Genomic DNA, 57,157 nt, shown 5'->3' with positions numbered 1-57,157 from the left:
CGGGATTGAGACGGGCGCTGGGGCCGACCGGAACACTGGCGATGCCGACGCTGAGCTATAAAACCGTGACGGCCGAGCATCCGCTGTTCGATACCGAAACCACGCCCTCCTGTGTGGGCAGCCTCAGTGAAGTGTTCCGTCGTCAGCAGGGCGTTGTACGCAGCTTGCACCCGACACATTCGGCGGCCGCCATTGGCCTCAATACCTCGGATTTGTTGGTGGGGCACGAGGAAGATCACACGCCTTGCGGTGAACATTCACCCTTTGCCCGGCTGCCAAAACTGGAGGGGCGGATACTGTTTCTGGGCTGCGACTTCACGGTCAACACCTCCATGCACGCCGCTGAAGAGGTGGTCATGCCGCCCTACCTTCTGGAAGAGGAGCCGGTGGATTTTATCCTCAACGATGCGCGTGGTCGGCAGGTAACCAGCGCGGTGCGCTGCCACAATTTCCGCGGTTACAAACAACGCTATGACCGCCTTGAAGCGTTGCTGCCTGCCAGTGCCATCAAGCGGGGAAGACTGCTGGCGGCGGACTGCATGCTGGTGGAAGCGGAAGCTGTGCGCGAGGCCGCCGTGGCTGCCTTGCAGAAGAACCCACTGCACTTTGTGGATGCTGAAAACGAATGACACCGGCTCGCAAACACGTAATGGACCTGACACTGAATGGCCTGTTGATACTGTGCCTGCTGGGAGCGGGGGTGCTGTTTATCGGGCGCTCAAGCGGTTACGGAATCCTGCTGGCACCGCTGGGCTGGATGCTGGCGGTGCTGGTTTTCCGGCAGTGGCGCTGGGCCTACTTCGGCAGCGCCGTCTGGGCGCTGGCCTGTTATCAATTGGCCAAGGAAGGTCTGGAGTTCGAATGGGTCAAGCGCACGGTAATGTCCCTGAGTTTTCCTCTGGTTGTGCTGGCGATCTATTTACACGAGACATTGGGGCGGCGACAGGGGCGACAAAAGCCCACTGGCAAACCGCCCCAATGATTGCCGGACCCGACACAGTAGAATCAATACGTTACCGTTGATGTTGTGCAAATTTTCATCAAATTGTGCTTGAACTGCCCGAATCGAAGTGCTTTAATTTTTCTCGCTAGAGATTGAGACCGGTCAAAGACTAGGCTTCCGCGAGGCACCCTCCAGTGACTTTGTTCGACCCTTCCCTTAGCACAGCCCGTCGGCTGCTTCACCCTGATACTCCGACCAGGAGGTCAGTTAATGTTCAACGGTTTCGGAAATCCCGAGCCGATAATGAGTAACGTAAGACGAGGAAAGTATGTCAGACCAATTGGTATCTGGTGTTGTTAAGTGGTTCAACGATGACAAAGGCTATGGCTTTATTGAGCGTGAAGGTGGGGCCGATGTATTTGTCCACTTCCGCGCCATTAATGGCTCGGGGCGTCGCACTCTGAAAGAAGGTCAGAGCGTCACTTTCGAAGTGACTCAGGGCCAGAAAGGTCCCCAGGCGGAAAACGTTACGCCTCTCTAAGCGCTCGTTTCCACTCTGGCGGCTCGCCCGGTTGGTGACCGTCCACGCCGGGGTCACCCCCGGCGGTTTTGTCCGCTCTGCTTGCCGTGTTCGGCAAGCCCGTTTCCTTTTTTCTGCGTTTTCATTCTCCGATGTCACTGGAGCCCGTGCCATGCACGAGGTATGCTCCGTATTTCATTTTTTGGCGAACAATAATGTCCGGTAAGCGATAGCCACTATGATTCTCGATTTGAAAACGCTGGCCTGGGGCGTTTTACTGGGCCTGTTGTTCTATTACACTTGGCGAGCCTTCCAGGCCAAGGATGTGGCTTATGCGGCGGCGCGATCACACTGCGCACAAATGCAGGTACAACTGCTGGATCAGAGTGTGTACCTGCGCAAACTATGGATTCGATGGCACCGTGGCAGGCCGGGCCTGTGGCGGTTGTTTCACTTTGAATTCACGGTAACCGGTGGTGACCGATACGTCGGGCAGGTATGGATGCTGGGCCGACAGATAACGCGTGTAGAACTGGAGCCGCACCGCGTTCACTAGCGGAGCAGTGTCTTTGGCATTAGTGGGGATTCGTTGACATTGGAGGAAAATATGACCGAGCGCGTGGGTGGCTGGCATCGTAAATCCCGGCGACGTGTGTATGAAAATCCCTGGATCAATATTTCTCACGACGAGGTTATTACGCCGGCGGGCACCGATGGCATTTATGGCGTGGTGCACTTTAAGAATACCGCCGTGGGGGTGTTGCCGATTGATGAAAGCGGGAACACCTGGCTGGTGCGACAAACCCGTTACACGATGAATAATTACACCTGGGAAATTCCCGAGGGGGGTTGCCCCCAGGGCGAGGATACACTGAGTGCGGCGCAGCGTGAATTGCGCGAAGAGGCGGGTTTACAGGCGCAACACTGGGAAAGGTTGCAGGAACTGCAACTGTCAAACTCGGTGACCGACGAAGTGGCGGTTATTTACGTGGCCCGACAGCTTGAGGAAGTGGGGCAGGCGCTGGAAGACAGTGAAGATATTGAGTTAAAAAAATTACCGTTAACTGAGGCCATCGCCATGGTCGAGCGCGGTGAGATCACCGATGCAATTTCGGTGGCGGCGCTGTTGCGGGTGGCGTATCAGCGGGCGGCCAACCTGGATTGAAGCGAGGCGGGTGCGCTGGCACACCCGCCCTGCGGTTTAACCCACCATTTCTTCCAGTTCTTTCCCTTTCGTTTCCTGAACCATCAATATCACAAAGGCGACTGACACCGCCGCGAAGAAGGTGTAGATACCATACGCTGCTGCAAGCCCAATGCCGGCCAGCAATACCGGGAAGGTGGCTGTCACGATAAAGTTGGCCAGCCACTGAGCCAGCCCCGCAATGGCCAGTCCCGAGCCGCGAATCTGGTTGGGAAACATCTCGCCCAGCATGACCCACATCACCGGCCCCCACGACATGTTAAAGAGGAACACATAAGCATTGGCCGCGATTAACGCCAACAGGCCGGCTCCATCAGACAATTGCAGGTTGCCGGTTTCCAGGTTGACAGGCGCACCGGCGAACGCAAAGGCCACCAGCCCCAGCGTGACGGCCATACCGGCAGAACCAAACCACAGCAGCGGTTTGCGCCCGATCTTATCGACAAAGAAAAAGGTGATCAGGCAGGCGGCAATGCTGATACTGCCGGAAATGACATTGATGGCCAACGCATCGCTTTCGGAAAAACCCGCTGCTTGCCACAACACGGCACCGTAGTAGAACACCACATTGATACCCACCAGTTGCTGCAGCACGGCAAGGCCGATACCCACCCAGACGATAGGACGAACCTTGCGAGTGCTGGGCACCAGAAGATCGCGAAAGCGCGGTTGGTGATCCTCGGCCAGTGAGTCACCAATCTCGCGTTGTTTAATGTCGGCTGTGGCATGTCCATACAGCCGCGCGAGAACGCCACTGGCTTTTTCGGTTTTACCGGAGGCGACCAAAAAGCGTGGGCTTTCGGGAATTGCCAGCAGCGCCACCAGAAAAACAGTGGCGGGGAGCAGTTCCATCCAGAACATCCAGCGCCAGGTTTCATAGCCCCACCAGAGTTCGCGCGTGGAGCCCCCCGCCACATCGGCCAACAGATAGTTGCTTAAAAACGCCGCCGTGAGACCGGAGATAATCGCAATCTGTTGGATAGAGGTAAGCATGCCACGATAGCGCGCCGGAGCCACCTCACTGATGTAGGCCGGTGCCATGACGCTGGCGGCGCCAACGGCCAGGCCGCCGAGAATGCGATAGATCACAAACTCCAGCGTGGTGCCGGCGACACCGGACCCCCAGGCGGAGATAATAAAAAGCACGGCCGCGACAATCAGCAAAGAGCGACGGCCGTATTTGTCGGCGAGTCGGCCAGCAAAAAGGGCGCCAACGGCGCAACCGAGCAACATGGAGGACACACTGAAACCGGTGCCGGCGCTGTCGGAGTTGAACGCCAGTTGCAAGCCCTCCACGGTGCCGTTAATGACGCCACTGTCGAAGCCGAACAGGAAACCGCCAATGGTTGCCACGCAACTGATCAGCACGATAAACACTGTGCTGCCGTTCTCCGGATAAGAAGAACTCGCCATGAAATATACCCTTCTGCCGTTTGTTATGTTGTTAACGCGCTTGCCGTCAGATGAATAGTAAAACGGGGACGGCTCCCAATGAAGCGTCCCCGTTTCGGTGTAATCAGGAGGCCTGGGCGTTTACGTCGCACATTCTATCAGGCCTCTTGGTCACGATCAGCGGATGTAGCGGTTGATTACGTTTTCATACAGCTCTTGCTGGCCACTGATTTGTTTCGGCTCGCCACCAGCATTGCCGATCTCGGCCAGTTGCTCCAGCGTCAGTTTGCCAGATTCGAAGTCGGCACCTTTACCGCTGTCGAAAGAAGCGTAGCGCTCGGCCCGCATTTTTTCCAACGGGGATTTCTGGATGATGTCGTCGGCGATCAACAGCGAGCGCGCAAACACATCCATACCGCCGATATGGCCGTGGAAGGTGTCGTTCAGGTCGGTAGAGTTACGACGACGCTTCGCATCGAAGTTCACACCGCCGCCCTGGAAACCGCCGTGGCGCAGCAGAACCAGCAACATTTCAACGGTTTCGTTGATGTTGTACGGGAACTGGTCGGTATCCCAGGAGTTCTGGTAATCACCGCGGTTCGCATCGATAGAGCCGAGCATACCGGCGTTGGCCGCCGCTTGCATCTCGTGATCCATGGTGTGCTGGGCCAGAGTGGCGTGGTTGGTTTCAATGTTCAGTTTGAAATCTTTATCCAGACCGTGATGACGCAGGAAGCCGATAACGGTTTCGCTGTCAAAGTCGTACTGGTGCTTGGTTGGTTCCATGGGCTTCGGTTCGATCAGGAAGTTGCCTTTGAAGCCTTGCGCACGACCATAATCGCGAGCCATGGTCAGGAAGCGGGCCAGGTGTTCTTGCTCGCGGCCCATGTCGGAGTTCAACAGGCTCATGTAACCTTCGCGGCCACCCCAGAACACATAGTTTTCACCGCCGAGTGCAATGGTGGCGTCCATGGCGTCTTTCACCTGGGCACCGGCAAAGGCCACGACGTTGAAGTCCGGGTTGGTGGAGGCGCCATTCATAAAGCGCGGGTTGCTGAACACGTTTGAGGTGCCCCACAACAGTTTTACGCCCGACTCTTTTTGTTTCTCTTTGGTCCACTCGACCCACTTTTTCAGGCGAGCCTGGGTTTCAGCGCGAGAGTCGGCTTCTTCGATAACGTCTACATCGTGGAAACAGAAGTAGGGCACACCCAGCTTGGTAATGAATTCAAAGGCGGCATCCAGCTTCATGCGGCTGCGGGTTTCGTGATCCTTGCCTTCGGACCAGGGGAAGTGGAAGGGACCAGGGCCAAACGGGTCATGGCCGGCACCGCAGAAGGTGTGCCAGTAACACACGGCAAACTTGAAGTGTTCCTTCATGGTTTTGCCGGCGACGACTTTGTTTTCGTCGTACCACTTGAATGAGAAGGGGTTGTCGGACTCCGGGCCCTCATACTGAATTTTGCCGACCCCGGGGAAATACTCTTTATCGCCTAGTGTGATGCTCATGGTAAAGACCTTTTTGCTTTGTGTTGCGTGGAAAATGAAAAAATGGGCGATGAACAGTGATCGCCCGGCTTACCTAATTGGCCTCGGCAAGTCGCTGTTCGACAGCGTCACGCCACTGGCCGTACAGTTCCTGATACTGTGTTTGCAGTGCGGTTTCGGGCTCCAGAACTGCCTTGCAGGTCAGTGTGCGGAACACATCGTCACGGCTGCGATAAAAGTCACAGCCCCATGCGGCGGCACGCGCTACACCATCGGCGCTGTCAGTCTGGTACAGCTCCAGTGGCGCGCCAGTCAGGTTGACGAAAGCACTGCTGAAAATCGGGCTTAAAAACATATTGCTGTGCCCGGCGCGTACCACACGTGTTTCCGCTCCCAGACCTTTAATGAGATCGAAACCGAGGTTCATGGCGTAGGCCACACCTTCCTGGGTGGCCCGTGCTATGTGATTGACGCTGTGACGGTTGAGGTCCAGACCGTCCACTTGGGCCGAAAGCAGTTTGTTGCGCATAATGCGCTCCGCCCCGTTTCCAAAAGGATAGACTTTCAGGCCATCGCTGCCGGGTTTCACGGACTCGCCCAGCTCATTTAAGCGCGGATAGGACACGTCGCCACCCGCGCTGAGTACGCCTCTGAGCCAGCTGTTCATTCGGCCTGCGCCGTTGATGCAGGCCAGCAGGCCGCGGTGGACATCGGCATCGCCTTTGTTAACGTGCAGGAAGGTGTTAATGCGTTGATCCGGGTCGGCAATGTTTTTGTCGGTCACGGCGTAGACCACACCGGAAGTGCCCGCCGTGGTGGCGACATCGCCCGGCTCCAATACGTTCAGGCTCATGGCATTGGCCACCTGATCACCGGCGCGAAAGCCGAGCTTGGCGCCAGCGTTGATGCCCAGCTCCTGCGCAGCGCTTTCGCTGACCTCGCCCTGAACCCCAAGATTGGGTACCTGACGGGCCAGGAGGCTGGGGTCGATGTGCCAGTGTTTGAGCAGTTTGTCCGACGCGCCGTTCTCGGAAAAATCCCAGAAAACCCCTTCTGACAGGCCCGAGGCGGTGGTAGTGCACTCGCCGGTCAATTTGTAGGCAATGTAATCGCCGGGGAGCAGGATTTTGTCAATTTGCGCGTAGAGTTCGGGTTCGTTTTCCTGTACCCAGCGCAGCTTGGCGGCGGTGAAGTTGCCGGGGGAGTTCAGCAGGTGCTCCATGCACCAGTCGGTGCCGAGTTCGTCAAACGCCTGTTCACCCGTGGACACAGCGCGGCTGTCGCACCAGATAATGGAGGGGCGCAGCACCTTGCCGTCCGCATCCAGCGCCACCAGGCCGTGCATTTGGTAGGAAATACCGATGGCACCAATCTTGTCTTTTACCTCCGGGCGCTGTTGCCACATTTGTGCACAGCCTTGCTTAACGGCGTCCCACCAGTCTTCCGGGGCCTGTTCGGCCCAGCCGGAGCGGGGGGCCTGAATAGTCATTTCCTGAGGCGGGTAAGTGGCATTGGCCACCCGTTCACCGCTCTCGCCGTCGATGACGGACAGCTTGACCGAGGAACTGCCGATGTCTAATCCGAGAAAGTACATAGTGTTGGTCTACCCAGTCTTGAGTGATTGTGGCTGTTATTCCCGGTCATATGCCGGATTCTTATGGTACATTTGACCATGTATTTTGTATACCAAACGCACTGTCATGTGTCGCTGGTGGACAGCGGCTTCGTCTGCGGTGTCAACGCGGGCGGAGCGCTGGAGCCGCGCACGATGAGCCGGTGCTCTACAACCTCTGCGCCTTCCCCAATATCCTTGCCATCAATGGCGTTAAGTAACCGCCGCATGGTGCGTTCGCCGATTTCGTCGGTTGGCTGTGCCACTGTCGTCAGAGGCGGGTCCATGATGGCCGCGTAGCGGGTATCGTCGAAGCCGACAACGGAAACATCGTCGGGAACGCGCAACCCGAGGCGCTTGATTTCGTGAATCGCCGCCATGGCCATTTCGTCGTTGGCACAAAAAATGGCCGTGGGGCGAGCCTTTAAACTCAGCAGTTTTCGGGTGGCCCGACGGGCGCCCTCAATACTCTGGTCACCGTTGACCACCCAGTCGCTGGCGGGGGGGTGCCCCTGAGCCGTCAGCGTGTCCCGGTAGCCGCGCTCCCGGTCTCGGGTCAATAGAGAGCCGCGGGCGCCAGTGATAAACGCAATGCGCCGATGCCCCAATTGCCACAGGTATTGAGTGGCTTCGGCGGCAGCCCGCCGGTTGTCGACCCGCACGCTGGGGATATGGGCCAGCTCGTCAGTAACGTGTTCACAGCCCAGCACAATCGGGGTGCGACGTTCACCCGTAGAGTAGGCACTGGTATCGGAGAAGGGCGACGGGCTGGCGAGAATGATGATTCCGTCGGCCTCTTTCGACATCACCATACGGCAATAGTCATCCAGCTCCGGTGGGCTGTGGGTGGTTTCGCGAATAAGAATGGCGTAGCCCTCTTCCTGCGCTACCCGGTTGATCCCATTCATGACGCCGCCCCAGAAAGGCAACCCCACGGATTGCAGCACGACCATCACCAGTCCGGTTCGGCCGCGACGGAAGTTGCGTGCCAGGGCATTGGGCGCGTAGCCGGTTTGCTCCACGGCAGCCTGTACCGCAGCCAGGGTTTTCGGTTTGACCCGCTCCGGCTCGTTCAGGCACCGGGAGACGGTGGAAATCGACACCCCGGCCAGTTTGGCGACGTCTTTGATGGACACTGTCTGGTTGGAGCGTGAGGCCATAATTCGGGTCTTTATGAAAACGTTTCTATTTCAAGATGTTAGAGGTCACTTTGCATTTTTGCCGTTTTTTTTGCACATCGTTTCAAGGATTATGACCTTAAAGTGCAAATGACTCAATAGCTTTTTATTAAAAATAGAAACGTTTTCATTATGTGTCAACCGTCTTCTCATACGTAGCCCATGGTTCAGGCGCGACGCATAGCAGGAGCGAATGGGCGGCAGGAGGTGATTCGCGCTATTTTGAGGGACAGCAATCGGCCAGAGGAAAAAGCCCTTGCACTCGGCGCTCTAACCCTGAACAATTCCGGTTTTGATGAGACGGCCCTTGGCTGAGAGGGCGATGTTTCATCGACTGAGGTTCGAAACAGCAAGGTGGGCAATGACTGAGCTTTTCATTCTACGCAACCAGCACGGTTATTTTCTGGGCAAGCAAAAGGATTGGCTGGATGGGCGAGACCGCAACGCCCTTTACAAAACGCTCCACAAGGATGAAGCGGTGAACCAGATGGTAGAGTTGAGCGCAAAGGACTTTGAGCAGCGTATACGTGTGGTGCCTTGCGAGGCGGATGAGCGTGGCCTGCCGGTGGTGTCGGAAGACGATATGCCGCCCCGTGCCCCCAAAGCCAGGCCGTCGCCGAAGCATGAGGGTCGTGAGGAAAGCCCGGAGGGCTTGGACGAGGCCGCTGCGCAGGCAGAGTCCGCACCATCGTCTGAGACTGACCCCGCGCCTGAGGAGAATCCCGCTCCTGAGAACAGCCTCCAGGGCGCTGCTGTCTCCGCCTATCCTTCCCAGTAACCATATACCGGGTTAACCCAGTCTTCTGCGCCGCCAAAGGAGCTCACGTTGTCACAGACCAGCCGCCTGCACCAACATTTGCGTCATTTCTCCCAACAGGGCGGCGATACGCTAAAGGGTATTTTGCGAGGAGTGGAGAAGGAGAGCCTGCGAGTGACGCCCGGCGGCGATCTGGCTCAGGGCGAGCACCCCAGAGATCTGGGGTCTGCCCTGACGCACCCACATATTACGACAGATTATAGTGAAGCACTGCTCGAGTTTATTACCGAGCCGTTCACGAGTGTCGAGGCGTTGCTTGGGCAACTGGACGATATCCATCGCTACACCTACAGCGTTCTGGATGGTGAATGGCTCTGGCCAGCCAGCATGCCCTGTGCGCTGAAAGGCGATGAGGGCATACCGGTCGCCCAGTATGGCCGCTCTAATAGCGGCACCATGAAAACGGTGTACCGCCTTGGGCTGGCGCACCGTTATGGTCGCACCATGCAGACGATCGCCGGTGTTCACTACAATTTTTCCCTGCCGGATCAGTTCTGGCGCGAGCTGCAGGCACTTGAAGGCGACGCCCAAAGCCTGCAGGACTTCAAAACCGAGCGCTATTTTGACCTGATTCGCAACTTTCGACGTTACTCCTGGTTGCTGATCTATCTGTTCGGTGCCGCCCCGGCGGTGTGCCGCTCTTTTGTACGCAACCGTCAGCATCGGCTGGAGCCATTCAACGGCGATGAGCATACGCTGCATGCGCCCTATGCGACGTCGCTGCGCATGGGCGATCTCGGATACCAGAGCGATGCCCAGCAAAGCATGATTGTCTGCTACAACGATATCGCCTCTTATCTACAAACATTGTGCGGTGCCATCACCCAGCCTCATGCCGCCTACGAGGCCATTGGGCTTAAGGATGAAAGCGGGGGCTACCAACAACTGAACACCAGTTTGTTGCAGATTGAAAACGAGTTCTACAGCAGCGTGCGGCCCAAGCGCACCACCCAGCGTGGAGAAACCGCGCTGCAGGCGTTGCGACTGCGGGGCGTCGAGTATGTGGAAGTGCGCTGCGTAGACCTGAACCCGTTTGAGCCTCTGGGCATCAGTGCCGAACAGATTCATTTTCTGGATGCCTTTCTTCTGTTTTGCTTGCTGAGATCGAGCCCAAAGACGCACAATCAGGAGTATCGCAATATTCAGGAAAACCAGGAACGCATCGTGTACCGGGGCAGGGAGCCTGGCCTCAAGCTGTGTAGGGAAGATGGGGAAGTGCTCATGAACGAGTGGGCGCACGAACTGCTGGCGGCGATTCGCGACTGCGCCGTGTCGCTGGACGCCTCTCGGGGACAAACCGACACCGGTCAGGCGTCGGTCGCGGCGCAGCAGAGAAAACTGGATGATCCCGAATTGACGCCCTCGGCCCGGGTGCTGGCAGGTATGCGGCGAGAGCAGCAAACCTTCTTTCGCTACACCATGACCCAGGCTCAGCAGCATGGTGATAGATTCCGGCGTCGGCCGTTGGCCGCCGACATGCAGGCGCACTATCGCGCTATGGCGGCGAAATCACTGCAGGATCAGCGCGCGGTGGAGGCGGCCGATACGCTCAGCTTCGAAGACTATCTGGCTAACTACTATCGGCAATATCGCCGCTGTGGTGATGATACGGACCCGTCCCTTGCACGGCCTCTGGGCAGTTGTGGCTAGCGCTGAACCACGAAATTGCGAAACAGCAGGTCGCGAATAATCTGTTCTCGGCCTTCCTCCTGAGCGATTAACTGGTTGGTCTGCTCGAGTGCGGCCTGCCGCAACTGTTCTCGCCCGGTCTGGGTATTGACACCCTCCTCATCCTGACGGCTGAACAGCATGACCAGCTTGTCGCGAATGAGCGGCATATGGTGACGGACAATGCCGACATCATTGGAATTTTCTACTCGAAGAGAGATCTCGGCGCGGAGGTATTTCAGTCTTCCGGGGCCGCCATAATTGACCGTCAATGGCTCACTCAGTGGTATGTAAATCTGGTCCTCTTTCTCCTGCTGGGCGCTTGCCCACGGCGCCACGGCGACCCCCAGGCTCAGGCTGATAAAGGCAACGGCGGCCATCAAAAGACGTCGGCACCGGGGCAGGGACGCGGTTCGCTTAATTCGTTCAAATCGTTGCATTCGATTCATTACCGTGCAAATCCAATAATGTATGCGCCAAACAGTAGCGCGTCCAGAGTGTTTTTGCGTACCATTGGTGTGCTTATTCCTATAAGCCAAACACCGTAGCCCACGTATTGTAGCCCAAAGCTCTCTGGAGATTCGAACATGCTGCCGAGCGTCCGCCTGACCAACTGCCTGATTGTCATGCTCGTGGTTTTCATGATGGGGGTGGCGCTGTACATGGAGCACGGCATGGGCCTTGAGCCCTGTCCGCTGTGCATCAGCCAGCGTATTTTTGTGATCCTGGCGGGGGTCTGGGCGCTGCTGGCTTTTCTGCACCATCCGGGGCGTATTGGCCGCCGGGTCTACGGCCTGCTCGGGTTGCTCTCTGCCGCCGCAGGCGCGGCCGTTTCCGCTCGCCAGCTCTGGTTGCAGAGTCTTCCGGAGGATCAGGTGCCCGCCTGCGGTCCGGGCCTGGATTATATGCTGGATGCCTTCCCGCTCTTGGATGTGCTGCGCGCGATGCTGGCGGGCGATGGTAACTGTGCGGAGGTGTCCTGGTCGCTGTTCGGAATCAGCATCCCGGGCTGGACCCTGATTGGATTTCTAGTGCTGGGGCTTGCTCATCTGTGGCAAGTCCTGCGCCGTCGCCAGTAACAATAATGCTGGTGACCGATAACGTTTTTTTCATTGCGTAAGGAATGTTTATGCTCGATAACTGTAAAAACGCTAAAGAACGATGGGGCGGTGTCAGCGATATCATTGATCGCTGGCTGGAAGAGCGGCGCCTGATGCTGGTTTCTTTTTGCGATTTAAGCGCCATGAAAGCGCCCGCATCCAGCGATCAGGTGCGCGGTGGCAAGTTGCGCCACTTGTGTGAAATTCTCGTGGACTACATCTCTGCCGGGCACTTTGAAGTGTATGATCAGTTGATGCGTGAGGGTCGGGAATTCGGCAGTGACGAAGCGTTGGTCGAGGCCAGCAAATTGTTTGCGTTGGTGGACCGGACCACTCAGGACATTCTGGATTTCAACGATAAATACCTGGAAACCGATGATCTCGATGCGCTGGAGCGAGACCTATCCCAGCTGGGTGAAGCGCTTGAAACACGGTTTGCCGCCGAGGACCGAATGATTGCTGTTCTGCATACTGCCCACAAAGACAGGGTGGTCTGAGAGCGCCCCATGAGGCACTCGACCGCGTCCCCTCGATCTCGATCCGGCGGTAAATTTGCACGCCGTGCCGGTCTGTTGCTACTGGGCTTGGCGCTGTGGGGGTGCGACCGACCGGCGGAGCCCGTCGACCATTTGGAGGTGGCGGCTCGCAGCATTCAAGCGGGAGCATTGTCCGCAGACGGGCGCTGGGCGCTGGTGGGGTCAGGCAATCACGGAGGGAGTTTGTGGCGAGTAGATGATGGCGAGCGCCTCTTCAACTGGAATCATAAAGCGGATACCAGCACCTTGATTCTCAGTGCCAGTTTTTCCACCGATGCGCGTTACGCGCTGACGACCGATGAACGGACGCTGGTGCTTTGGAACCGGGAGACCGGCGCCGCTGAGCAGTACTGGAGCAGCCCCGCCGGCATTGTGATGGCCCAGTTGGGAGCCGATGGCGAACACGCCCTTCTGGCATTGGAGGATTACCGTGCGGCGTTGTACAACGTGCGGCGCGGCGGGATTATTCGCAATTTTCATCACAGCGACCACGTCTCTGCTATTGCGATGAGTGAACACCGCGCGGTGACCGGGTCCGATGCGGGAACCGCGACGCTGTGGAATCTCGACACGGGGGAGGTGATCGTCTCCCGTCAGCACGACGCCCCGGTGCAAGCGGTGGCGATTGCCCCTCAGGGGGATCGGATTCTTTCGGCAGCGCGCTATGAACCGCCGCAGGTATGGAGCGCTGAAGGAGAATTATTGTGGGAATTGCCGCTGCCGGAAGAGCGAGTGCGGCGAGGTGCGAGGGTAAGCCTGGCACGGTTCAGCGACGACGGCGGCTGGCTGTTGACCGGCCAGCCCACAGGGCGGGTGGATTTGTGGGACGTCGATAACCGGACGCTGGCATACAGTTGGCAACTCCCAAAGCGCAAGGCGTTTCATCCGAAAGCGGTTGCCGTGCTGGCTCTGGCGTTTACGGAGGATCCCAATCGTTATCGTGCCATCAGCTCCGATGGTTTTGTATACGAGCTCGGTTATTAGGGCCAACAAGACCCTAGGCCAAGATACAAAAAAACCGTTCAGTTGAACGGTTTTTTTGTACTTCTTTTGGCACAGGCTTTTGTGCTGGGCCGAAGCCCTCGCTGGCCAGCGGGAGATTACTCGTCGCCGCCAGCCTCAGCCTCGTCAGCGGCTTCCACTTCCAGCAATTCCACTTCGAAAATCAGTGCGGAACTGGGCGGAATCGGGCCATTGCCGCCCGGGCCGTAAGCGAGGTCTGATGGAATATACAATTCGTACTTGGCGCCTTCGGACATCAGCTGCAGACCTTCGGTCCAGCCGGAAATGACGCCGTTGACGGCAAACGACACCGGCTCACCACGCTCGTAGGAGCTGTCGAACTCAGTACCATCAAGCAGACGACCGCGATAATGTACGGTGACGGTATCGTTCGGGCCGGGCGAGGCACCTTCCCCTTCCTCAAGCACTTTGTACTGCAGACCGCTGTCGGTCTCCTGCACACCATCGGCGTTGGCGTTTTCGGCAAAGAACGCTTCCGCTTCTTGCTGGTTGGTTTCGGAGGCGGCTTTTTGCTCGGCTTCACGCTTGGCCATTTGCTCTTCCTGAAAGGTCTGCATGACTTCACGCATCTCTTCTTCGCTCAGGCGCGGGTCTGTGCCGTCGCGCTTGTCGCGCAGCGCCTGGGCAAACGCCTCGGGCTCAATCGTCACGCCGCCCTGAGCCAGGTTTTCGGCCAGATTGGTGCCAAAAATGTAGTTCACTTTCTGGTCCAGTGTTTCCAGCTCAACGGTTTTCTGTTCGGGCTCTGACTGGTTGCAACCGGCCAGAAGAGCGGCTGCACCCAACAGACCCGCCATCAGTTGTACATTGCGTTTCATGCGTTGCACCTTCTTTTATAAATGTTGGTGATTCTGCCCGCTTAGCCAGCGGCTTGAGATCGAGTCGTCAATGGTAACTCAAGTCGCCTATGAATGAACCCTTTTTGCGACTCGATACGGGCTGATTGGTCCACAAAAGCCCGCTCAGGTTCCATAAAAGCGCGCAATCGAGAGAATTTTTGGGGAATCCGCCGCAAATTACTGTGCTGCCATACACATTTTTGCCGGACGATACTACAATATCACCAGGTGTTTTCGCCGGTATCCGTTCACTCTCCAACTGCACAGGAACCTCACTATGGCCGCCAAGAAGAAAGCAACCGTCAGCGTAACCGCTTTGGAAAAGCAGGTCGAGAAAATCCAGGCGCAGCTGGATCAGGCTCGCACGAAGAAGCTGACCCAGGCTGAGAAGACGGCAGCCCAGGCAAAAAAAGCTCTGGATGTCGCCAAGCGCAAACTGAAAACTCTGCGTGGTAAAAAAGCTTCTGCCAGTAAAGTGAAGCGCAAGACGGCCGCTTCCGAGCAGCGTCTGAGCAAAGCGAAAACTGACGTGGCCGCTCAGCAAAAAGTGGTGGATGCCGCGCAGCAGGCGCTGGTGAATGCCAAGTCAGCGTTGGACGCAGCGAAGGCAGAAAAGAAACGGGCGGATCAGCTGGCCCGTGAAGTGAAGAAAGCCCGCCAGGCGGTGGAAAAGAAAGCCAAAAAGAAAGCATCCAGCAAACGCAAAACGCGCGCAAAAAAGGCCGTCAGTAAGCCTGCTGTCAAGAAAGCGACCGCTAAAAAAGCGAGCACCAAAAAAACCACAACGAAAAAGGCGGCCACCAAGAAGGCACCGGCTAAAAAAGTCGCCACCAAGAAAGCGGTAACCAAGCGCGCCGCTGCCAAGAAAACCTCGACTCGTAAAACGGCTGCCAAAAAAGCCCCCGCCGCGAAAGCCACGGCCAAAAAGGCGACCACTAAAAAGACCACGGCTAAAAAAGCGTCTGCCAAGCCATCACCGGCCAAGCCCGCGCCGAGTGCCCAGCCCAAACCGGCCCAAAGCACTGCAGGCAGCCCCAAAACCCAAAGGGTTCCTAAGCCGACACCGGTGGCTCCGACATTCGGCGGAGAAACGCTCTCCGGTGTGAATCGCAATCCGGAAGCGCCACCCGCACCGGCTCCCGTGTCTCAGCCGGCCCCTGGCCACCAGCGCACTGAAATGATCGAGCCGTCTGATAAGCCTAAAGCTCAGCCCGTGCCTGATCGCCCGGCCTCTGGCAGCCTGTTTGGACACGACTTGTTCGAGAGCGAGGACAAGAGCGGCGATAAGAGCGACGACAACGCCTGATTGCGGTCGGCTCGACGAAAATCAGGAAAGGTGAGCGGGAAGCTTCGGCTTCCCGTTTTCTGTTATCAGACGTTAAGGTTTAACGGAAAACTGGCGCAGTAGCTCGTGCTCTTGCTCCTCGGGTAGGTCCAGGAGGCGAGCATAGATCGCCAGGTTGGCGCCGGGGGGAACCAGTGTGCGCTCGCTCGCGTTTAACCAGGTAACCGCCAGTGATTCCAGGCGGGTTTGAACGGCTTGCTCAGCTTTCAATTCAGCCACTTTGATGGCATCGCGACTGGCTTCGATACTGGCGTTGCGAGTGCCGTAATGCCGCTTGATATGCTGACGCATACGGCGCAAAGGTTCGACGATTTCGGTATGCCAGGGAGCGATATACGCCTGGGCCAGTCGCAATCGTGTATCAGTGAGGCGCAAACCTTCCTGTTCGAGCCAGTCCAGCCAGAGTAAGATGTTGACGTTGGCCCCGTGATTGTCCTGAAGTGCCAGGCACAGCGTTTCCACACCGGGCTGGCGATAGCGCGCCAGTGAAAAGTCCCATAGCGACGTGTGTGTGTGAAATGCGGGTTTCATGGGCTGTCTTTTACCACCAATACTCATTTGTCCAGGCGGGACAGGCGTCGTGCGTGTCGCTCGGCTCATCCAATACCAATAGGCTTTAGAATACGCGCCATGATTCAGTTACAGCAAGTCTCTTTGCAACGCGGTCCCAAGTTTCTGCTGGAGCAGGCCGACCTAACCCTCTTCCCGGGTCAAAAAGCTGGTTTGATCGGGGCCAACGGCAGCGGCAAGTCCAGTTTCTTTCAGCTTTTACTCGGCCGCCTGACGTCCGATAGCGGGCAGTGGGACATGCCGACGCAGTGGCGTGTAGCGCATATGGCCCAGGAGGTGGAAACGCTGGAGCGCCGGGCGCTGGACTATGTTCTTGACGGCGATACCGAATTGCGCCGGCTGGAAGCGGCCATTGATGGTGCCCAAAATGAAGGCGAGCGGCTTGCCCGTCTCTACGCCGAGATGGAAAACATTCAGGCGTACTCTGCGCCGTCGCGGGCGGAGCAGTTGCTGGATGGCCTCGGTTTTGCCCCGGGAGACGCCGAGCGACCAGTATCCGACTTCTCGGGCGGGTGGCGCATTCGCCTGAACCTTGCTCAGGCCCTGATGTGTCCATCGGATTTACTGCTGCTCGATGAACCGACCAACCACTTGGATCTGGATGCCACGCTCTGGCTGGAACAGTGGCTGCAACGTTACCCGGGCACGCTGATTATTATTTCGCATGACCGGGACTTCCTCGACAACGTCGTCGACCGCATCGTATCGCTGGAAAACGCCAAGCTGAATTTATACACCGGTAACTATTCGGCGTACGAGCGCCAGCGCGCGGAGCGGTTGGCGCAACAAGACGCCGCCTTTCAGAAACAGCAGGCGCAGATTGCGCACATGGAAGCGTATGTGCGCCGCTTTCGGGCCCAGGCCAATAAGGCCCGGCAGGCCCAGAGTCGCCTGAAAGCGATCGAACGGATGGAAAAAATCGCGCCGGCGCACGTGGACTCGCCGTTTAATTTTCGGTTTTTGCCCGCGGGGAAAATGTCCCGGCCCCTGATTAATCTGACGCATGCCGATATTGGTTACGGCGACAAACCCGTACTGAATCAGGTCAATCTCGGCGTGCTGCCCGAAACCCGTATTGGTCTGCTCGGCCCCAATGGAGCGGGTAAATCCAGCCTGATCAAAACACTCGCGGGTGAACTCGCGCTACGGGCGGGGGATTGCCACACGGGAGATAACTTCAAGCTCGGCTATTTTGCCCAACATCAATTGGACGCGCTGGATATCAATGCCTCCGCAGCTCAGCACATCCTGCGGCTGTCGCCGGAAACCCGGGAGCAGGAGGTTCGGGATTTTCTGGGTGGCTTTGATTTTCACGGGGATCGCGCTTTCGAACCGATTACGCATTTCTCCGGGGGAGAAAAGGCGCGGTTGGCGCTGGCGTTGATTGTGTGGCAAAAACCCAATGTGTTACTGCTGGACGAACCGACCAACCACCTGGATCTGGAAATGCGCCAGGCCTTGACCATGGCACTGCAGGATTTCGAAGGCGCTGTGCTGGTGGTGTCTCACGACCGACATTTATTGCGCAGTACCGTGGACGAGTTCTTGTTGATCGCCGATGGCCGTGTGCAGGCGTTCGACGGCGATCTGGAGGAGTATCACCGTTGGTTATTGCAACGCCGGCAACGTGAAGGCGCTGCCCAGCGGGCCGAGGCCGCACCGCCGGTGCAGGACAAAAAGGCGCAGCGCCAGGAAGCGGCCGCCCGGCGAGCGCAGCTTAAACCCCTGACAGATAAACTCAAAAAGCTGGAGAAGGAAATGGAACGCCTGAACGTGACGCTGGCCTCAGTAGAAAACGAACTGGCCGATCCGACGATATACGAAGAGGCCCACAAAGCACGGCTGCAAGCGCTGTTAAAATCTCAGGGAGATGCCCGAGCCAGCTTGGATGACCTTGAAGAGGCCTGGCTGACGCTTAGCGAAGAGCTGGAAACTTATGTTTAATCTCACCCGTTTGTTTGCCGACCGCGCCAGCCATATTGCGGCTATCGATCTTGGCTCGAACAGCTTTCATATGATCATTGCACGCTGGGACGATGATCACCTCACGTTACTGGACCGGCTGCGGGAACCGGTGCGGCTGGGCTGGGGTTTGACGGAAGATGGGCGGCTGGACGACGACGCACGCGATCGTGCCATGGCCTGTCTGGACCGCTTCGGCGAGCGCCTGCGCGACTACCCGTCCCGCAGTGTGCGCATCGTAGGTACGAAAACGCTGCGCAGCATCCACGACTCTTCCGGTTTTTTACGCGATGCGCAGGCCCGGCTTGGTCACCCGGTGGAAATTATTTCCGGTGAAGAGGAAGCGCGTCTGGTCTACCTGGGCGTCGCCCACTGCATTGCCCCGGGAGAAGGGCGCAGAATGGTGGTGGACATCGGTGGCGGCAGTACAGAAATTATTCTCGGTCAGGGCATGGCACCCGAGCTGAAAGAAAGCTTGAGCATGGGGTGCGTAGCGCTGACCAAACGGTTTTTTCTGGATGGCAAAGTCACGGACAAGTTGGTGAAAAAAGCGCGGCTGGCCTGCCAGCAGGAAGTGGCGCCGGTCCTGGAAGCATTCATTGAGCGAGAGCGCCAGGAAGTACTAGGCGCTTCCGGTACGATTAAAGCGGCCGCCAAGGTGTGCGAGCAAAACGGTTGGAGCGATGGGCCGGTGACCGCCGCCGGACTAGAAAAAATCATTAAAGCCTATCGCGATCACGGCAAACTGGATCTGAATCTGAAAGGCCTTTCCAGTGATCGGGAGCCGGTCTTTCTCGGCGGCGTCATCATATTGGCCACGCTGTTTGAAGCGTTTGATATCGAGCAAATGCCGGCGGCGGACTGGGCACTGCGAGAGGGGTTGTTGTACGACCTGAAAGGGCGATTGGAAAACCGGGATATCCGGCAGGCCAGTGTTGAAGCGTTGGCGAAGCGTTTTCACGTCAACCTTGTTAAGGCCGAAGCGGTGGCGCACAGCGCGCAACAGTTGCTGGAGCAGGCCGCTGAGCCCTGGAATCTGGATGCGCGGGAGTCCGGCAAGTTATTGGGTTGGGCCGCGTATCTCTACACGGTAGGGCTGGATATCTCCCACACCGATTATCACAAGCACAGCGCCTACATCATCGATAATGTTGACCTCGCCGGGTGTTCAAAAGCGGAGCAGGCGCAGCTGGCGGTGTTGGCGCTGGCGCATCGCAAGCGTTTTCCGGCGAAGAAGTTTCCGATGGACAATACCGATCTGGTGCGATTGGCGGTGCTGTTGCGTTTGGCGGTCATTTTCAACCGAGCCCAGAACAAGGGCGCCTTGCCCGCGTTGGCACTGACTTGTGAGGCCCAACGCTTGTCAGTGACCCTGCCCGAGGAGTGGCTGGCCAACAACCCGCTGACCCAGGCCGATCTGGAAAACGAAGCGGATTATCTACGCGATATTGGTTACGAGTTGGCGCTGACCACCCATTAAGGGTGAGCGAGCGTCACAATGTCATCAATTGCCGGGCAGCCCAGCGCTCCAGCAAAATGGCCTGAGCATCAATGGGTGTCTCTCCCTCGGCTGGCTGAACCTTTTGGTAACTGCCATCGGACTGCAGCAACCAAGCATGGGTGTTGTCTTCCAGGTACAGCTGTAAATCCTCCATGATCCGGTCGCGAATTTTTTTGTGTTTAATGGGGAAGCAGGTCTCCACCCGGTGAAACATGTTTCGGATCATCCAGTCTGCACTCGAGCAAAACAGTTCCGGTGTGCCGCTGTTCTCGAAATAAAATACCCGGCTGTGTTCGAGCAGGCGTCCAATGATGGAACGCACCCGGATATTCTCGGACAGGCCTTCGACGCCGGGGCGAATTTGGCAGATACCGCGAACCATTAAATCAATTTTTACCCCCGCCTGAGCGGCGGCATACAGTTCCTCGGTGAGCTCTTCTTCGTATAGCGAGTTCATCTTGGCAATAATGCGCGCCGGTTTTCCCTGTTCGGCATTTTCCCGTTCGGTGCGGATACGGCGCACCAGTCCTTTGTGCAGTGTAAAGGGTGCGTACAGCAGGCAGTCCATTTTCGACGCTTTGCCCAGGCTGCTCAGCTGGAGAAAGATGCGGTACACATCTTCCCCGATCTCCCGGTCTGCGGTCATGAGGCCGTAATCGGTGTACAGCATGGTGGTTTTCGGGTGGTAATTGCCGGTGCCGAGATGCACGTAATAGCGCAATTTGCTGTCCTCGCGACGGGCCACCAACAGCATCTTGGCGTGTGTCTTGAATCCGACCACACCGTAGATAACGTGAATGCCATAGCGTTGCAAGCGTTCGGCCAAAACCACATTCTGCTCTTCGTCGAATCGGGCTCGAAGCTCAACAATGGCCGTGACCTCTTTGCCAGCTTTTGCGGCGGCCACCAGTGCGTCCACCACGGGTGAGTTGGAGCCAGTGCGATATAACGTTTGTTTAATGGCGAGCACGTTGGGGTCTGCCGCCGCCTCTCGCAAAAAATCCACGACCGCGTGAAAAGAGTCGAACGGGTGGTGCAGCAGCAGGTCTTGCTTTCTGAGCGCGGAAAAATAACTGTTGGTGCGCTTGGGTAGCTTGGGCATGGACTGCACGAAGGGGGTGAAATAGAACTGGCTGTCTTTCACCAGATCAAACAGGTCCGAGAGCCGGTTCAGGTTGACTGGGCCGTGAATACGGTACACATCGCGCCGGGTAATCTCGCAGCGCTCCACCAGAAAATCTTCCAGCTCCTGGGGGCAGGTATCAGCCACCTCCAGGCGGACTTCGTCGCCGTATTGGCGGTACACCAACTCGCCCTGCACCGCGCGCAGCAGATCCTCGGTTTCTTCCTCGTCCAGAAAAATGTCCGAGTTGCGGGTCAGCCGAAACTGGTAGCTGTCGATGACGTTCATGCCGATAAAAATTTCCGCCATGAAGTAATGGATGATGGAAGAAATGAACACAAACGTGCGTCCTTCTCCCCCAATGGCGGGCGGTAGCTCCACCAAGTGGTTGAGCGAGCGGGGCACCTGCACAATGGCTCGCCCTGAATTGCGGCCAAAGGCATCTTTGCCATCGAGCTTGACGATAAAATTCAGGCTTTTGTTGAGAATGCGGGGAAACGGGTGCGCGGGGTCGAGCCCAATGGGGCTGAGCAGCGGCAGAATATCCGTCTCAAAGTAATCGTGCAGATGGTCGATTTGGGCGGAGCTCCATTCATCACGGCGCAGCACCCGAATACCGTGCTCGCGCATCAGGGGGAGGATTTGGCCATTCAACAGCTGATATTGCTCGAGCACCAGCTCGTGAGCGCGTTCTATCGCCTCGGAGAGCGTTTGTTGCTGGGTCAGTCCGTCTGGCCCCGCTGGCGTCGAGGCATTCATCTCCAGCATTTCTACCAGGCCGCCGACCCGAACCTCGAAAAATTCATCGAGATTGGTGGAAAAGATACACAGGAATCGCAGCCGCTCCAGCAGCGGCAAGGACGCGTCGTACGCCTGGTAGAGGACCCGCTTATTAAATTCCAGCAGACTGAGTTCGCGATTGAAAAAAGCGTTGGACACCGTATAACCCTGTTGCGCCATGACACAAAGCCCTTAACCTTATTGCAGAAATGTGACAATCATGAGTCAGGTGCCACGGACGGATTTCCCTGGGGCAGCCGTGATGGGCGAGTATACCACTGGTTGCGCTTCCGCCCGGGCTTGCTACAATCGATTGCTGCTTCGATAAGCCTGTCGTTTCAGAGCGTCCAGAAAACCGCGCGCAAAAACCGCGAGAGAGGTGGCGGAAACGTGGAGTTGAGTCGTCCTATGCGGTAGGCCGCCCCTTTAGTAAGGGCGCGGCGTCTATGAACCTTAGGCCATAATAACGATGACGAATAAAGAATATTCAAGGCATCATAAAAGCCGGGAGAGTGGCAGCCCTGCGGTGGGCAGAGACAGCATGGAAGCAACCTATCTGTCGGTCAGGGAGGGGCTTCTGCGCCTGGTGTCTCGTCTTGTGCCGCCCAAAGAGATTGAGGACATTGTGCAGGAGACCTATGTCCGGATCTGCCGGGTCAAGCAGAGCGGACCCATTCGTCACCCTCGATCTTTTCTGTATCGGACGGCACGCAATTTGGCGCTGGATTACCTCAAGCGAGCGGAAACCCGGTCGAATGTCAGCATGGATGACACCAATATTGAATTGAGCGCCCTCGAGGAGGACACGGATGATGTCTACGAGCAGGTCAGGGCCCGGCAGGAATTCGAGCAATTCTGCGAAGCGGTCAGGCGCTTGCCTTTGCAATGTCGCCGCGCCTTTGTCCTGAAAAAAGTCTACGGCTATTCCCAGAAGGAGATAGCCAACAATTTGAACATTAGCGAGAACACCGTGGAAAAGCACATTGCCCTGGGTATCCAGCGGTGCCGACAGTATATGAAGGCCAAGGGGGAGGCGGGTATTAAGCCGGTGGCATCCCATTCTGCCAGAGGTCGCCATGGGTAACGTCTACGCCCTGCATACCGAAGCTCAGATCGAGGAGGAAGCCAGCCTGTGGGTGGCCCGCCTGGATCGGGGGCTGTCTGAGGAAGAAACCGCGCAATTACGGGATTGGCTGGCACTGAGCCCGGCCCACCGGGCGATGTTTCTGGAAATGGCACACTTGTGTGACCGTATGGACAGCTTGACGGTGTTATCGGAGCTGTTTGACGCCCCTTCTTCGGCACCTCGGGTCCGCTTTGCGCGAGTGGCTGGCTGGGCCGTCGCGGCCTGCTTCGTCCTGGCCATGGTGGCCGGGCCGCTGCTCAACTCCTTTGCGCCCCAGCGCTGGATGGAGTCCGGCAGCGGAACGGTGTCCCAGGCCGGTCCGGATGATGTGGTGTACGAAACCGGAGTGGGTGCTCACTCTACCGTAAGCCTCCCGGATGGCACGCGCTTGCGTTTGAATACCAATACCCGGGTAGAGGTCACCTATACGGTGGAGGAACGGCTGTTGGACCTCCGTCAGGGGGAAATACACGTAGAGGTGGCCCATAACCCGGATCGGCCCCTGAGAGTGCGGGCGGCCGGTCAAGTCGTGGAAGCGGTAGGAACGGCTTTCAATGTCTATTTGAAGGATGACGATAACTTTGATGTAATTGTGACTGAAGGCCGTGTACGAGTGAAACCCCTTGATGTGCCCGGGGCCAGTTCTGGCCTTGCCAGTCCCATGCCCAGGGAGCTGATTCAGGGGCAAAAACTCGCTATACGGGCTCGCCAGGCTACCGTCGTGGAACAAATGGACAGTGCAAAGATCAATGATGAGCTGTCCTGGCGCGACGGCACTCTGGTATTTCGTGGTGAAACCCTGCGCGAAGCGCTGGATGAGGTAAGCCGATACACCTCGGCCCGGTTCGAAATCACCGATCCGGCCATCGCTGATGTGCGCATTGCCGGTCTCTACAAGGCGGGTGATGTGGACGGGCTGCTATTGGCTTTGAAAGAGAATTTCAATATTGAACATCAGCGGGACCACCACAACACCATCCGGCTCTCCCGACAAGAGAACCTCCAAACCGATAAGCCAGACCAGGGGTAGCCAACCTCCGATACTGGCACATCTGATTTATAGACGAGCAATGGAGAAATTCATGTCTTTACGACACAAGGTCAACCACTATGTTATCGCCCTTTTGACATCCCTTTCCCTCGCAGGATGTGCGTCCAACTCATCGGCACCAACCGAGAGCGAAACCCCCAGGTACGCGGGCATTTCTGTCCAGCTATGGTCCGTGAAGGACTCTGTGAGCGAGGACATCAAGGCCACGCTGAAGCAATTGTCCGACATGGGCTTCGACGGCGTTGAGCTGGCGGGCCAGTTCGGCGAGTTCGCCGATGATCCCGAAGGGTTCAAGGCGTACCTGGACTCCGTGGGGCTTGAAATCAGTGCCGCCCATGTGGGTTTTGACCAGTTCACCGACGAGCGCTTCGATGACACGGTCGCGTTCTACGATACCCTGGGTGTGGACAAGCTCATTATTCCCGCCGACGGACGGGCCTGGAGCGATGACGGCATTCAGGAAATTTCACAGGACCTGACCGAGTTGTCCAAACGCCTCGCGCCTTATGGCATGCAGGTCGGTTATCACAACCACCACTCCGAGTTCGACTCTTATCAAGGGACTACTTACTGGGAGTATATGGCCGAGCACACCCCCGATACCGTACTGCTGCAGCCGGACCTCGCGTGGATCTATTTTGCCGGTAAAGAGCCGTTGACCTACATCAAACGCTATCAGGATCGCATTAAAACCGCTCACTTCAAAGGCCAGGTTACCCGCTACTCCGAGGTGAAAGACCAAGTGAATGCGGCCAATGTCCAGTCCTGGGGCGAGGAAATGGGCATCGTGTTCCAGTACAACCAGGCGCAGGCCAACAGTGGTGCCAAGCAGGTACCGATCATTGGTCGTGATGCGGTTGACTGGGAGGCCATCATTGAACAGTTCAATCAGTCCGAAGAGCCGGTCTGGTTTGTGGTTGAGCAGGAAATCTACCCGAACGACATACCGCCTATGGAAGCGGTAGAGCAGTCCCTGCGGGGTTTGCAGTCTCTCCTGCAACAATAAACTGATCGAGATGTAGATGTTATGGCTAATAATCATTATGACGCAATCGTGGTGGGGTCCGGCATTAGTGGTGGCTGGGCAGCAAAAGAGCTGACGGAAAAAGGCCTCAAGGTGCTGATGCTTGAGCGGGGCCGAAACATTGAGCATGTAAAGGACTACAAAAATGCCACTAAGGAAGTGTGGGACTATCCTCATCGGGATAAGCCCACCCAGGAAATGATCGCCCAGTACCCGGTGTTAAGCCGGGACTACCCGCTCAATGAGTCCACGTATGGCATGTGGGCTGATGAGCAGAAAAACCCCTATGTGGAAAAAAAGCGTTTTGACTGGTACCGAGGCTACCACGTGGGGGGCCGTTCCCTGCTGTGGGGCCGTCAAAGCTATCGTTTGAGCGATATCGACTTCTCGGCCAACGCCCGCGAAGGGGTGGCGGTCGACTGGCCCATCCGCTATGACGAGATCTCTCCCTGGTATGATTACGTGGAGCGTTACGCTGGCATCGCGGGTACGCGCGAGGGGCTGGATGTGCTGCCTGACGGGCAGTTCCTGCCACCGGTGCCGCTCAACTGTGTTGAAAAAGATGTGGCTAAACGTATTGAACAGGCGTTTGGTGGCAGTCGTCATTTGATTCACAGCCGCACCGCCAATATTACCGAACCCAAGCCTGAGCAAGGTCGTGTGAACTGTCAGTACCGCAACAAGTGCTGGCTGGGCTGTCCGTTCGGTGCCTACTTCAGTACCCAGTCGTCGACACTGCCGGCGGCCATGAAAACCGGTAACCTCACGCTGCGGCCCTTCTCCTTGGTGAAAGAAATCATCTACGACAAGGATAAGAAGCGGGCCAAAGGAGTCGAGGTCATTGATACTGAAAACAATCAGACCTATGAATACACCGCCGATGTGGTGTTCCTGAATGCGTCGGCCTTCAACTCGACCTGGATTCTGATGAACTCCGCCACCGATGTGTGGGACGGCGGTTTGGGCAGCAGCTCCGGCGAGCTGGGTCACAATGTGATGGACCACCATTTCCGTTGTGGTGCCGGTGGGCAAGTGGAAGGGTATCTGGACAAATACTATTACGGTCGTCGTCCGGCGGGCTTCTACATTCCGCGCTTCCGAAATATTCACGGCGAGCAGCGGGACTATTTGCGGGGCTTTGGTTATCAGGGTTCAGCGAGCCGTCAGCGCTGGGATCGTGATGTGGCGGAGCTGGAAATTGGTGGCGATTTCAAAGACGCATTGAGCGAGCCGGGTGCCTGGAACATCGGCATGACCGCGTTTGGTGAAATTCTGCCGTATCATGACAATCGCATTTATCTCGACGATAACACCACCGACGCCTGGGGTTTACCTGCGCTGGCCATGGATGTGGAAATCAAGGACAACGAGAAGAAAATGCGTAAGGACATGATTCAGGATGCGGTGGATATGTTGGAAGCGGCCGGTGTGAAGAACGTTCAGGGTGGCGACTGGGGTTACGCCCCGGGCATGGGGATTCACGAAATGGGAACTGCGCGTATGGGTCGTGACCCAAAAACCTCCGTGCTTAATGGCCATAACCAAGTGTGGGATGCGCCCAACGTTTATGTCACCGATGGTGCCTGCATGACTTCCGCTGCGTGTGTTAACCCGTCTCTGACCTATATGGCACTGACGGCCCGGGCTGTGGACCATGCCGTGAATGAACTGAAGAAGGGGAATCTGTGATGAATCGACGTGACCTTCTCAAATTGATCTCGGCCGCCACCGGTACCGCCATGATTGGCGGCACCGGGGTGTTGGCCGGGTGCGCTATTGATGGCGACTCCAACGCTTCTCCAGCCTACCGCTTCAATGACGATGATGTGTTGTGGCTGGACGAAGTGGCGGAAACCATTTTGCCACGCACCGACACTCCGGGCGCGAAAGATGCCCAGGTGGGTCAGTTCATGACGGTGTTCGTTAACGATTGCTATACGCCGGAACAGCAGGGCATTTTCCATAATGGTATGGACCAGTTGGATGCCCGTGCGCAGCAGGAGTATGGCAGTGGCTTTATGAGTCTCAGCCCCGAGCAGCGCACGGAACTGGTGCGCACGCTGGATCGTGAAGCCAAAACCGTGGCAGCGGCCGGTGGAAAGCCACACTACTTTACGATGCTGAAGCAATTGACCCTGTTTGGTTTCTTCACATCGAAAGTGGGTGGCACACAGGCACTGCGGTTTATCGCTATTCCCGGTCGCTACGATGGCGAAATGCCCTATGAGGAAGGGGATCGGGCCTGGGCCACCACCTGATCCTGAGGTAGGATATAGCGGCCAGGAATGGCGATCGGAAGGGCACCCCAGGGTGCCCTTTTCTTCGAATAACAAGAGATAACACGTCATGATAAGCTCCAAGGCCAGCACAGGAGGCCGTGATCGCATCGATCACATTGTGGTTGTCGGCGGTGGCACCGCCGGGTGGTTGATGGCCAGTCGCCTGGCGGCTGAATTTCACACGGGTGAACCATTGAAGCGGCGCATTACTCTATTGGAGTCCCCGGATATTGCCACTGTCGGGGTCGGAGAAGGCACCTGGCCCTCCATGCTGGAAACCCTTCGGCAGATTGGATTGTCGGAAAATGAGTTCATCCGCGAATGTGACGTGAGTTTTAAACAAGGTTCACGCTTCTACAACTGGGTGGACGGCAAAGGCGAACACTACGACCACCCCTTCACACAACCTGCCGAGTACGGTCCAGTCAATCTGGCGGAGCACTGGCTTTCCGCTGGCACAGAGGTGCCGTTTGCCTACGCGGTGTCTCCTCAATCCGCTGTGTGTGATGAACACCGGGCGCCGAAACAACCCCAGACACCGGAGTATGCCTTCAACCTCAATTACGGTTATCACTTGAACGCGGGAAAGTTTGCCGGACTGCTGAGTCGCCACAGTGTCGAGCGCCTCGGCGTTCATCACATCCTGGACGAAGTGGTCGGAGTCACCTCTCGGGAAAACGGCGATATTGAAACGCTACAACTGAAGAGCGGTAATACCCTGGGGGGTGACCTCTTCATAGACTGCACCGGCATGGCATCGAGATTGTTGGGCGAGCACTATCAGGTTCCCTGGGTGAGTTGTCGCGACCAGTTGTTCAACGACGCCGCCCTCGCTGTGCAGGTTCCCACTGCGGACGATGCGCCGCTGGCCTCGCAAACGCTGAGCACTGCACACAGCAATGGCTGGATTTGGGACATCGGTTTGCCGCGCCGGCGCGGGGTGGGCGCGGTCTTCTCCCGTTCGCATGCGGATGAGGCGGCCGTACACGAAGTGCTGGCCGACTACATAAAACGTTCGACCCCATCCGTAACACTGGACGAGCTGAGCCCGCGACTGATCACCTTTGATCCCGGGCATCGGGAACAATTCTGGAGACACAATTGTGTGGCGGTGGGGTTGTCCGCTGGCTTTATCGAGCCGCTGGAAGCGACCGCATTGGTGCTGGTCGAGCAGTCCGCCTCGATATTGATTGAAGAGCTGCCGGACACGCGTGCCCAAATGACGGTGGTTGCCGAGCGCTTCAATAGAAAGTTCGCACGGTACTGGGAAAGCATCATCGATTTTCTCAAGCTGCATTACGCTTTAAGCAATCGTCGAGAATCAGCGTATTGGCGGGATCAGGTTGACCCGGCATCAATGCCGGATTCATTGCGCGACCTCTTGTTATTATGGAAAACGCGCACCCCATGGGTGTGCGATAGTCTTTATCGTTACGAACTATTTCCCTCCGCGAGCTATCAATACATTCTTTATGGCATGCAGCCGCGCTGGACAGGTGGTGACTCTATCGAACGCCGCGTGCGCAGAAGCCGTATGGCGGCACAAAAAACGTTTGAATCCGTTAATGTGAACGTAAAGCGCTTTCGGCAAGGTTTACCCAGGAACCGCGATTTGCTGCAACGTATCAGTCAGAAATAAATGCGGCTCGATAAGGAAAGCGTTGGACACGGACCTGATTTTTTCGTAATCGAGAACGATAGAGAACGCTCAGCGCCGCTGCAGTGACACTTTATCGATCTCGTTGGCCCCCGCTCTTTCATTATGCCTTTGGATCAGTCGGTTTAACTGGAAGAGCGACATTAACAGACTGTGAATGGCCATCAGGTAGCCCTGCTGCTGAAGCTCTGCCACAGTGTTGTGTTCGAGGCAGGACAGCGCATCCTGGTCGATTGTGTAGAGCCCGTCCAAGGTTTGGACGGGCGCTCCCGGTCGTTGAACTTGTACATACACGGGCTTGATCAGGGAGAGCGATTCCAGCGTTTGGGCAAAGGTCTGGGTGGTGATGGCACCTTGTAAGTCCTCATGCAGCCACTGCTCAACTTGCCTGAGATATACCGTGGGCTCTCCGTGGTCGTACAAAGCCTGTCCCGACTCGCTGAAACACTCTGCGGTGGTGGCCAATGCGAGAGCCCCGTCAGCCCGAGTGAGAACGATGGGGTGTGTGCGCACGGCCAGCGGCGTATAGACGCCTCGCCAACGACTTTTATCGATAAACAAATTGTCCTCTGGCGTCAGGCTGGTCAGTGCCGAGATTTCCCAGTGGCCGTGTTGCGGCTCTTTGGTGAAAAAAAGCGGAAAACAGCAAGCGGCGTTCCCTACCTCCGGTACTCGCAAGCGCACGACTTGGGCCTGCGTGAAGTCCGTTATGGCTTTCGTCAGGTTGATACAAGCGTCTTTATGGGTGTCGGGCGATAATGTTTGAAACTGAGTCATAGTAAATTCCACTGTTCAGAAGGGGAGTCAGGTGGCACTGTGCAGCCAGCGCTCAATGAGATCGCGATGAGAAGGCAAGCTTCTTAACAAGTGTTGGGTGGCTTGCTGATTCCGGTTAATGATTTGCTCGGCCAGACGCGCTTGATCGTAACGATAGCCTTGTGCGGAAAAGTCAGGACGGAAACCCATGCCGTACAGAACGTACTGATAGCTCGCCGCTGGAAACAGCTCCAGCGCGCTGTCGAAATCGGCCGTTTGCGGCCCGCGGGTTGACCAAACGGTGAGGTCGTCCTGAAGGCTGAGTGGGAAGCTTTCGGGGTCAGTGTGAGCGGTCCAGTACGGCTCGGATCGTTCACTGAGGACATAGTGCAGTTTAAGAAAGTCAATAATGCGCTGCCAGCGATAGCGCATGGCATCGTTGAAGCGTCGCTCCATAATACGCATTGTCGTCCGGTCCGTGGGCATGTTGTCTGCCAGGAATCGGGCGGAGAGCTCCACCAGCATAATCGCCGTAGCCTCGAGCGGTTCGACAAACCCGGCTGACATGCCGACGGCAACACAGTTGCGTTTCCACCACTGTTGTCGGTGCCCGGAGGCAAACGAAAGCGTACGGGCGTTGAGCGCTTCGCTCTCCGGGCCGAGATAGCGGCGAAGCGTGAACTCGGCTTCGTCTTCACTGATGTAGTCGTTGCAAAAGACGTAGCCAACACCCCGTCGCCCGGTTAGTCCGATATCCCAGATCCAGCCCGCACTTTGGGCCGTGGCGATGGTATGGCAGGGTATGGGGGTGTCGGGATCGGGGTAGGGCACCTGCATGGCAATCGCACGGTTATTGAAAAGGTATGGGTCCATAGAGACAAAAGGCACCTGCAAGGCATCGCCCAGTAAGCGCGAGGCGGAGCCCGTACAGTCGATAAACAAGTCTCCCTGCAAATGACTTTGATCATCCAGGTTCAAGGACGTAATATAGCCGTCGCTGTCCTGACAGACCTCTGTCACCGTCGCATAACGGTGCTGTACGCCCAACGTGTTGAGGGCGTGTTCTTTCAAAAGCTCGGCAAACGCTCCGGCATCCAAATGATACGCATAGTTACACGGCCCTTGATAGTCCGGGTCCGACAGAGAGCGCGGCGCCAGCCCGGCCTCGCACACATGATGCTGGAAATTGGCCTCGGCCGCGAAGTGGCTCAGGTTGTTCAAATAGGGCGCCAGGTCCAGTCGTTCATACCCCATGGGCACGGTAAAAGGATGGTAGTAGGCATCCCCGAGTCCGGTGCGCCAGTTAATGAATTTTCCGCCCTGCTTGAAGGTGCTGTGACAATGGGCAAAAAAATCGCGTTCACTAAGCCCAATGGCCTGTAACGTGTTTTTCATGGTGGGCCAGGTTCCCTCGCCAACACCGACAGTGGGTATATCCGGAGACTCCACCACAGTAACAGCTAGTCCCTCCGGTGAATGGCTTTTGTGCTGGGCGGCCAGAAAAGCGGCGGTCAGCCAGCCTGCGGTTCCTCCTCCCACCACAACGATATGGTTAACGTGATTGGTCATAGTTTTAACCCACTGACTATTATTATTGACGGTTCGTTAAAGTGCATCGCTCTCTGCTGGCATTCTACGGCAAAAAAGGCCCGGCAACGTGATGTTGGCGGGCCAAGCGGACGCTGAACGCGTATCTTTGTTGACTCTTTTCGGCCTCCCTGCCGACAAAAATTTTAGAACCTGGCTCGCAAGCCCAGGGAGTATCGAGCACCCGTGTTCACGATGGAGACAATTTGATCGTTTTCTCGTCCACGACTGGTCAACTCCTCTTCGGTGACATTGACGCCTTCCAGAAAAATACTGATGGAATCCGTAATGTCATAGCCAGCGCTGATGTCCCATTGCCCATAGGTGTCGACAAAGATCGGTTCACCGGCTGTGCTGCCGTCTATGGACTGTAGAAATTGTTCTCGATTGTTGAATGCCACACGTGCTTGAAAAGACCCGCGTTCATAAAACACGACGGCGTTTTGAGAGTCCCCGAGGCCGACCAGAGCGAAAGCCTGGTCGCGATCTTCCGAGAGGGTTGCATTGCTGTCTACTTTTGTAGCGTTCAGGGTAATCCCGAAACCGTTATCCCACACATGGGTCCAGGCCAGCTCAACGCCGTTGACCTCTGCTACTTCGGCATTGCGAGGGCGAGTAATTCGGAATGTCTCGGAGATTCCCATGAGCTCATCTGGCAGCCCCTGATCTGCGTCAATTTCGGAACATAGGCTGGTTGCACAGATGTTGTCCGGTGTGTTTTCGCGGTCAGACAAGGTGAACTCTTCATCGCCAGCCAATGTAACAATGAAGTCACTGACTTCTTTATTGAAGTAAGCTACGGACAAGTAGCTGGCACTGTCGTAGTACCACTCGTAAGACAGATCCCAGTTTTCGGCGGTAAAGGGTTTGAGTTCAGCGTTGCCGCCGGAGCCGGTCATATTTTGCAGGCGCGGTTCATTGATTGAGGTGGCGGGTGACAGCTGTGTCAGTGTCGGACGGGTTAACGAGTCGTAGCGGGCGAAACGCAGTACCATGTCGTCCTGAAGGTCAATTTTTGCATTGATACTCGGGAGCAGGTTGCTGTATTTATTGCCATCGCTGACGGCTGTGGGCGAGCCTTCCACGGTAGAGAACATGGTAGGATCACCCGTGGCAATGACGTCACTGAGTACGGTTTGTACCGCGCTGACGGACGTGGTGGTTTCGGCGTACCGGGCACCGACATTGACCGTCCACGGCAGGTCGGTTAAGTACCCCTCAAAGGTAAAGTCCAGGTACAAGCTGTTGATGTCTTCATTGACCGTATAGCGGTCATCATTGACTGTCAACGCGTACATGCCACCGTCCTGTAAAGCCTGCCATGTTGTTCCCACGGGCTGGCCGCGATTGATGTCGTTCTCGTTGGCGGTTTCTTCCTGGAGCATATGGTCGTACAGGGCCCAGGTATCAAACGTATACCAGGTGTCTTGTGCGCCTGAAAAAAAACTGGGCGCGGTAAAACGGCTCAACAGGTCGTCCGGCGGCGTGGCCCAGTAACCACCGTACAGGTTGCCGTTCTCAACGCCCACTGAGTAATAGGATTTTTCCCGTTCCTGACGGTAGGCCCCAAAACGCATCGACTTAAAGGCCGTTGCCTCTGGCGCGTACTCGAAGTCGGCGCGGTACTCGTTGATTTCATCCTGGCTGTTGTTGCCGCCAGGACTGCCGATGTGCATACGCATCACGGAGGTGTCGGGGATGTCGTTGCCATTGTAGCCATCGTGAATCGCAAGAGGGCGTCCAGAGGAACTATCAAAAGTGTAACTGTTGATATGGCCAATAACGGCGCTGGACGACTTTCCGATCATGTCGTTTTCAGCGTCTGAGTACGAGATATCGAAATTGGCGGTGAGACTTTCATTGACATTCCACTCGACGTTTAAGCCAAACGCATTCAGCTCGACATCTTTGCTGCCGCCCTGGTTAACCACGAAGTCGGTGGCGGCACGCGTGTCAGGCGTGCCGATATTGTTCATGCGGGTAACGGTTCGGGTTTCCTGGTTGAACTCTACATCGGTCACCCGGTTAGGCTCGAACCAGGCTGCGAAAGAATTCAGCTTGGCGTCCACTTCATAGTTGGAGTGAAAGCCGTCAAAGGTAACCGTAACGTCCTCACTGGGCGCGTATTGCAAAGCGATGTTGGCATTGGTGCGAGTGCGCTTTTGCTGCTCGGTGGACATATCCAGGTTACGCGGGACGGTAACGTTACCAGCCTGCAGGTCGTCCTCTTCATTGTAGAGGTTGAGCCCGGGCCGATAGCCGGCGCTGTTAATGGAGTTAATGTAGTTTTCGCGCTCGGAATGTGACAGCGCCAATAAAACGCCAAACGTTTCGTCAGCAAAGGTATTGCTGATCAGACCGGAGACGGTGGGGTAGGTTTCCTCATTCAGACTTTCATACGTTCCTTTGATCGAGCCAAATATTTCCAGCCCGCGAAAATCAAAGGGGCGGGCCGTGGACACATCGATGGCCGAACCGATGCCGCCGGAACGCATGGTTGGGGTGGAACTTTTATAAACGTTGACCCCGCGTACCAGTTCGGCGGAGAGTGTATCGAAGCTGAACTCCCGACCTTGATTCTCGGTGGCCATTTGACGACCATTGACCATCACTGTATTGAAAGCCGGACCAAAGCCGCGCACGGTAACGGACTGGCCTTCACCCCCGCTGCGGTCAATGGACACGCCGGTAATGCGTTGGAGGGATTCCGCGACATTGGTGTCGGGGAACTTACCCATATCCTCGGCGGAGATGGCGTCCACGACACCGGAGGCGTCACGCTTGATGTCCATGGAACGCTCAAGCGAACCGCGAATACCGGTTACCACAACTTCTTCGAACTCCCCGCTAGTGGCTTGCTGTGCCAGTGCCTGTGCACCAGCGAGTGAAGACATGGCGAGGACCACCGCTTTGGATACTTTATTTTTTTCGAACATGGAGGTTGTCTCCTTGATATCGTCGTCTGTTCTTATAAAAAGCTGGGCATTGCGATTGACTGAAAGCCTTAGTCCCGTTCCCTCGAGCAATCTCACAGCGGCATCGAGAGTGGAATACTCCCCGTGAAGCGCACGGGTTCGTATGCCTGAGACTTGGTCGAACGGGACGATGACCGTCATATTCGACTGTCGGGCAAATTCGGTCAGTGCAATGTCAGCCCGGTTACCGGGTAGGTTGAATGGTTGTAAGGCACCAAGAGAAGCCGTCTGCCCAATAGCCGGAAGCGCCAGGGTCAGCAATGGGGACAGCCAGATCTTGGATGTTATTTTCAAATCAACCTTCTCCCTTAACGGAATCTATTCCGCTACCTTCTACGACGAACTAAGGAAACGTTTCCCCCAGAACAGTTTAACCCATGCTGTGAGTTGCGTGCTGTGCCAAAAGAGGGTAAAACTCTGCGCTGAGATCGGGACCGCTTGTTTTTAGCGAGAAAAGGACGGGACGTCTGGGCGTCTCTCAATCATTGTGCCTGCCATAAAGCGATAACATAATATGAACGGCAAATTTCGCACGCCCCGCCATCTACGGGGAATACCTCATTTCGTCGGCTTTGGCGCTCTTCGGAAAGGTTTCGGCCTGTGGTTACTGCTGGTGAGTTTCCGGGTTTTTTCAGGGGAAACGTTTACCTTGGCGCCGGGCCTGACCGTTAATTTGCCGGATGCCCTGCCGGTTCAGGTGGCTGAGTTACAGTCGTCAAATGAATCGCCAGTGTTAATGGGTTATGTCGAAGGAGCACCCGCCTACTTTCTATCGGCGACGCGCATTCCTCAATGGCAGCGGACCAATCTCGCCTGGACCAAACTGGACCTGGCGCTCTCTGATAGCAGTGACGATGGTCATATACAGATTAAAACCAATGGTCGTTTCAAAACGCGGTTGGATGTGGAGGTGTGGTATCGCGCCTATGAGTTTTCCAATGGGGGGGATATTCAACGACCGGTTTACTTTTTATTGAAAGGACATTACCAACTTTACTGGCTGACTCTCACGGTCGCCGAAGGCGTGAATACAGAGGTCGTACTGCCGATGGCTGAAGTGTTGGTCAGAAGAATGGAGATTGAGGCAGTGCGTCATCCCTGACGCGCAAGTCCCGCATGGCACTTTATTTCTGGCAGCGATAAATGGAAAACGTCTGCCGACCATCGTCCGGTTTGGTTTTGGGCACGATGGTATCGCCGCCGAGGCGGGTCGCTTCGTTCTTGCCCATATTCAACAGCTCAGTGGCCACTTTCTCGCTGTTGCGGTGGACCGGTCCGATGCTGTTGGCGACGCTGACGTTGGTGTCGCTGAGCTTCTCGCAGCCGCGCACATTACCTTCTTTGCCGACGACGACCTCTTCCGCCTCATCCGAGACTTTTACCCAGGTACAGGCACTGGCGAGGCTGGCAACAAGAATCAGCAAGGACAGTTTTTTCATGGAGTTTTCCTCTGACAATGGTATGGGTCCATTAAAACGATTGGGTCGATACCGGTAGGACTGCGATGCTCTCATCGCAGTTCCCGATGGGGTCCATGTTATACCAAAGTTGGATAAGGCGTCACAATCGACCGGTTACCACTTTTACGCAGCCGACGGTCGCCTGGCCCACAGTAGCACAGCCACGGCGGTGGCGATCAGTCCCGCATTGATCCACGGTGCGGCACCAGTGAAGGCGTCGTCGCCAAACCGCAGGGCGTGTCCGGCGACCAACACGAGGAGCGTGCCCACAGTGAGGTACTGCAAAACGCGCCGCGTTGGTGCGTCCTGATCCCGCCACTGAGCGTAAATGGTCGAGGCGATGATCACGCCCCAGAAAATCAGTACTGACGGGATGCCTGCCACCACCTGAGTGATGGCGCTGATGACAAACGCCAACGGCGTGCCCCAGACGATGCCTGTCCAGAGATTATTGAGGTAATCGCGGTGGCGGCGCTTGGCCAGCCAGATGTTGATGCCCGTGACGGAGACAACGGTGAGCGCCAGGCCGAGTGCGATGTACAGCAGTTTGACCCCCACGCCGCCGAAGGCGCCAAAGTGAATCCGGTAGACCGAGAAAATGGCCTGTCGGCCGGGCTCGCCATCACTGAAGCCCACGGTATGCAAGTATTCACCATCGCCCTTGAAGACAAATTGCTCGGCGTAGATCAGGCGGTCCGGGTACTGGGTGCCCACAATCAGGTGTTCTTCCTCGCTCTCGGGGTGTTCCACGGTGAGGTAAATCGGTACGGCACCGTCTGGTGATCGATCAATGGCCTGACGTAGAACGCTGGCAATGGCCAGTGGCTCGCCGGTGGGCTCCAAGTCCGGGTGACCGCCATAGATTTCTTCGATCACGGCGTCCCGATCTCCGTCGTAGAACGCCTGTCCGGCCACCCAGCTCATGATGCTGGCCAGCCCGAAAAAAGCCCCCGTCACAGCAATCATCAGATGGAACGGTGACCCCCAGACGCTCAGGCGATTGTGCAGGTCAGTTTGTTCCAGCCGCCCGTTGCCTTTGCGGCGGAAATGAAAGGCGTCCCTGAACAGGTTGGGGTGCGCGAGAAAACCGGACAGGATCAGGGCGCAGAGCATGACTCCAAGTGTGCTGACGACGATCATGCCCCAACTGCTCGGTAAATGCAGGTACAGGTGCAGGTCGGTCAGCAGGTGGGTCCAGGGGTGCGCGGCGGTATCACCCAATGTGCCATCGGCGTTCAGAACACGGGCGTCGTGGTCTGACATTAAAACCGTGCGGGGCATGCCGGGGCGGGGCATCAGAATATAGGCGTGCTCAGTGGCTTCCTGTCCCTCCATAAACGTCTGGTAGGCGGTTTCCAGGTCTTCCGGGCTGACCTCGGTGAATTCTGGCACCTGAGGTGTTTCCCAGCGCTCGAAGTCCTGATAAAGCACGGCCAGCGTGCCTGACAGGCAGACCCAGTACATTAAAGCACCGGTTAATAAGCCAAGCCAGCTGTGGCTCGCCAGTGAATTTTTAACCAGTGCGGGGGACAGTTTGAACGCCATAGGGAGGTTTATGCCTTAAAGGAACAGGTAGAGCGCGGCCAGAAGGCCCGAGAGGGTCAGTGCGGCAAGCGGACGCCACAGACGAGTGTCGGCGGTCAGCCAGTAGCTAGCCGCGCCCCAGATAACCGGGGTCAGAAAAACACCCATCACCAGTCGGTTGACGGCCTCCCAGGGCAGCCAGTCGGTGAAGGTAAAACTCAATAAGATACCCACCAGGCCGGCAAACGGCACGGTGAGTATGAACAGCGCGATGTGCTTGCCCAGGGCAGCGGGAGCAGGCCAGCGAAAACCGAGTCGCTCGGGAGAGGAGGGTCGCGCTTCGCGGCGTGGGGGCGCCTTGACCATAATGACCAGCCAGGCCAGAAGGGCGGGAACGACCAGAGCAAAGGTCACCCCGAACTCCACAGGTTGGGCCCATATCCATAACCCTGCAGAGATGATGAGCAGAGCCCACCCCAGACGACGCAGGCCTCGCTGTTTGGGGGAGGACATTTGCCAGCGGTAAAACAAGCCCGCGATGCCCGCGAAGCTGGTCAGTGTTGCAGCGGTTCCGATAAACCAACTCATGTGTCAAAACTCAGTGGGAGTGCAGATAAGTGCAGATATCAGCGCGGCGTGGCTGCGCATTAAGCCACAATGATAAAGATATGGTTTCTCATTATCAATGGACTTTGAGAGTTGGTCGTCAGAGAAGGTCGGGCGTCGAACGGGTTCAGCTCAGGGTTTTGATGCGTGTCAGTTGCTCTCCGAGGGCACTGGTGTCTCGATGCAGTTGTTCGGTGGCACGGCGGAGGTCGGCGCTGGTTTTCGAACGCCGGTTGGCGAGGTCGGCGATGTTGCCAAGGTTGCGGTCAGTTTCCTGGGAGACCTCGGCCTGTTGCCGCGCAGCGGTGGCGATCAGCGTATTCATGGCCTGGATATCATCCATGGCCGCGACGATGGTTTCCAGCGCCTGATTGGCTTCTGCTACACGGCTGGCACTTTCCTGAGCCGTGCGAGTGCTCTCGTTCATGGCGCCAAGTGCACGGGCGGACTGATTCTGCAGCCGCTCGATAATGCTGTGCACGTCGCCGGTGGCGGCCTGGGTGCGCTGGGCCAGGGTGCGCACTTCGTCCGCGACCACGGCGAAACCGCGTCCCTGTTCACCCGCGCGTGCCGCCTCAATGGCCGCGTTGAGCGCCAGCAAGTTGGTTTGCTCGGCAATTTCATTGATAACGGTAACCACTTTGCCGACTTCCCGGGTGTCTTTGTCCAGGCCCGTCATGACATCGGCGGCACCCTGAAGGATGTTATTGAATTCGGTGAAGCGGTGGTGGGAGTCGCGCACGATGGAATGGGTTTCGGCCAATTCGCTGTGGGAGGTCTCGACTCGGCTGACGGCGTCGTGCGCGTGGTCGGCAACTTCGTTGACGCTGGCCGACATCTCGGTCATTGCGGCGGCCGCCTGTTCCAGCTCGTGGCTTTGCTGGCGATTGCTGGTATCGACTTCCACGGCAGCGGATTCCAGGGTCTCCATTTGGGTATGGATAGTGGCCGAGAGCCGCTGGATACCGCCCGTTAACGAGCCCACCTGATCAATCACACTGTTGTAGGCGTTGAACATTTGTCCCACTTCGTTATCGCTGGCGTCCTCGCGAATGGGGTTGGAGAAGTCCCCATCGCTGAGCTTGTTGAGGTGGTGGCGCAAGAGGGTGACCTGTCGCAGCAACCAGGTAAGGCCCAGCTGGTGACTGATCAGAGCGATGAGGACAATGCCGACATTCATAGCGGTTACCGCAGCAGGGGATTGTCCATGGAAACTCAGCACAGCGGAAGCAGACGCCAGTCCGATGATCAACAAAAAAGACACGGCGAACTGGGCATTGATGGATTTAAAGCCCAGGGTTCGCATCAGGGCGTTCAAGTGGTAGGCCAGGGTATTGCGCATAACGGCTGTCGGTTTCGTAGGTTGGAACGTGCGCCAGATGATAATGAACATTGGTGCCTTGCTCTACCGTTATCGGCTCCACAATGGCTTTCCATAGGAAAAAGAATATTTTTTTAAGGTCTGTTTGATACAGGTCAAACGTCTCCCTACGAAGAGGCCTCGGGGGAGGTTTCGTGCTGGCAGGGTGATAGTGCTACGGGTATCGATTTGAACGCAGGCGTGTGGCTGCGCGGGTCCTGCTCGGTGCCGATCAGGCAGTTGGCTTCTGGATAGTAGGCCAACAGGGAGCCAGCGGGCAGATTAAACGGGTAGACGGTAACCGCCACCATTTCCCCATGCGACGAGCGCAGCGTCACCTTGTCGCCGGGTGTCAACCCGAGCGTCTTGCGGTCGACGTCGCCAATCAGCACGCACCAACGCTCCTTGGTGCCCCGGTAACTGTCGTTTTCCTCATAGATAATGGAGTTGAACTGCCCTTCACTGCGAATGCTGGCGAGTGTGTAGGGATACCGGGACGTGGCGCGGGGTGTGGGCAGTGTGTGTATCTGGAAATGTGCGCGGCCACTGGGTGTGGGAAACAAAGGCTGGTTCAGCAGGCGCCCGGCAATGGTGAATTCCCCGCCCTCAGCGTCGATATCCGCCAGGGCTGCCATGCTCGGTACGGTGGCGGCGATGGCCTGGCGTAAGGATTTATGCTGGCGCAGTTGCTTGAAGTCCAGCGGCGGGTCGGGCAAAAGGCGCTCGCCCAGGTCGGCGAGAATGGCGACCTCGGAGCGCACGTTGGCAAGCCGACGGATGCCCCCGTCACTCAGGCGCACGTAATTGAACATGGATTCCTGCGTAGTGCTTTGTGGCTCCTCATCCCGCGCGGCGACCGGCAGTATCAGTGCCTCGCTGTTCTCCATGCCGTGCACATGCCCCTGATTCAGTGTGGTGGTCAGGTAAAGCTTAAAGCCGATGCGATCCAGGGCGCGCCGGGCAAATGCGGAATCGGGTGTGGCGGCATACAGGTTGCCCCCCATGAGTAAAGCCGCATCCATGTTGCCCGAGTCGGCAGCACGCAGGCAGGCCAGGGTGTCCAGTCCGGGGGTGCGCGGCAAGGTGGCATCGAAATGGTGCTCCATCGCGTGCAGCACGTCGTCGGCGAGTACCGGTTTTACGCCAATGGTGCCGATTCCCTGGACGTTGCTGTGTCCACGCAAGGGCAGCAGGCCGGCGGATGTTTTGCCGATCATGCCACGCAGCAGCGCAAGGTTGGCAATGGCCTCGACGTTATCCACTCCATGTTGGTGATGGGTAATCCCCATGCCCCAGGCAAATACCGCTTTGTCGGCCTTGGCGTAGTCGGAGGCCAGCGCCTCTATGTCCTTCTGCGCAACACCGCAAGCGCTCGTTAATGTGCTCCAGTCAGTGTGCTCCAGGTCGGTCCGGTAGGCATCGAAGCCCTCGGTGTGATGCTCGATAAAGTCGGTGTCCAGCGCGTGCTTTTCCAGTAATGCCTTGGCTACGCCTTTTAGCAGTGCCAGATCTGAACCGATGCGTGGCTGTACATAGCGCGACGCGATCCAGGTGCCGCCGCTCAGCATGGATTTGGCGCTCTTGGGAACCGCAAAGCGCACCAGCCCGGGTTCCCGGGCCGGGTTGATCACAATCACCTGCCCGCCGCGCTCCCGGCAGTGTTGCAGTTGGTGCACAAAGCGCGGGTGGTTGGAGGCGGGGTTGGCACCGATGACAAATACCAGGTCCGTACCGCCCAGGTCGTCAAGGCTGACGGTGGCCGTGCCGGTTCCCAGGACGCTGCCCAGGCCGACGCCCGTGGCCTGATGGCAGTAGTAGGAACAATTGTTTACGTTGTTGGTGCCATACAGTCGGGCCAATAGCTGTAGCAGGAAGCCGGCTTCATTGGATGATCGCCCCGAAGAGTAGAAGAAGCTGCGCTCTGGTGTAGTGGATGCGAAACGCTCGGCGGCGACGGCCAGTGCTTGCTCCCAGTCAATGGGTTCGTAGCGGTGGCTGCCGGCGCGTTTAAGTAAGGGGGTGTTGAGCCGGCCCAGATGTTCGAGTTCGTGAGCGGAGAGTGCCTTGAAATCATCCAGTGTGTGTTCGAACAATGCCTCGGGAATCGGGGGTTGGATATCTGTGGACTGCGCCTGAATGCTCTTATTGCAGACCGAGGGGAACTCGTCCAGTTCATTGGTCATGCCGCCGCGTTGACCGCCCATGCCCAACCCGCACGCCTTACAGGTATTGCGGGCTTTAAGCGCTTTGGCAGAGTTCAGCAGTCCTATGCGGCTCAGTGTGCGCAGGGTATACAGCACTTTTTTGGGGCCTCCGCCGACAATGGCAATCGGCTCGGCGGCATCGTTATCCGTGGGCATGGTAATTTCCCGCAAGTGAAGGGCACATTGCACCGGTGGCACACTGCACAGATTATGCTTGGGAGGAGGAGCTGGCAATACGTTAATTATTCCAGCCGTGGCCTCAGCGCTGGGCGGTGAGTGGATGTCTTGGGTCGTGCTATAGTGCGTGGCCGATTGACCCCCTATATTGATCTATGCCTGAATTGCCCGAAGTTGAAACCACCCGACGGGGCATCGCGCCTCATATTCTGCATCGCAAGGTGACGGCCGTGCACGTCCGCCAGCCCAGCCTTCGGTGGCCTGTGCCAGACGCGTTGGCGTCGGCCATTCGTGGTCGCCAGCTGCGCAGCGTAGAGCGCCGTGGCAAATATCTGCTGCTGGGCTTTACCAACGGGACAGCGCTGATCCATCTGGGAATGTCCGGCAGCCTTCGCATCGTGAAGCCTGAAGAACCGCCCCGGTTTCACGATCATTTCGATATCGTATTCGGTACCACGGTGTTGCGTTATTGCGATCCGCGTCGTTTCGGGTGTCTGCTTTGGGTGGAAGGCGATCCGCTTGCGCACAAACTCTTGTCCAGCCTTGGGCCAGAGCCACTGGACGAGAGCGCTTTCACGGCAGAGTATCTGTTTGCTCGCAGCCGAAAACGCTTGGTGCCGGTGAAGCAGTTTTTAATGGATAGCAAAGTGGTCGTGGGCGTGGGAAATATTTACGCGAATGAAGCCTTGTTTATGGCCGGTATCAAGCCCATCCGCAAAACCGGCACTTTGACACGAGGCCAGAGTGAACGGCTGGTGGAGCAGGTGAGGTTCGTGCTACAACGCTCGATTGAGCAGGGGGGCACCACCTTGAGGGACTTTGTGGGCGGTGATGGGCAACCGGGTTATTTCAAGCAACAGTTACTGGCTTATGGCCGGGGCGCGCAACCCTGTAGGCAGTGCGGAAAGCACCTTAAGGAAATCCGCATGAGCGGTCGCAGTACCGTGTACTGTGTGGACTGCCAGCGTTAGCGCACCGGCAGGTCTCCACCGTACACCACCCAGTCCAGCGATACGTTGAGGACCCGCACCAACGCCACTAATTGGTGAACGTACAAATTGCGCTCCCCGCGCTCAAGTTTTCCAATGGCACTCTGGCTCAAAGAGATCCCTTGCTCCTCCAGCGCCACCACCAGATCCATTTGGCTCATTCCCTGGCGAATTCGGGCAATCTTCAGGCGTTCGCCCAATAAGGTTCGATTCATGGCGGTTACGGTGTCGGGGTAAATGGTGGCAGAGGCGTATGTGTAGCATGTGCGCTTGACGACTGGTGTCCTTCAGCGCTATAAATAGTCCTTAAAAGACTTTTTGAGTATATTTGCATTGCTGGAAGTCTTTTCCGGGAGTTAAGCCTCAGGGAGGCGAGCGTAAATAGGTTGGAAAATGATCGTTTAGACGCTGAAGCTTAAAGCCCATTGGAGGTGCTGCGGTACGGGTGCCTCCCTTCATCGGGGGTGGTAAGACCGTCGGCGAAGGGGCTTCTTTTTTGGAAAACACGGACAGCAGGGTTTGCGCTCACTCATCGAGTGATATGGTCAGACCCTTAGGAGGGAAAGGGTATGCCCCTGTTGCAGGAACTCAAGCAACGCATTTGCCGCTTTAATATGTCTCCCGGCTGGTTACCGCCAAATTATCCTCTCGGAGGCCTGGTCGAATGGGCGGAAGCGTCCGGGCTCTCACCCGACCGGTTGTTATCCTTGCTGGGCACGGTACAAACCGAGCTGGAAGCGGAGCTTGACGCGTTGGACCGGGACCCACAGGCCTCGCCTCACACCCGGCTGCGTCACGAGTATTGGTGCTTTTACTGCGAACAGATCCGCAGCTATTACCTCGCGCTATTGAACCACCCAGAGTATAAAGATCGGTTGGCGTTGATTCGGCGGGTGTCAGCCGCCATTGATGAAAACGCCTAGCGCCGCTGACTGGGTGAGGGCCGAGTCACCAGCCAGATGCCGCTGCATACCAGTACCAGAGCCGCCAGGTTTTTCCATTCCATAATGGATTCCTGGAGAAGCAGGGCAGAAAGCCCGGCGCCAAAAATGGGAATCAGAAACTGAAAGGGGATGACTTGCCCGACTGGATTGTATTTAAGAAGGAAACTCCACAGGGCGAACGCCGCAGCGGACAGCGCCATTAAATACAGCAACAGAGCGCCGCTGGCCACGGTCGTTATGGCCACCGAGCCCCCCAGTCCTTCCCCCAGGAGCAGCAGGACCACTCCGCCGAGCGTCAGCTGATGGGCCGTCATAACGGTGGGATCAATGGTGCGTGACAGGTGCTTGCCATAGATCAGGGACAGGGAGAGAACCAGGGCGGCAATGGCGATAAACCCCTCCCCGAGCATCGACACTTGCGCATCCACGCCGCTCCCGGGCTTTCCAATATTGACCAGAACGACCCCCACAAAACCGATCACGCAACCGAGCACACGGGTTTGGCTGAGTCTGTCATCGCGGTAGATAAAGTGCGCGAGCAGCACACTGAAAAATGTGCCTGTGGCGTTCATAATGGCCGCTTTTACACCACTGGCGTGGGCCAGACCGATGTAGAAAAACACATACTGCAGGGTGGTTTGCAGCAGGCCCAGCATCGCCAGTGAAGCCCACTCCCGCCCGCTGAAGCGCCACAGGGACTTACCCATCAAGCCGGCAAATATCAGCAACAGAGCGCCTGAGCCCAGGAACCGATAACCCGCGAACAGAATCTGTGAGGCGGTATCGTCGGCGGCGAGATTTAGCCACTCATAGCCGATTTTGATGATCGGATAGGCGCTTCCCCACAGAAAACAACAGAAGGTTGCCACCGCCAATACGAGATAGCGGTGGTTGAAGCGCGAGGCGGGCGTCATGAGGGCTTCAGTGGTGCGGTTTGTGCCCGAACTTATGGGCCAGCGCCTGCGCCACGGGGGGCGCGACAAACTTGCTGACATCACCGTTCAGGCTGGCGATTTCACGCACAATGGAGGAAGAAATAAATGAGAAGTGCTCAGCAGGGGTGAGGAACAGGCTTTCCATGTTCGGTTCCAGTGCCCGGTTCATATTGGCCAGCTGGAACTCGAACTCGAAGTCAGATACTGCACGCAAACCGCGAAGGACCGCACAGGCCTGTTTTTCACGCACAAAGTCCACCAGGAGAGTATCGAAGCCGCACACCTCAACGTTTTCCAGATGACGCAACGTCATTCGGGCAAGCGACACCCGTTCTTCCAGCGTGAACAGCGGCTTTTTGCGCGGGCTGTCCGCCACGCCGATAATCACATGGTCGAACAGGCGGCACGCGCGCTCAACCAGATCGATATGGCCATTGGTAATCGGATCAAACGTGCCCGGATAAACCACTGTACGCATGGTGTCTCTTCCTGAATGGTGGCGTTGAGATGGAAAACTGGCGGGATGGTAAAGAATTTACCGCGCTCGCGCCAGCGTCTGTCAGCCTTCGGTCAGTGATTCACGAAATATAGACGATAGCGCACCTGCCCGCTGGTTTTGTTGCGGTGCAACTGCCAGTGGGGAGGAAGGGTCAGGGCCGTCTCCGGTTCGGACTCAATATAGATAGCGGCGTCCGGTGCCAGCCAGCCCCGTTGGTTTAACCGATCAATGCTTTCCTGCCACAGGTTCTGACGAAAGGGCGGATCGATAAACACGATATCAAACGGCGTCGGGGGGGCAGAGTCGAGCCAGTCCAGGCTGTTCGCGTGAATCACCTGTCCTTCTGGGCACGCCAGGGTGTGCAAATGTTCTCGCAATTGCTGTGCTGCCCCTGGGTGCTGCTCCAACAGTGATGCCAGGCTCGCGCCCCGAGAAAGTGCCTCCAGGCCCAGGGCGCCCGAGCCGGCGAATAAATCCAGGCAGCGGGCGTCGGGTAGCCGGGGAGCCAGCCAGTTGAACAGCGTCTCGCGAATTCGGTCACCCGTAGGGCGCAGCCCGTCCACCGCCGGGAAGTTCAACTTGCGACCGCGCCAGCGCCCGCCGATGATACGCAAAGGATGGGTATTGGAATGCCCTTTAGTCGGGGCAGGTGCGGACTTCTTCACGCTTTGTCGGCTGGCTTTCAATGGGGCCTCTCTTTCCGGGGGGCAGAAGTGGTAGGATAGCGCTTTTCCGCCCGTCGCTTAAAGGTAGAATCACTCGTCCATGGTGTTTTTCAAACGCAACAAACCCGCGCCCGAGCGCACCACTGGTGAGGATGCGCCCGCCCAGGGTGTAACCCCCAAAGAGGCAGACGTCAAAGACGAGAGCCTCGCATCCCCTGCTCAGTCGGCCTCCAAAAAACCGGGGCTGTTTGCCCGCATCAAGCAGGGGCTCAGTCGCACCAGTGGGCACTTTGCCGAGGGGCTGGGCAACCTGATTCTCGGCAGCAAAGTAATCGATGATGAATTGCTGGAAGAGATTGAGTCGCAACTGTTGGTGGCGGATGTGGGGTATGAAGCCACCACCGAGATCATCGACAACCTCACCCAGAGGGTGCAGCGGAAGCAGCTGAACGACGCCGACTCCCTGTACGCCGCGTTGCGTGAACAACTGGCGGATTTATTGCAGCCAGTAGAAGCCCCCTTGACGCTGCACGCCGACCGTCAGCCGTTTGTCATCCTCGTGGTGGGCGTTAACGGCGTGGGCAAAACCACGACCATCGGCAAGCTGGCGCGTCATTTCCAGCAGCAGGGCAAGAATGTCATGCTCGCCGCCGGTGATACGTTCCGGGCGGCGGCCGTGGAGCAATTGCAGGTCTGGGGGGAGCGGAACCATGTGCCGGTGATTGCGCAGCATACTGGCGCGGATAGTGCCTCTGTGGTGTTCGATGCGCTGCAGGCGGCCAAAGCCCGCGGTATGGATGTGCTGATTGCCGACACCGCCGGACGTCTGCATAACAAAAGTCATCTGATGGATGAACTTGCCAAGGTAAAACGGGTGATGGGCAAACTGGATGACTCTGCGCCTCACGAAGTGCTGCTTGTGCTCGATGCCGGCACTGGTCAGAACGCTGTCAGTCAGGCGAGAGAGTTCAGCCAGTCCGCGGGCGTAACAGGGCTGGCCTTGACCAAGCTTGATGGCACCGCCAAAGGTGGGGTGATCTTTGCGCTGAGCAAGGAGTTCGGTCTGCCGGTGCGTTTTATTGGTGTGGGTGAAGGTGTGGACGATCTGCAGCCCTTCGCCGCCGAGCCTTTCGTGGACGCACTGTTCGGGGAACGGCGCGGTTAAGACCTTGAAGCCAGGAGCGGTTCGGTGATCCATTTCGACAACGTCAGCAAGCGTTACGGTAGCGGTCAGGATGCCCTGTCCCGGGTCAGCTTTGAGGTGGCCAAGGGTGAAATGGTGTTCCTGACTGGCCACTCCGGGGCGGGCAAAAGTACGTTGATGAAGCTGATCATGCTCATGGAGCGTCCCTCGCAAGGTCAGGTGTTTATCGATGAGCGCAACCTCAACCGCCTTGCCCGGCGACACATTCCCTATTTTCGTCGCAAAGTGGGGGTCGTCTTTCAGAATCACCAGCTGCTGTTTGACCGCAGTGTCTTCGATAATGTCGCCCTTCCTCTGCAAATTGCGGGTCATCAGCCTGCCGAAGTGGGGCGGCGAGTGCGGGCCGCTCTCGATAAGGTGGGACTGCTGCAGAAGGAGCGGCACAACCCGATTGTCCTGTCCGGTGGGGAGCAGCAGCGCGTCGGGATCGCCCGGGCGGTCGTGAATAAGCCGCCGTTGCTGCTGGCGGATGAACCCACAGGGAATCTCGATCCGGAGCTTTCCGCCGATATTATGAATCTGTTCGAGCAGTTCAATGACGTGGGGGTGACCATCATGATTGCCAGCCACGATCTCGCCTTGCTGCAACGAATGAACAAACGGGTGCTCGGACTTTCCGGCGGTCGCGTGGTACACGATGGGGTGTTGACCTGATGGCACGCCGTCCCATTGCACCGTCGGAAAAAACGGCCAAGCCTCGGCCCAAAGGTGCCAGCCAAAGCCGCACCCGGTTGACGCACAAGCTTGACTCCTGGCAGGCGCATCACAGCACAACCGCTGTGGAAAGCCTGCATCGCCTGTTTCGAACGCCGCTGCAAAGCCTGCTGACCTGGCTGGTCGTGGCCGTCGCTGTGGCGCTGCCGGCAGCGCTGTATCTGGTACTGCATAATATCGAACACCTGGGTTACAGCTGGCAGGATTCGGGCCAGATTTCCGTGTTTCTGCAACGCGACAGTCGGCCGGAAGCCATTGACCAATTGCGCGAGACGCTGGTGCGCGATGAGCGTATTGAGCGCGTCGAACATGTGCCCCCACAGATGGCGCTGGAGGAGTTCAAGGCCTACTCCGGTCTTGGTCCGGTGCTGGATGATCTTGAGCAGAACCCGCTGCCTGATGTGTTGCTTGTGAACCCGGCCACCAATGAGCCCGGCGCGCTCGCTGATCTCAGCGACTCGTTGGCTGAGCAGGCACTGGTAGCGGAGGTGCGTCTGGATATGGCCTGGGTCGAGCGATTGCAGGAAATGATGGAGCTCGGCCAGCGCGTTGTTTTGGCGCTGGGCTTTTTGCTGGCGCTGGGAGTGCTGTTGGCCATTGGCAATACGATTCGGCTGGCCATTGAGAGCCGGCGCGATGAAATTCTGGTGGTCAAGCTGGTAGGTGGCACCGATGCGTTTGTGCGGCGTCCGTTTCTTTACACCGGGCTGTGGTACGGTGTCGGCGGCGGCCTGCTGGCACTGGTGCTGTTGGCGGCGGGCTTGTGGTGGCTCTCGGTGCCGGTATCGAAGCTGGCGGATCTCTACCAGAGTGAATTTCGGCTGCAAGGTCTGGGGTTGACCAAAAGCCTGCAATTGGTGCTGCTTTCCGGGCTTCTGGGCCTGCTGGGTGCCTGGCTGGCCGTGGCTCGACATCTGATCCGAATCGAGCCCCGGTGACGTATACTTTAATGAATGTTCGCCAAGTGCTCGCAAAGAAAGGTTAACCTGCTGATTTGAAAGGGTTTTAGGAATTTTGGGGGAACTTTTGGGGGCTTGGCAGCTCAAAGACACGGTGCTACACTCGATAGCAGACCCATACGGAGGTAAGTGGTAATGAACACTGGCCTGATTCCGGCCGGGGTACTCTCACCCGGTGCCAATTTAAATGCCTATGTCCAGGCTGTCGGCGGATTCCCGGTACTGTCCGCGGAAGAGGAAAATCGTCTGGCGGAGGATCTGTATTACAACGGCAATCTCGAAGCGGCCCGTCATCTGGTGATGTCTCACCTGCGCTTTGTGGTCCATATTGCCCGTTCCTATAACGGTTACGGATTGCCTCTGGGCGATCTTATCCAGGAAGGCAATGTCGGACTGATGAAGGCCGTCAAGCGCTTTAATCCCGAAAAAGGTGTGCGCCTGGTGTCGTTCGCGGTGCATTGGATTAAAGCCGAGATTCACGAGTTCATCCTGCGCAACTGGCGCATTGTAAAAGTCGCTACCACCAAGGCCCAGCGCAAGCTGTTCTTTAACCTGCGCGGTGCGAAAAAGCGCCTGGCGTGGTTGAACAACGACGAAGCGGAAGCCGTGGCAGAAGACCTGGGCGTTGATGTCAAACACGTTCGGGAAATGGAAGGTCGTCTCTCGTCTTATGATGCGGCTTTCGATGCGGGCGAAGACGATGACGACGATAGTCATTATGTAGCCCCGGTCCACTACCTGGAAGACCGTCGTTATGATCCGGCGGTGCAGCTGGAAGAGGCGGACTGGGAGGCCAACAGCGTTAATAGCCTTGAACTGGCCATGAACGAACTGGATGATCGCAGCCGTGCCATTCTGCAGCGTCGCTGGCTTTCTGAAGACAAAGCGACACTCCATGAGCTGGCCGATGAGTACGGTGTGTCCGCTGAGCGTATTCGCCAGCTTGAGAAAAATGCCATGAAAAAGGTGAAGGTTGCGATGACTGCCGCCGCCTGATGAGCGGTCTGGCCTTGATGGTCGTCTGTCGTCCCAAAGCCGCGCTTTTGCGCGGCTTTTTTGTGAGTGCTGTGTTTATTTGTTCATCGGATATAACGTGAGATAGCCATGTCCGCTCCTGTTCTTTTGATGTTAGCCGCTTTCTCGGGCCTTGTGTCGGTAGTGATGGGTGCCTTTGCGGCACATGGTCTGCGCGGAAAACTGACAGCGTCGGCGCTGTCCGCGTTTGAAACCGGTGTTCAGTATCAGATGTATCACGCCCTGGCGTTGCTGGGCGTGCTGGCCCTGATGCGTTCGCTGGGCACGGGGGTGTTGCTGCAAGGTGTGGCCTGGGCGTTTGTGCTGGGAACCGTGCTTTTCTCCGGCAGCCTGTATGCGCTCGCCCTGGGTGGGCCTCGCTGGCTGGGGCCGGTGACGCCGTTGGGTGGTCTGTGTTTTATCGTGGGCTGGGGCTTGCTGATGGCGGTGGGTTGGCGTACTTTGCGCGGCTGAATTTAAACCCAGAGTGAGATTGGTGTGACTGATTCCAATATCGACAGGGATGATCGCTTGCTGATCCGTCCCGAATACAAACCCAAGGCCATCCGCAGTTATGTGATTCGCGCCGGGCGCATCACGGAGGGGCAGCGGGCGGCGTTTGATCGTTGGTGGCCTGAGTACGGCCTGAGTCTTCACGATGGCGTGTTCGATCCTGAAGCGTCCTATGGTCGCCGGGCGCCGCTGGTGCTGGAAATCGGTTTTGGTATGGGTGACTCCTTGTTGGCCATGGCGCGAGCGGAGCCCGAAAAAGATTTTATCGGCATCGAGGTTCACCCCCCGGGCGTAGGTCGTCTGATCAATCGTGCCGGAGAAGAGGGCGTGACCAACCTCCGCGTTTATATGGCTGATGCCATTGATGTGCTGGATGACTGTATTGCGCCTGGCAGTGTGGATCGGTTTCAGCTGTACTTTCCGGACCCCTGGCACAAAAAGAAACACCATAAACGGCGCATTGTTCAGCCGGAGTTCGTCGGGCGGGTTCGCAAGGTGTTGAAAGCGGAAGGGCTGTTTCATCTGGCGACGGACTGGCAGGCTTACGCCGAACACATGCAGGAGGTGATGGAGTCAGCCCCGGGGTTTACCAACGCCGTTGCGCCGGGAACCTACGCCGAACGTCCCTCTTATCGGCCCATTACCAAGTTTGAGCAACGTGGTGCCCGCCTGGGGCATGGCGTATGGGATTTGCTTTATCGGGTGCAGAGGGACGGATGACGCCCTCCGGGCGCCTGTTTTCAGGCCAAACGCGGTAATAATCGCAATTCCTGAGGTCCTTTGGTTTTCATCGGCGAGCTTAGACGGTATGCTCGCCGGGCACCCGTTTGAGATGCTCAAGCGGAATTTACACTGGCATTAAACTGTCATAATCGTCGGTTACAAAGCCACTGGCGTTTGGGCCCACTTTCCCAGGCTTGCCCGAACTGGGTACAATCGGCTGGCCGGATAACAATAAAACCACGGTGGTGGCGCAAACGAGTCGCCAGTGGTAGCACGTTTTAACGTGCGTGGAGTAGTCAATTGTCGAATTCAGAAGTGCAACAAAGCCGGTCAGTGAGCGACTGGCGCAGTGAGCGAGTGGCCCTGTGGTTGCGCCAGGGTGGCGTATGGTTGGGGCGTGTGCCCGCCGGGTTCTGGCGCTTCTGTATTCAATTTCTTCTCGTGCTCTGGCTGAGTTATACCCTGGCGCAACTGATTTGGTTGCTGGCGCCCGAGCCAGAGGTGCCCGACGCGCGAGTGGCTCCCAACGCCATTGTTTCCGAGCGTGGTAGTGGTAATGCGCGCACTGTGGATATTGCAGCGCTGTCCGGTCTGACCATCTTTGGCGAAGCCTCTGAAGGCGATATCGCCGACCTGGCGGACAGCGAAGCCGAACCGGCTGGAGGCCCCAGCATCGAGGACCAGGCGGTGGATACCGAGCTCAAGCTGGTCTTGCGCGGGGTCATGGGCAGTAATGAGGACCAGGCGGCCCGGGCCATCATCGCCGATGGCAACACGCAGAACCTGTATGCCCCGGGTGATGAACTGTCGGTGCGCGGTCGTGGAAAAGTCACCCTGGAGAAAGTATTGCCGTTGCGCGTCATTCTGGACAACGGGGGGCGCTACGAGTCGCTTTGGCTGTATACCGACGATGATTGGAGCAGCAACCTGGCCTCCAGCCGCCCGGTGCCGGATACTCCCAGTCGAAGCTGGGAGGGGGATGAGACGGAGCTTTACGACTCTCCTTCCGAAGACCCGCAGGACGGGTCAGACTCCGGGCAATTGGAGGACGCGGCTGAAGAGATGGGCGAACGCCTCGGCGGCAGTTCACTGTCCGATGTGGTCTCCATGAGTATCCACCGGGAGAATGGCCAGATCGTGGGTTATCGAATTCGTCCAGGTCGGGACCGGGATTTGTTCAATTCGCTCGGTCTTCAGGAAAATGACGTTGTGAAAGCCGTAAACGGGGTGGCGTTGACCAGTCCGCAGCGAGTGATGGAAATCTATCGTGATATGGGCGATGCCCGATCCGCCAGCCTGCTCATTGACCGAGGCGGTCAGGAGTTGTCCGTTGATATCGATCTCGAATAACCAGCGAGGAAGACCAGTGAAAGTGTGTGTGCAACGTCTGGCGGGAGTCGTCGCAACGGCACTGCTGTTCGCAAGTGTCAGTGCCTGGGCGCAACAAACCTGGACGGTCAACTTTAAGGACACGGACATCCAGGAAGTGATCAAGTTCGTGGCGGATGCCACTGGCAAAACCATCGTGGTGGATCCGAAAGTGCGGGGGCAGGTCCGGGTGATCTCGCAGGAAGCCGTCAATAAAGACGAGCTTTATCAGTTGTTTCTGTCCATGATGGACGTACAGGGCTTTACAGCGGTAGAAAACGGGAATGTCGTGCGCATTGTCCCCAATAGGGATGCCCGCTCGCTGCCTGTGCCCACTGACCTGGGCGCCGACCCGGTGGGAGACGACACCTATATTACGCAAGTGCTCCGGCTGGACAATATCAGTGCCTCCAAAGTGTTGCCGACCCTGCGCCCCCTGGTGCCTCAGCACGGTCACCTTTCGGCCTACGATCCCAGTAACGCCATTATTGTGACCGACACTCGTTCCAATATTCGCCGTTTGAAAGAAATCATTGCCCAGATCGACCAGTCCTCAGTGGTGGAGACGGAACTGATCGAGCTGGAATTTGCGCTGGCCGAGGATGTGGCCCGGGCCGTTACCCAAATCGAAAAACCCGGTTCCGAAACCGGCAAGACCGATGTCACCATCGTGCCGGACAAGCGCATCAATGCCGTGCTGGTACACGGCGACGATTTACAGCGTGAACGGGTTCGCCGACTGATCGAGCGCCTGGATCGCCCTCGCACCAAAGACAGCAATGTGCGGGTGGTCTATCTCAAATACGCGAAAGCCGATAATGTTGCTGAAGTGCTCAATGGCGTTCTCCAGAACATGGCTCGTGCCGAGGAAGGTGGTGCCAACAGCGGAGGAGGGCGTCGGCAAGAGATCAATGTCCAGGCGGACGAGGACACCAACTCGCTGCTGATGACCGCCGACAGCGATACGATGGAATCACTGCTGGCCGTGATCGACAGTCTTGATATCCGTCGTGCCCAGGTACTGGTCGAGGCGATCATCGTGGAAGTGGAAGACACCGATGGCCGTGAGCTGGGTATTCAATGGATGTACCGTGACAGCGACTACGGTTTTGGCAGCTCTACACTCGGCAACGGCCAACTGGGCGCTATTGGTCAGGGTGCTCTGGATGACAGCGATGAAGGGTTGGTAGACCTGGCTGGTGCGCTTTCACAAACGTCAGGGCAGCTGTTTGGCATCGGTCGGCTTGGGGAGCGCACCGATTTTCTCGGCATTCTCAATATGCTGCAGGAGAACAGCTCGACGAACATTCTGTCCACGCCCAACCTGCTGACCACGGACAACCACACCGCGTCGATTTCCGTGGGGCAAAACGTTCCTTTCGCGACGGGCTCCTATTCCTCCACCGGGGGTAACAGTAACCCCACCAACCCGTTCCGCACCATTGAGCGTCGCGATGTGGGTATCCTGCTGGAAGTGACGCCTCATGTAAACGCGGGGGACAGCGTGGTGCTGGATATTTCCCAGGAGGTCTCAAGCCTCTCCAATTTGAACAACCAGGACGGCCCGATCACCAACCAGCGTAAGCTGGAGACGCAAGTGCTGGCCGCCAATGGCGAAACGGTGGTGCTGGGCGGCCTGATTGAAGAAGAAGTGCAGACCACGGTGCAGAAGGTGCCCTTCCTGGGAGACATCCCCATGCTGGGCCGCTTGTTCCGCAACCAGTCCGACTCGTTGAACAAAACGAACCTGCTGGTCTTTATTCGCGCAACCGTGATTGAAGACGATCAGTTGCTGCGCGGCGCTACCGCAGAGAAGTACAAAACCCTGCGCGAGCAACAGGAGCGTCGCCGTCGCAGCGGTGGCATGCTGTACAGCACCGACGATATTCCCATGCTGCCCACCTGGGAGCAGAAAGTGGAAGAAGCCGCGCGCATTCGCATGATGAGCGGGCAGTCGGACCAGAGTGAAGACGATGAGGCACAAGCCGAGGAGTAAGGTGTGACTGCCGAGCCGATGCCGGAAGAGTATCAGGAACCCCAATCTCTGGTGGCAGAAGAACTGTCGGAGGATGAGGTTCAGGCGGCCAGCGCGGGCGACGATGTAGCCCAGGCGCGGCTGCCGTTTGGCTTCGCCTCCACACACGGTGTCATGCTGGACGAAGACGAGCGCGAATTAACGTTGTTGTATCGGCCCGGCCTCAATTTGAATGTCTTATTGGAATTGCAGCGTTACCTGGGGGCGGAGTTCCGCTTGCGCGAAATTCCCACCGATGAATTCCAGCGGCTGCTCACACGCGTATACCAAAGTGGCGATGGTGCGGCGCAACAGGCGGCGGAAGATTTGGGGGCGGAGTACGACCTTTCCTCCATGGCCGATGACCTGGCGGACCGCACCGATTTGCTGGCTGGTAACGATGACGCCCCCATCATCCGCCTGATCAATGCCATTTTGTCGCAAGCGGTTCGGGAAGGCGCCTCGGATATTCACCTGGAGCCGTTCGAGGACCGCGTATCGGTACGCTTTCGAATCGACGGTGTCCTGAGCGAAATTCTCTCACCCAAGGCCGAGCTGGCCCCGGTGCTCGTCTCGCGCCTGAAAGTCATGGCGCGGCTGGACATTGCCGAGAAACGTCTTCCCCAGGATGGCCGGATTACCGTGCGCCTGGCGGGTCACGCAGTGGATATTCGCGTATCCACCATCCCCTCGGCGCACGGTGAACGCATCGTGCTGCGTCTGCTGGATCAGGCGGCGGGCCAACTCACGCTCAACCAGCTGGCGATGCCGGAACAGGTGCGTGACCGACTCGCCAAGGCGCTGCTCAAACCCCATGGCATTATTCTGGTCACCGGTCCGACCGGCTCCGGTAAAACCACCACGCTGTACGCCGGGCTCAGTCACATTAATACCCGCAGCCGCAATATTTTGACCATTGAAGACCCGGTGGAATACTTGCTGCCCGGTATCGGTCAAACCCAGGTGAATGCCAAAGTGGATATGACCTTTGCCCGCGGGCTGCGCGCTATTTTGCGGCAGGACCCCGATGTGGTGATGGTGGGGGAAATTCGGGACGGGGAAACCGCCGAAATCGCCATTCAGGCGAGTTTAACCGGTCACTTGGTGTTGTCCACGCTGCACACCAATACCGCGATCGGTGCGGTTATGCGGTTGAAAGATATGGGGGTGGAACCCTTTCTGCTGGCGTCCAGCCTGGAAGTGGTCATGGCCCAGCGTCTGGTGCGTAAATTGTGCCCGGCCTGCCGCGAACCTCACGAGGCCGACGCGGCCGAACGGGAACTGATGAACTTGCCCGAGGGCGCGACGATCTACAAACCCGTGGGCTGCAAGCAGTGCAACAACATGGGCTATCGGGGCCGGAAGGGGATTTACGAACTCATTGAAATCAACGAACGGATGCGCCACCTGATTCACGAGCAAGCCGGGGAGCAGGCGCTTCTGGCCGAAGCGCGTCGTCACAGTCGCTCCATCAGTGACGATGGGCGGCAATGCGTGCTGGATGGCGTCACCAGCCTGGAGGAAGTCCTCCGGGTCACCACCGCCAGCTAGGCGAGCTGAACCGCGAGACGAACGATCATGGGCGCCTACAGTTATCAAGCACTGAACGAAGCCGGAAAAACCGTCAAAGGCATTCTCGAGGGAGACTCCGAGCGCCAGGTGCGCAGCCAGTTGCGCGCCAAAAAGCTCAAGCCGCTGGACGTCAGCAGTGTGACGGGCGGGCGACGCATGAGTGGCGCTACTGGCGGTGTAGAGGGCATGCGCCAGCGCTGGCGAGCCAAGCTCAGCGCTCGCGATTTGAGCCTGATTACCCGCCAGCTGGCATCGCTGGTAAAGTCCGGACTGCCGTTGGACGAAGCGTTGCAGGCGACGGCCAAGCAACAACAAAAGCCCAACAGCAAGCGCATTCTGTTACAGGTGCGCACCAAAGTGCTGGAAGGCTTCAGCCTGGCCCAGGCCCTGGGAGAAATTCCCACCGCTTTCGACAACATGTACCGCGCAATGGTCCGGGCCGGCGAAAGCTCGGGTTATCTGGCGCCGGTACTGGAACGGCTGGCGGAGTACACCCAAAGCAACCAGCAAATTCAGCAGCGCCTGAAAACGGCGATGATTTACCCGCTGGTGTTGTTGTTTATCAGTATCAGCGTGATTGTGGCGCTGATGGCTTTTGTGGTGCCCAAACTGGTGAGCGTATTCCAGCAGGGCGAACGCGAATTGCCAGCGTTAACCCAGTTTTTGATTGCCAGCAGTGATTTTATTATTCACTACGGCCACTACACTGTACTGGTGATTATCGGGCTGATCTATGGTTTCCGGCGCTTACTGCGCAACGAATCCCGGATGCGGCGATGGCACCAGATAAAATTGAAAATGCCGGTAATGGGCAATCTGATTTTACAGATCAACTCGGCGCGTTTTGCGTCCACACTGGCACTGCTTACCTCCAGCGGTGTGCCGCTTCTCCAGGCGCTGCGCATCGCCGGCCAGGTGATGACCAACAAAATTATGCAGGAAGCCTGCGAACAGGTGGCGGAAGATGTACAGGAAGGTACACCGTTGCACCGGGCCATGGAAAACTCCGGGTATTTTCCGCCGCTGTTAATTCAACTGGTGGCCAGCGGCGAGACCAATGGCACTTTGTCGGAGCAGTTGGAAAACGCCGCACAGGATCAGGAACGCGAGCTGGAAATGATGCTTGGCGTGGCCATGGGGCTTCTGGAACCTTTCACCATTGTGTTTATGGGCGGCGCGGTGTGTCTGATCGTCATGGCCATTCTGCAGCCGATTTTCGAAATGAACAGCCTTGTTTGAAAAAGAGCATTGAAACAATGAGCTGCGCAACGGCGTGGCCACCCCGATTCTGGGCGTTTATAACACTGGGAGCTAAAACATTATGAACCGTAATCCGACACCTCTTCGCCTTCAGGGCGGCTTCAGTCTGATCGAAATCATGGTGGTGGTCATCATCATCGGCCTGTTGGCCAGCATCGTGGCCCCGGCGGTTCTGGATCGTGCTGATGAAGCGCGCCTGAAAAAAGTGCAGGCGGATTTCAACGCGATCCAGACGGCACTGAAGTTATACCGCATCGACAACTACGTGTATCCGAGCACCGAACAGGGTCTGGAAGCGCTGGTCAATCGCCCCACCATTCCACCCGAGCCACGCAACTGGCGCCAGGCTGGCTATCTTGAAAACCTGCCCACCGATCCGTGGGGTACGCCATACCAG

The 57,157-nt window shown here is 57.3% G+C and carries 53 protein-coding genes (2 of these 53 cut by a window edge); 33 read left to right on the top strand and 20 right to left on the bottom strand.

Annotated features, from left to right (window positions below; all coding sequences use genetic code 11):
- The 5 genes from ACQCLF_RS04440 to ACQCLF_RS04420 form a co-directional block, all read left to right on the top strand.
- Positions 1-629: the 3' portion of an AAC(3) family N-acetyltransferase gene (locus ACQCLF_RS04440; RefSeq protein WP_426985074.1), read on the top strand. Its footprint begins 130 nt before the window's first position; 629 of the gene's 759 nt are visible here — the last part of the coding sequence; its start codon lies off the left edge, out of view; it ends in the stop codon at positions 627-629.
- Positions 626-982 carry a hypothetical protein gene (locus tag ACQCLF_RS04435; protein ID WP_426985073.1) on the top strand — a complete coding sequence of 119 codons (357 nt, stop codon included), beginning with the start codon at positions 626-628 and terminating at the stop codon, positions 980-982. The genes ACQCLF_RS04440 and ACQCLF_RS04435 overlap by 4 nt, the downstream gene beginning before the upstream one ends.
- 289 nt (positions 983-1,271) lie before the next feature.
- Complete coding sequence (locus ACQCLF_RS04430; protein WP_024461971.1) at positions 1,272-1,484, top strand: cold-shock protein; 213 nt, start codon at positions 1,272-1,274, stop codon at positions 1,482-1,484.
- A gap of 217 nt (positions 1,485-1,701) precedes the next feature.
- Complete coding sequence (locus ACQCLF_RS04425; RefSeq protein WP_426985072.1) at positions 1,702-2,019, top strand: DUF3301 domain-containing protein; 318 nt, start codon at positions 1,702-1,704, stop codon at positions 2,017-2,019.
- A 51-nt stretch (positions 2,020-2,070) separates the two neighbouring features.
- Positions 2,071-2,628 carry an NUDIX domain-containing protein gene (locus tag ACQCLF_RS04420; protein ID WP_426985071.1) on the top strand — a complete coding sequence of 186 codons (558 nt, stop codon included), beginning with the start codon at positions 2,071-2,073 and terminating at the stop codon, positions 2,626-2,628.
- Between the two features lie 36 nt (positions 2,629-2,664).
- Here the strand turns inward: ACQCLF_RS04420 and ACQCLF_RS04415 are convergent, their stop codons facing one another.
- The 4 genes from ACQCLF_RS04415 to ACQCLF_RS04400 all read right to left on the bottom strand — a co-directional run bounded on the left by ACQCLF_RS04415 (position 2,665) and on the right by ACQCLF_RS04400 (position 8,319).
- Entirely contained in the window at positions 2,665-4,080 is a 1,416-nt protein-coding gene (locus ACQCLF_RS04415; protein ID WP_426985070.1) for a sugar porter family MFS transporter, read from the bottom strand.
- Between the two features lie 156 nt (positions 4,081-4,236).
- Positions 4,237-5,568, bottom strand: coding sequence for a xylose isomerase (gene xylA, locus ACQCLF_RS04410; RefSeq protein ID WP_426985069.1), 1,332 nt, complete (start codon positions 5,566-5,568; stop codon positions 4,237-4,239).
- Positions 5,569-5,641: 73 nt separating this feature from the next.
- Complete coding sequence (locus ACQCLF_RS04405; RefSeq protein ID WP_426985068.1) at positions 5,642-7,141, bottom strand: xylulokinase; 1,500 nt, start codon at positions 7,139-7,141, stop codon at positions 5,642-5,644.
- A 104-nt stretch (positions 7,142-7,245) separates the two neighbouring features.
- On the bottom strand, positions 7,246-8,319 hold the full coding sequence (locus ACQCLF_RS04400) for a LacI family DNA-binding transcriptional regulator (RefSeq protein ID WP_426985067.1): 1,074 nt from the start codon (positions 8,317-8,319) through the stop codon (positions 7,246-7,248).
- A 379-nt stretch (positions 8,320-8,698) separates the two neighbouring features.
- Here ACQCLF_RS04400 and ACQCLF_RS04395 point away from each other — a divergent pair, with 379 nt between their 5' ends.
- Both ACQCLF_RS04395 and gshA read left to right on the top strand, forming a co-directional pair.
- A complete protein-coding gene (locus ACQCLF_RS04395) occupies positions 8,699-9,115 on the top strand; it encodes a hypothetical protein (protein ID WP_426985066.1) in 417 nt (138 codons plus the stop codon).
- Positions 9,116-9,163: 48 nt separating this feature from the next.
- The gene (gene gshA, locus ACQCLF_RS04390) at positions 9,164-10,804 is read left to right on the top strand and encodes a glutamate--cysteine ligase (protein WP_426985065.1); all 1,641 of its coding nucleotides are present in this window, start codon (positions 9,164-9,166) and stop codon (positions 10,802-10,804) included.
- On the opposite strand, the gene ACQCLF_RS04385 is transcribed toward gshA, so the two are convergent.
- Positions 10,801-11,262 carry a flagellar basal body-associated FliL family protein gene (locus tag ACQCLF_RS04385; protein ID WP_426985064.1) on the bottom strand — a complete coding sequence of 154 codons (462 nt, stop codon included), beginning with the start codon at positions 11,260-11,262 and terminating at the stop codon, positions 10,801-10,803. The genes gshA and ACQCLF_RS04385 overlap by 4 nt on opposite strands.
- Positions 11,263-11,409: 147 nt before the next feature.
- Between ACQCLF_RS04385 and ACQCLF_RS04380 the strand changes: the two genes are divergently transcribed.
- Genes ACQCLF_RS04380 through ACQCLF_RS04370 form a run of 3 tightly spaced genes read left to right on the top strand, consistent with a single transcriptional unit; the run spans position 11,410 to position 13,442 of the window.
- Positions 11,410-11,901 (top strand): disulfide bond formation protein B, encoded by a 492-nt coding sequence (locus tag ACQCLF_RS04380; protein WP_426985063.1) that lies wholly within the window; start codon positions 11,410-11,412, stop codon positions 11,899-11,901.
- Between the two features lie 50 nt (positions 11,902-11,951).
- Positions 11,952-12,419, top strand: coding sequence for a sigma D regulator (gene rsd, locus ACQCLF_RS04375; RefSeq protein WP_426985062.1), 468 nt, complete (start codon positions 11,952-11,954; stop codon positions 12,417-12,419).
- 9 nt (positions 12,420-12,428) lie between these two features.
- Positions 12,429-13,442, top strand: a complete 1,014-nt coding sequence (locus ACQCLF_RS04370) for a WD40 repeat domain-containing protein (RefSeq protein WP_426985061.1) — start codon at positions 12,429-12,431, stop codon at positions 13,440-13,442.
- 116 nt (positions 13,443-13,558) lie between these two features.
- On the opposite strand, the gene ACQCLF_RS04365 is transcribed toward ACQCLF_RS04370, so the two are convergent.
- Entirely contained in the window at positions 13,559-14,299 is a 741-nt protein-coding gene (locus ACQCLF_RS04365) for an FKBP-type peptidyl-prolyl cis-trans isomerase (protein ID WP_426985060.1), read from the bottom strand.
- A 298-nt stretch (positions 14,300-14,597) separates the two neighbouring features.
- On the opposite strand from ACQCLF_RS04365, the gene ACQCLF_RS04360 reads away from it, so the two are divergent.
- The gene (locus ACQCLF_RS04360; RefSeq protein ID WP_426985059.1) at positions 14,598-15,626 is read left to right on the top strand and encodes a histidine kinase; all 1,029 of its coding nucleotides are present in this window, start codon (positions 14,598-14,600) and stop codon (positions 15,624-15,626) included.
- Positions 15,627-15,698: 72 nt separating this feature from the next.
- On the opposite strand, the gene ACQCLF_RS04355 is transcribed toward ACQCLF_RS04360, so the two are convergent.
- A complete protein-coding gene (locus ACQCLF_RS04355; protein ID WP_426985058.1) occupies positions 15,699-16,196 on the bottom strand; it encodes a TIGR02444 family protein in 498 nt (165 codons plus the stop codon).
- A 99-nt stretch (positions 16,197-16,295) separates the two neighbouring features.
- On the opposite strand from ACQCLF_RS04355, the gene ACQCLF_RS04350 reads away from it, so the two are divergent.
- Together ACQCLF_RS04350 and ACQCLF_RS04345 are read left to right on the top strand one after the other, a co-directional pair.
- Complete coding sequence (locus ACQCLF_RS04350; RefSeq protein ID WP_426985057.1) at positions 16,296-18,179, top strand: ATP-binding cassette domain-containing protein; 1,884 nt, start codon at positions 16,296-16,298, stop codon at positions 18,177-18,179.
- Positions 18,172-19,677 carry an exopolyphosphatase gene (locus tag ACQCLF_RS04345; RefSeq protein ID WP_426985056.1) on the top strand — a complete coding sequence of 502 codons (1,506 nt, stop codon included), beginning with the start codon at positions 18,172-18,174 and terminating at the stop codon, positions 19,675-19,677. The genes ACQCLF_RS04350 and ACQCLF_RS04345 overlap by 8 nt, the downstream gene beginning before the upstream one ends.
- Before the next feature lie 13 nt (positions 19,678-19,690).
- On the opposite strand, the gene ppk1 is transcribed toward ACQCLF_RS04345, so the two are convergent.
- Positions 19,691-21,781 carry a polyphosphate kinase 1 gene (gene ppk1 / locus ACQCLF_RS04340; RefSeq protein WP_426985055.1) on the bottom strand — a complete coding sequence of 697 codons (2,091 nt, stop codon included), beginning with the start codon at positions 21,779-21,781 and terminating at the stop codon, positions 19,691-19,693.
- A 361-nt stretch (positions 21,782-22,142) separates the two neighbouring features.
- Between ppk1 and ACQCLF_RS04335 the strand changes: the two genes are divergently transcribed.
- The 6 genes from ACQCLF_RS04335 (at position 22,143) to ACQCLF_RS04310 (ending at position 28,720) form a co-directional block, all read left to right on the top strand.
- On the top strand, positions 22,143-22,685 hold the full coding sequence (locus ACQCLF_RS04335) for an RNA polymerase sigma factor (RefSeq protein WP_426985054.1): 543 nt from the start codon (positions 22,143-22,145) through the stop codon (positions 22,683-22,685).
- Positions 22,678-23,757, top strand: a complete 1,080-nt coding sequence (locus tag ACQCLF_RS04330) for a FecR family protein (protein ID WP_426985053.1) — start codon at positions 22,678-22,680, stop codon at positions 23,755-23,757. Before ACQCLF_RS04335 ends, ACQCLF_RS04330 begins: the two co-directional genes overlap by 8 nt.
- Before the next feature lie 205 nt (positions 23,758-23,962).
- A complete protein-coding gene (locus ACQCLF_RS04325) occupies positions 23,963-24,784 on the top strand; it encodes a sugar phosphate isomerase/epimerase family protein (RefSeq protein WP_426985052.1) in 822 nt (273 codons plus the stop codon).
- 21 nt (positions 24,785-24,805) lie between these two features.
- Complete coding sequence (locus tag ACQCLF_RS04320; RefSeq protein ID WP_426985051.1) at positions 24,806-26,491, top strand: GMC oxidoreductase; 1,686 nt, start codon at positions 24,806-24,808, stop codon at positions 26,489-26,491.
- Entirely contained in the window at positions 26,491-27,060 is a 570-nt protein-coding gene (locus ACQCLF_RS04315) for a gluconate 2-dehydrogenase subunit 3 family protein (RefSeq protein ID WP_426985234.1), read from the top strand. The genes ACQCLF_RS04320 and ACQCLF_RS04315 overlap by 1 nt, the downstream gene beginning before the upstream one ends.
- An 88-nt stretch (positions 27,061-27,148) precedes the next feature.
- Positions 27,149-28,720 (top strand): tryptophan halogenase family protein, encoded by a 1,572-nt coding sequence (locus tag ACQCLF_RS04310; RefSeq protein ID WP_426985050.1) that lies wholly within the window; start codon positions 27,149-27,151, stop codon positions 28,718-28,720.
- A 69-nt stretch (positions 28,721-28,789) separates the two neighbouring features.
- On the opposite strand, the gene ACQCLF_RS04305 is transcribed toward ACQCLF_RS04310, so the two are convergent.
- From ACQCLF_RS04305 to ACQCLF_RS04295, 3 genes are all read right to left on the bottom strand, one after another.
- Positions 28,790-29,515, bottom strand: coding sequence for a SapC family protein (locus tag ACQCLF_RS04305; RefSeq protein WP_426985049.1), 726 nt, complete (start codon positions 29,513-29,515; stop codon positions 28,790-28,792).
- A 27-nt stretch (positions 29,516-29,542) separates the two neighbouring features.
- On the bottom strand, positions 29,543-31,063 hold the full coding sequence (locus tag ACQCLF_RS04300) for a tryptophan halogenase family protein (RefSeq protein WP_426985048.1): 1,521 nt from the start codon (positions 31,061-31,063) through the stop codon (positions 29,543-29,545).
- A gap of 164 nt (positions 31,064-31,227) precedes the next feature.
- A complete protein-coding gene (locus ACQCLF_RS04295; protein ID WP_426985047.1) occupies positions 31,228-34,017 on the bottom strand; it encodes a TonB-dependent receptor in 2,790 nt (929 codons plus the stop codon).
- A gap of 553 nt (positions 34,018-34,570) precedes the next feature.
- Between ACQCLF_RS04295 and ACQCLF_RS04290 the strand changes: the two genes are divergently transcribed.
- Positions 34,571-35,158 (top strand): hypothetical protein, encoded by a 588-nt coding sequence (locus ACQCLF_RS04290; protein ID WP_426985046.1) that lies wholly within the window; start codon positions 34,571-34,573, stop codon positions 35,156-35,158.
- Positions 35,159-35,180: 22 nt separating this feature from the next.
- Here the strand turns inward: ACQCLF_RS04290 and ACQCLF_RS04285 are convergent, their stop codons facing one another.
- From ACQCLF_RS04285 to ACQCLF_RS04265, 5 genes are all read right to left on the bottom strand, one after another.
- A complete protein-coding gene (locus ACQCLF_RS04285) occupies positions 35,181-35,495 on the bottom strand; it encodes a DUF4156 domain-containing protein (RefSeq protein WP_426985045.1) in 315 nt (104 codons plus the stop codon).
- Between the two features lie 144 nt (positions 35,496-35,639).
- Positions 35,640-37,061: a PepSY-associated TM helix domain-containing protein gene (locus ACQCLF_RS04280; RefSeq protein WP_426985044.1), complete on the bottom strand. Its 1,422-nt coding sequence runs from the start codon at positions 37,059-37,061 to the stop codon at positions 35,640-35,642.
- 15 nt (positions 37,062-37,076) lie between these two features.
- Entirely contained in the window at positions 37,077-37,628 is a 552-nt protein-coding gene (locus tag ACQCLF_RS04275; RefSeq protein ID WP_426985043.1) for a hypothetical protein, read from the bottom strand.
- A gap of 145 nt (positions 37,629-37,773) precedes the next feature.
- Entirely contained in the window at positions 37,774-38,988 is a 1,215-nt protein-coding gene (locus ACQCLF_RS04270; protein ID WP_426985042.1) for a methyl-accepting chemotaxis protein, read from the bottom strand.
- A gap of 146 nt (positions 38,989-39,134) precedes the next feature.
- Positions 39,135-41,366 carry an FdhF/YdeP family oxidoreductase gene (locus ACQCLF_RS04265; RefSeq protein ID WP_426985041.1) on the bottom strand — a complete coding sequence of 744 codons (2,232 nt, stop codon included), beginning with the start codon at positions 41,364-41,366 and terminating at the stop codon, positions 39,135-39,137.
- A gap of 176 nt (positions 41,367-41,542) precedes the next feature.
- Here ACQCLF_RS04265 and mutM point away from each other — a divergent pair, with 176 nt between their 5' ends.
- Positions 41,543-42,358, top strand: a complete 816-nt coding sequence (mutM, locus tag ACQCLF_RS04260) for a bifunctional DNA-formamidopyrimidine glycosylase/DNA-(apurinic or apyrimidinic site) lyase (RefSeq protein WP_426985040.1) — start codon at positions 41,543-41,545, stop codon at positions 42,356-42,358.
- On the opposite strand, the gene ACQCLF_RS04255 is transcribed toward mutM, so the two are convergent.
- On the bottom strand, positions 42,355-42,591 hold the full coding sequence (locus ACQCLF_RS04255; protein ID WP_426985039.1) for a helix-turn-helix domain-containing protein: 237 nt from the start codon (positions 42,589-42,591) through the stop codon (positions 42,355-42,357). The two genes, mutM and ACQCLF_RS04255, sit on opposite strands and share 4 nt — an antisense overlap.
- Before the next feature lie 354 nt (positions 42,592-42,945).
- Between ACQCLF_RS04255 and ACQCLF_RS04250 the strand changes: the two genes are divergently transcribed.
- A complete protein-coding gene (locus ACQCLF_RS04250) occupies positions 42,946-43,299 on the top strand; it encodes a hypothetical protein (protein ID WP_426985038.1) in 354 nt (117 codons plus the stop codon).
- On the opposite strand, the gene ACQCLF_RS04245 is transcribed toward ACQCLF_RS04250, so the two are convergent.
- The 3 genes from ACQCLF_RS04245 to rsmD all read right to left on the bottom strand — a co-directional run bounded on the left by ACQCLF_RS04245 (position 43,296) and on the right by rsmD (position 45,440).
- Entirely contained in the window at positions 43,296-44,234 is a 939-nt protein-coding gene (locus tag ACQCLF_RS04245) for a DMT family transporter (protein ID WP_426985037.1), read from the bottom strand. The genes ACQCLF_RS04250 and ACQCLF_RS04245 overlap by 4 nt on opposite strands.
- 7 nt (positions 44,235-44,241) lie before the next feature.
- A complete protein-coding gene (gene coaD, locus ACQCLF_RS04240) occupies positions 44,242-44,733 on the bottom strand; it encodes a pantetheine-phosphate adenylyltransferase (RefSeq protein ID WP_426985036.1) in 492 nt (163 codons plus the stop codon).
- A gap of 92 nt (positions 44,734-44,825) precedes the next feature.
- Entirely contained in the window at positions 44,826-45,440 is a 615-nt protein-coding gene (rsmD, locus tag ACQCLF_RS04235; protein WP_426985035.1) for a 16S rRNA (guanine(966)-N(2))-methyltransferase RsmD, read from the bottom strand.
- 79 nt (positions 45,441-45,519) lie between these two features.
- Here rsmD and ftsY point away from each other — a divergent pair, with 79 nt between their 5' ends.
- From ftsY to gspG, 11 genes are all read left to right on the top strand, one after another.
- Positions 45,520-46,584 (top strand): signal recognition particle-docking protein FtsY, encoded by a 1,065-nt coding sequence (ftsY, locus tag ACQCLF_RS04230; protein ID WP_426985034.1) that lies wholly within the window; start codon positions 45,520-45,522, stop codon positions 46,582-46,584.
- 24 nt (positions 46,585-46,608) lie between these two features.
- A complete protein-coding gene (gene ftsE, locus ACQCLF_RS04225) occupies positions 46,609-47,277 on the top strand; it encodes a cell division ATP-binding protein FtsE (protein ID WP_426985033.1) in 669 nt (222 codons plus the stop codon).
- Entirely contained in the window at positions 47,277-48,275 is a 999-nt protein-coding gene (gene ftsX, locus ACQCLF_RS04220; RefSeq protein ID WP_426985032.1) for a permease-like cell division protein FtsX, read from the top strand. The genes ftsE and ftsX overlap by 1 nt, the downstream gene beginning before the upstream one ends.
- A 156-nt stretch (positions 48,276-48,431) precedes the next feature.
- Positions 48,432-49,292, top strand: coding sequence for an RNA polymerase sigma factor RpoH (rpoH, locus tag ACQCLF_RS04215; protein WP_426985031.1), 861 nt, complete (start codon positions 48,432-48,434; stop codon positions 49,290-49,292).
- A 108-nt stretch (positions 49,293-49,400) separates the two neighbouring features.
- Positions 49,401-49,784 (top strand): DUF423 domain-containing protein, encoded by a 384-nt coding sequence (locus ACQCLF_RS04210; RefSeq protein WP_426985030.1) that lies wholly within the window; start codon positions 49,401-49,403, stop codon positions 49,782-49,784.
- A gap of 63 nt (positions 49,785-49,847) precedes the next feature.
- A complete protein-coding gene (trmB, locus tag ACQCLF_RS04205; protein WP_426985233.1) occupies positions 49,848-50,543 on the top strand; it encodes a tRNA (guanosine(46)-N7)-methyltransferase TrmB in 696 nt (231 codons plus the stop codon).
- Between the two features lie 303 nt (positions 50,544-50,846).
- Positions 50,847-51,896 carry a type II secretion system protein GspC gene (gene gspC, locus ACQCLF_RS04200; RefSeq protein ID WP_426985029.1) on the top strand — a complete coding sequence of 350 codons (1,050 nt, stop codon included), beginning with the start codon at positions 50,847-50,849 and terminating at the stop codon, positions 51,894-51,896.
- A gap of 16 nt (positions 51,897-51,912) precedes the next feature.
- A complete protein-coding gene (gene gspD, locus ACQCLF_RS04195; RefSeq protein ID WP_426985028.1) occupies positions 51,913-53,910 on the top strand; it encodes a type II secretion system secretin GspD in 1,998 nt (665 codons plus the stop codon).
- Between the two features lie 18 nt (positions 53,911-53,928).
- Complete coding sequence (gspE, locus tag ACQCLF_RS04190; protein ID WP_426985232.1) at positions 53,929-55,479, top strand: type II secretion system ATPase GspE; 1,551 nt, start codon at positions 53,929-53,931, stop codon at positions 55,477-55,479.
- Positions 55,480-55,506: 27 nt separating this feature from the next.
- Positions 55,507-56,739 (top strand): type II secretion system inner membrane protein GspF, encoded by a 1,233-nt coding sequence (gene gspF / locus ACQCLF_RS04185; protein WP_426985027.1) that lies wholly within the window; start codon positions 55,507-55,509, stop codon positions 56,737-56,739.
- Between the two features lie 82 nt (positions 56,740-56,821).
- A protein-coding gene (gene gspG, locus ACQCLF_RS04180; protein WP_426985026.1) for a type II secretion system major pseudopilin GspG crosses the window boundary here: on the top strand, positions 56,822-57,157 show its 5' portion. It continues 123 nt past the right edge of the window; only the first 336 of its 459 coding nucleotides appear in the window; the start codon lies at positions 56,822-56,824; the stop codon falls past the right edge of the window.

The sequence above is a fragment of the Marinimicrobium sp. ARAG 43.8 genome, from assembly GCF_050113635.1.
Taxonomy (GTDB): domain Bacteria; phylum Pseudomonadota; class Gammaproteobacteria; order Pseudomonadales; family Cellvibrionaceae; genus Marinimicrobium.
Note: the sequence above shows the minus strand (reverse complement) of the source record. Positions and strands in the feature narration are given on the sequence as shown.

Coding starts and splice junctions, on each gene's coding strand:
- ACQCLF_RS04330 (WP_426985053.1), top strand. CDS start 22,678: ATGGGTAACGTCTACGCCCTGCATACCGAAGCTCAGATCGAGGAGGAA.
- ACQCLF_RS04385 (WP_426985064.1), bottom strand. CDS start 11,262: ATGCAACGATTTGAACGAATTAAGCGAACCGCGTCCCTGCCCCGGTGC.
- ACQCLF_RS04245 (WP_426985037.1), bottom strand. CDS start 44,234: ATGACGCCCGCCTCGCGCTTCAACCACCGCTATCTCGTATTGGCGGTG.
- ACQCLF_RS04365 (WP_426985060.1), bottom strand. CDS start 14,299: ATGAAACGCAATGTACAACTGATGGCGGGTCTGTTGGGTGCAGCCGCT.
- ACQCLF_RS04210 (WP_426985030.1), top strand. CDS start 49,401: ATGTCCGCTCCTGTTCTTTTGATGTTAGCCGCTTTCTCGGGCCTTGTG.
- ACQCLF_RS04300 (WP_426985048.1), bottom strand. CDS start 31,063: ATGACCAATCACGTTAACCATATCGTTGTGGTGGGAGGAGGAACCGCA.
- ACQCLF_RS04425 (WP_426985072.1), top strand. CDS start 1,702: ATGATTCTCGATTTGAAAACGCTGGCCTGGGGCGTTTTACTGGGCCTG.
- ACQCLF_RS04265 (WP_426985041.1), bottom strand. CDS start 41,366: ATGCCCACGGATAACGATGCCGCCGAGCCGATTGCCATTGTCGGCGGA.
- ACQCLF_RS04285 (WP_426985045.1), bottom strand. CDS start 35,495: ATGAAAAAACTGTCCTTGCTGATTCTTGTTGCCAGCCTCGCCAGTGCC.
- ACQCLF_RS04420 (WP_426985071.1), top strand. CDS start 2,071: ATGACCGAGCGCGTGGGTGGCTGGCATCGTAAATCCCGGCGACGTGTG.
- ftsY (WP_426985034.1), top strand. CDS start 45,520: ATGGTGTTTTTCAAACGCAACAAACCCGCGCCCGAGCGCACCACTGGT.
- ACQCLF_RS04405 (WP_426985068.1), bottom strand. CDS start 7,141: ATGTACTTTCTCGGATTAGACATCGGCAGTTCCTCGGTCAAGCTGTCC.
- xylA (WP_426985069.1), bottom strand. CDS start 5,568: ATGAGCATCACACTAGGCGATAAAGAGTATTTCCCCGGGGTCGGCAAA.
- ACQCLF_RS04290 (WP_426985046.1), top strand. CDS start 34,571: ATGAACGGCAAATTTCGCACGCCCCGCCATCTACGGGGAATACCTCAT.
- ACQCLF_RS04360 (WP_426985059.1), top strand. CDS start 14,598: ATGGCCGCCAAGAAGAAAGCAACCGTCAGCGTAACCGCTTTGGAAAAG.
- ACQCLF_RS04350 (WP_426985057.1), top strand. CDS start 16,296: ATGATTCAGTTACAGCAAGTCTCTTTGCAACGCGGTCCCAAGTTTCTG.
- ACQCLF_RS04380 (WP_426985063.1), top strand. CDS start 11,410: ATGCTGCCGAGCGTCCGCCTGACCAACTGCCTGATTGTCATGCTCGTG.
- rsd (WP_426985062.1), top strand. CDS start 11,952: ATGCTCGATAACTGTAAAAACGCTAAAGAACGATGGGGCGGTGTCAGC.
- ACQCLF_RS04280 (WP_426985044.1), bottom strand. CDS start 37,061: ATGGCGTTCAAACTGTCCCCCGCACTGGTTAAAAATTCACTGGCGAGC.
- ACQCLF_RS04320 (WP_426985051.1), top strand. CDS start 24,806: ATGGCTAATAATCATTATGACGCAATCGTGGTGGGGTCCGGCATTAGT.
- ftsX (WP_426985032.1), top strand. CDS start 47,277: ATGGCACGCCGTCCCATTGCACCGTCGGAAAAAACGGCCAAGCCTCGG.
- ACQCLF_RS04335 (WP_426985054.1), top strand. CDS start 22,143: ATGGAAGCAACCTATCTGTCGGTCAGGGAGGGGCTTCTGCGCCTGGTG.
- ACQCLF_RS04345 (WP_426985056.1), top strand. CDS start 18,172: ATGTTTAATCTCACCCGTTTGTTTGCCGACCGCGCCAGCCATATTGCG.
- ppk1 (WP_426985055.1), bottom strand. CDS start 21,781: ATGGCGCAACAGGGTTATACGGTGTCCAACGCTTTTTTCAATCGCGAA.
- gspF (WP_426985027.1), top strand. CDS start 55,507: ATGGGCGCCTACAGTTATCAAGCACTGAACGAAGCCGGAAAAACCGTC.
- ACQCLF_RS04370 (WP_426985061.1), top strand. CDS start 12,429: ATGAGGCACTCGACCGCGTCCCCTCGATCTCGATCCGGCGGTAAATTT.
- ACQCLF_RS04295 (WP_426985047.1), bottom strand. CDS start 34,017: ATGTTCGAAAAAAATAAAGTATCCAAAGCGGTGGTCCTCGCCATGTCT.
- ACQCLF_RS04415 (WP_426985070.1), bottom strand. CDS start 4,080: ATGGCGAGTTCTTCTTATCCGGAGAACGGCAGCACAGTGTTTATCGTG.
- ACQCLF_RS04435 (WP_426985073.1), top strand. CDS start 626: ATGACACCGGCTCGCAAACACGTAATGGACCTGACACTGAATGGCCTG.
- ACQCLF_RS04315 (WP_426985234.1), top strand. CDS start 26,491: ATGAATCGACGTGACCTTCTCAAATTGATCTCGGCCGCCACCGGTACC.
- ACQCLF_RS04400 (WP_426985067.1), bottom strand. CDS start 8,319: ATGGCCTCACGCTCCAACCAGACAGTGTCCATCAAAGACGTCGCCAAA.
- ACQCLF_RS04255 (WP_426985039.1), bottom strand. CDS start 42,591: ATGAATCGAACCTTATTGGGCGAACGCCTGAAGATTGCCCGAATTCGC.
- ACQCLF_RS04310 (WP_426985050.1), top strand. CDS start 27,149: ATGATAAGCTCCAAGGCCAGCACAGGAGGCCGTGATCGCATCGATCAC.
- ACQCLF_RS04275 (WP_426985043.1), bottom strand. CDS start 37,628: ATGAGTTGGTTTATCGGAACCGCTGCAACACTGACCAGCTTCGCGGGC.
- coaD (WP_426985036.1), bottom strand. CDS start 44,733: ATGCGTACAGTGGTTTATCCGGGCACGTTTGATCCGATTACCAATGGC.
- ACQCLF_RS04395 (WP_426985066.1), top strand. CDS start 8,699: ATGACTGAGCTTTTCATTCTACGCAACCAGCACGGTTATTTTCTGGGC.
- ACQCLF_RS04305 (WP_426985049.1), bottom strand. CDS start 29,515: ATGACTCAGTTTCAAACATTATCGCCCGACACCCATAAAGACGCTTGT.
- ACQCLF_RS04430 (WP_024461971.1), top strand. CDS start 1,272: ATGTCAGACCAATTGGTATCTGGTGTTGTTAAGTGGTTCAACGATGAC.
- rpoH (WP_426985031.1), top strand. CDS start 48,432: ATGAACACTGGCCTGATTCCGGCCGGGGTACTCTCACCCGGTGCCAAT.
- ACQCLF_RS04250 (WP_426985038.1), top strand. CDS start 42,946: ATGCCCCTGTTGCAGGAACTCAAGCAACGCATTTGCCGCTTTAATATG.
- ACQCLF_RS04355 (WP_426985058.1), bottom strand. CDS start 16,196: ATGAAACCCGCATTTCACACACACACGTCGCTATGGGACTTTTCACTG.
- mutM (WP_426985040.1), top strand. CDS start 41,543: ATGCCTGAATTGCCCGAAGTTGAAACCACCCGACGGGGCATCGCGCCT.
- gspE (WP_426985232.1), top strand. CDS start 53,929: ATGCCGGAAGAGTATCAGGAACCCCAATCTCTGGTGGCAGAAGAACTG.
- ACQCLF_RS04270 (WP_426985042.1), bottom strand. CDS start 38,988: ATGCGCAATACCCTGGCCTACCACTTGAACGCCCTGATGCGAACCCTG.